General features: G+C 69.7%; 41 protein-coding genes, 1 tRNA gene and 1 pseudogene (1 of these 43 running past the window's edge). 22 read left to right on the plus strand and 21 right to left on the minus strand.

Annotation, left to right across the window (positions count from 1 at the left end; genetic code table 11):
* On the plus strand, positions 1-355 hold the 3' end of the coding sequence (locus GGR66_RS19575; RefSeq protein ID WP_184450040.1) for a glycosyltransferase family 39 protein. 1,160 nt of this gene lie to the left of the window's left edge; 355 of the gene's 1,515 nt are visible here — the last part of the coding sequence; its start codon lies beyond the left edge, outside the window; the stop codon is at positions 353-355.
* Here the strand turns inward: GGR66_RS19575 and bioC are convergent.
* The 6 genes from bioC to bioB form a co-directional block, all read right to left on the minus strand.
* Complete coding sequence (gene bioC, locus GGR66_RS19580) at positions 323-1,213, minus strand: malonyl-ACP O-methyltransferase BioC (protein ID WP_184450042.1); 891 nt, start codon at positions 1,211-1,213, stop codon at positions 323-325. The two genes, GGR66_RS19575 and bioC, sit on opposite strands and share 33 nt — an antisense overlap.
* Positions 1,214-1,339: 126 nt before the next feature.
* On the minus strand, positions 1,340-2,122 hold the full coding sequence (locus GGR66_RS19585; RefSeq protein WP_184450044.1) for an SDR family oxidoreductase: 783 nt from the start codon (positions 2,120-2,122) through the stop codon (positions 1,340-1,342).
* A gap of 662 nt (positions 2,123-2,784) precedes the next feature.
* Entirely contained in the window at positions 2,785-3,546 is a 762-nt protein-coding gene (bioH, locus tag GGR66_RS19590) for a pimeloyl-ACP methyl ester esterase BioH (protein ID WP_184450046.1), read from the minus strand.
* Positions 3,547-3,593: 47 nt separating this feature from the next.
* Positions 3,594-3,941, minus strand: a complete 348-nt coding sequence (locus GGR66_RS19595; protein ID WP_184450048.1) for a hypothetical protein — start codon at positions 3,939-3,941, stop codon at positions 3,594-3,596.
* Positions 3,938-5,143: an 8-amino-7-oxononanoate synthase gene (gene bioF, locus GGR66_RS19600; protein ID WP_160968682.1), complete on the minus strand. Its 1,206-nt coding sequence runs from the start codon at positions 5,141-5,143 to the stop codon at positions 3,938-3,940. The genes GGR66_RS19595 and bioF overlap by 4 nt, the downstream gene beginning before the upstream one ends.
* 105 nt (positions 5,144-5,248) lie before the next feature.
* On the minus strand, positions 5,249-6,292 hold the full coding sequence (bioB, locus tag GGR66_RS19605; RefSeq protein WP_160968680.1) for a biotin synthase BioB: 1,044 nt from the start codon (positions 6,290-6,292) through the stop codon (positions 5,249-5,251).
* A 49-nt stretch (positions 6,293-6,341) separates the two neighbouring features.
* Here bioB and GGR66_RS19610 point away from each other — a divergent pair, with 49 nt between their 5' ends.
* Entirely contained in the window at positions 6,342-7,073 is a 732-nt protein-coding gene (locus tag GGR66_RS19610) for a ComF family protein (protein WP_184450050.1), read from the plus strand.
* A 233-nt stretch (positions 7,074-7,306) separates the two neighbouring features.
* Positions 7,307-7,813, plus strand: coding sequence for a preprotein translocase subunit SecD (locus GGR66_RS19615; protein ID WP_184450051.1), 507 nt, complete (start codon positions 7,307-7,309; stop codon positions 7,811-7,813).
* Between the two features lie 254 nt (positions 7,814-8,067).
* Here GGR66_RS19615 and ubiA read toward each other — a convergent pair whose 3' ends face one another.
* Positions 8,068-8,970: a 4-hydroxybenzoate octaprenyltransferase gene (gene ubiA / locus GGR66_RS19620; protein ID WP_184450053.1), complete on the minus strand. Its 903-nt coding sequence runs from the start codon at positions 8,968-8,970 to the stop codon at positions 8,068-8,070.
* Between the two features lie 311 nt (positions 8,971-9,281).
* On the opposite strand from ubiA, the gene GGR66_RS19625 reads away from it, so the two are divergent.
* The 5 genes from GGR66_RS19625 (at position 9,282) to GGR66_RS19645 (ending at position 13,214) form a co-directional block, all read left to right on the plus strand.
* Positions 9,282-9,358 (plus strand) — tRNA-Arg (locus GGR66_RS19625).
* A gap of 378 nt (positions 9,359-9,736) precedes the next feature.
* Positions 9,737-10,570 (plus strand): alpha/beta fold hydrolase, encoded by an 834-nt coding sequence (locus tag GGR66_RS19630; RefSeq protein ID WP_184450055.1) that lies wholly within the window; start codon positions 9,737-9,739, stop codon positions 10,568-10,570.
* Between the two features lie 24 nt (positions 10,571-10,594).
* Positions 10,595-10,798 (plus strand): hypothetical protein, encoded by a 204-nt coding sequence (locus GGR66_RS19635; RefSeq protein WP_160968670.1) that lies wholly within the window; start codon positions 10,595-10,597, stop codon positions 10,796-10,798.
* 171 nt (positions 10,799-10,969) lie between these two features.
* Positions 10,970-12,058 (plus strand): carotenoid 1,2-hydratase, encoded by a 1,089-nt coding sequence (locus tag GGR66_RS19640; protein ID WP_237475386.1) that lies wholly within the window; start codon positions 10,970-10,972, stop codon positions 12,056-12,058.
* Between the two features lie 58 nt (positions 12,059-12,116).
* A complete protein-coding gene (locus GGR66_RS19645) occupies positions 12,117-13,214 on the plus strand; it encodes a lipocalin-like domain-containing protein (protein ID WP_255421805.1) in 1,098 nt (365 codons plus the stop codon).
* Positions 13,215-13,540: 326 nt separating this feature from the next.
* On the opposite strand, the gene GGR66_RS19650 is transcribed toward GGR66_RS19645, so the two are convergent.
* Positions 13,541-15,070 (minus strand): YifB family Mg chelatase-like AAA ATPase, encoded by a 1,530-nt coding sequence (locus GGR66_RS19650; RefSeq protein WP_184450057.1) that lies wholly within the window; start codon positions 15,068-15,070, stop codon positions 13,541-13,543.
* 13 nt (positions 15,071-15,083) lie between these two features.
* Entirely contained in the window at positions 15,084-15,353 is a 270-nt protein-coding gene (locus GGR66_RS19655; protein WP_160968666.1) for an accessory factor UbiK family protein, read from the minus strand.
* 176 nt (positions 15,354-15,529) lie between these two features.
* Between GGR66_RS19655 and GGR66_RS19660 the strand changes: the two genes are divergently transcribed.
* Complete coding sequence (locus GGR66_RS19660) at positions 15,530-15,868, plus strand: P-II family nitrogen regulator (RefSeq protein ID WP_010341856.1); 339 nt, start codon at positions 15,530-15,532, stop codon at positions 15,866-15,868.
* A gap of 500 nt (positions 15,869-16,368) precedes the next feature.
* On the opposite strand, the gene speE is transcribed toward GGR66_RS19660, so the two are convergent.
* Positions 16,369-17,220: a polyamine aminopropyltransferase gene (gene speE / locus GGR66_RS19665; RefSeq protein ID WP_160968664.1), complete on the minus strand. Its 852-nt coding sequence runs from the start codon at positions 17,218-17,220 to the stop codon at positions 16,369-16,371.
* Positions 17,221-17,571: 351 nt separating this feature from the next.
* On the opposite strand from speE, the gene speA reads away from it, so the two are divergent.
* The 3 genes and pseudogenes from speA (at position 17,572) to GGR66_RS19680 (ending at position 21,501) form a co-directional block, all read left to right on the plus strand.
* Positions 17,572-19,461: an arginine decarboxylase gene (gene speA, locus GGR66_RS19670; RefSeq protein WP_160968662.1), complete on the plus strand. Its 1,890-nt coding sequence runs from the start codon at positions 17,572-17,574 to the stop codon at positions 19,459-19,461.
* A gap of 207 nt (positions 19,462-19,668) precedes the next feature.
* Positions 19,669-20,758 (plus strand): annotated as a pseudogene (locus tag GGR66_RS19675) (acyltransferase).
* Between the two features lie 92 nt (positions 20,759-20,850).
* Positions 20,851-21,501, plus strand: a complete 651-nt coding sequence (locus GGR66_RS19680; RefSeq protein ID WP_184450059.1) for a carboxypeptidase-like regulatory domain-containing protein — start codon at positions 20,851-20,853, stop codon at positions 21,499-21,501.
* 78 nt (positions 21,502-21,579) lie between these two features.
* On the opposite strand, the gene GGR66_RS19685 is transcribed toward GGR66_RS19680, so the two are convergent.
* Positions 21,580-22,506, minus strand: coding sequence for a LysR substrate-binding domain-containing protein (locus tag GGR66_RS19685; RefSeq protein ID WP_184450061.1), 927 nt, complete (start codon positions 22,504-22,506; stop codon positions 21,580-21,582).
* A gap of 100 nt (positions 22,507-22,606) precedes the next feature.
* On the opposite strand from GGR66_RS19685, the gene GGR66_RS19690 reads away from it, so the two are divergent.
* Genes GGR66_RS19690 through GGR66_RS19700 form a run of 3 tightly spaced genes read left to right on the plus strand, consistent with a single transcriptional unit; the run spans position 22,607 to position 23,906 of the window.
* A complete protein-coding gene (locus GGR66_RS19690; RefSeq protein WP_184450063.1) occupies positions 22,607-22,957 on the plus strand; it encodes a carboxymuconolactone decarboxylase family protein in 351 nt (116 codons plus the stop codon).
* Positions 22,957-23,355, plus strand: coding sequence for a tautomerase family protein (locus tag GGR66_RS19695; RefSeq protein ID WP_167087927.1), 399 nt, complete (start codon positions 22,957-22,959; stop codon positions 23,353-23,355). The genes GGR66_RS19690 and GGR66_RS19695 overlap by 1 nt, the downstream gene beginning before the upstream one ends.
* Positions 23,352-23,906 carry a DUF4865 family protein gene (locus GGR66_RS19700; protein ID WP_184450065.1) on the plus strand — a complete coding sequence of 185 codons (555 nt, stop codon included), beginning with the start codon at positions 23,352-23,354 and terminating at the stop codon, positions 23,904-23,906. Before GGR66_RS19695 ends, GGR66_RS19700 begins: the two co-directional genes overlap by 4 nt.
* An 18-nt stretch (positions 23,907-23,924) precedes the next feature.
* Here GGR66_RS19700 and GGR66_RS19705 read toward each other — a convergent pair whose 3' ends face one another.
* From GGR66_RS19705 to radC, 6 genes are all read right to left on the minus strand, one after another.
* Entirely contained in the window at positions 23,925-24,932 is a 1,008-nt protein-coding gene (locus GGR66_RS19705) for a pyridoxamine 5'-phosphate oxidase family protein (protein ID WP_184450067.1), read from the minus strand.
* Between the two features lie 177 nt (positions 24,933-25,109).
* Complete coding sequence (locus GGR66_RS19710) at positions 25,110-27,170, minus strand: TonB-dependent receptor (protein WP_184450069.1); 2,061 nt, start codon at positions 27,168-27,170, stop codon at positions 25,110-25,112.
* Between the two features lie 243 nt (positions 27,171-27,413).
* Positions 27,414-28,169 carry an SDR family NAD(P)-dependent oxidoreductase gene (locus GGR66_RS19715; protein ID WP_184450071.1) on the minus strand — a complete coding sequence of 252 codons (756 nt, stop codon included), beginning with the start codon at positions 28,167-28,169 and terminating at the stop codon, positions 27,414-27,416.
* Positions 28,170-28,704: 535 nt separating this feature from the next.
* Entirely contained in the window at positions 28,705-29,547 is an 843-nt protein-coding gene (locus GGR66_RS19720; RefSeq protein WP_184450073.1) for an SPOR domain-containing protein, read from the minus strand.
* 15 nt (positions 29,548-29,562) lie between these two features.
* Positions 29,563-31,251: an arginine--tRNA ligase gene (gene argS, locus GGR66_RS19725; protein ID WP_184450075.1), complete on the minus strand. Its 1,689-nt coding sequence runs from the start codon at positions 31,249-31,251 to the stop codon at positions 29,563-29,565.
* A gap of 202 nt (positions 31,252-31,453) precedes the next feature.
* Complete coding sequence (radC, locus tag GGR66_RS19730; RefSeq protein WP_160968640.1) at positions 31,454-32,128, minus strand: DNA repair protein RadC; 675 nt, start codon at positions 32,126-32,128, stop codon at positions 31,454-31,456.
* 96 nt (positions 32,129-32,224) lie between these two features.
* Here radC and coaBC point away from each other — a divergent pair, with 96 nt between their 5' ends.
* The 3 genes from coaBC to GGR66_RS19745 are packed head-to-tail and all read left to right on the plus strand — an operon-like array spanning position 32,225 to position 36,312.
* Positions 32,225-33,496 carry a bifunctional phosphopantothenoylcysteine decarboxylase/phosphopantothenate--cysteine ligase CoaBC gene (gene coaBC / locus GGR66_RS19735; RefSeq protein WP_184450077.1) on the plus strand — a complete coding sequence of 424 codons (1,272 nt, stop codon included), beginning with the start codon at positions 32,225-32,227 and terminating at the stop codon, positions 33,494-33,496.
* Positions 33,493-33,963, plus strand: coding sequence for a dUTP diphosphatase (gene dut, locus GGR66_RS19740; RefSeq protein ID WP_017907877.1), 471 nt, complete (start codon positions 33,493-33,495; stop codon positions 33,961-33,963). Before coaBC ends, dut begins: the two co-directional genes overlap by 4 nt.
* 15 nt (positions 33,964-33,978) lie before the next feature.
* Positions 33,979-36,312, plus strand: a complete 2,334-nt coding sequence (locus GGR66_RS19745; protein ID WP_184450079.1) for a phosphomannomutase/phosphoglucomutase — start codon at positions 33,979-33,981, stop codon at positions 36,310-36,312.
* 49 nt (positions 36,313-36,361) lie between these two features.
* On the opposite strand, the gene GGR66_RS19750 is transcribed toward GGR66_RS19745, so the two are convergent.
* Together GGR66_RS19750 and pyrE are read right to left on the minus strand one after the other, a co-directional pair.
* Positions 36,362-37,033, minus strand: coding sequence for a hypothetical protein (locus tag GGR66_RS19750; RefSeq protein WP_184450081.1), 672 nt, complete (start codon positions 37,031-37,033; stop codon positions 36,362-36,364).
* Between the two features lie 18 nt (positions 37,034-37,051).
* The gene (pyrE, locus tag GGR66_RS19755; RefSeq protein WP_160968634.1) at positions 37,052-37,711 is read right to left on the minus strand and encodes an orotate phosphoribosyltransferase; all 660 of its coding nucleotides are present in this window, start codon (positions 37,709-37,711) and stop codon (positions 37,052-37,054) included.
* A gap of 129 nt (positions 37,712-37,840) precedes the next feature.
* Between pyrE and GGR66_RS19760 the strand changes: the two genes are divergently transcribed.
* The 3 genes from GGR66_RS19760 to GGR66_RS19770 all read left to right on the plus strand — a co-directional run bounded on the left by GGR66_RS19760 (position 37,841) and on the right by GGR66_RS19770 (position 40,250).
* Positions 37,841-38,641, plus strand: coding sequence for an exodeoxyribonuclease III (locus tag GGR66_RS19760; RefSeq protein ID WP_184450083.1), 801 nt, complete (start codon positions 37,841-37,843; stop codon positions 38,639-38,641).
* Positions 38,638-39,957 (plus strand): MFS transporter, encoded by a 1,320-nt coding sequence (locus GGR66_RS19765; protein ID WP_184450085.1) that lies wholly within the window; start codon positions 38,638-38,640, stop codon positions 39,955-39,957. Before GGR66_RS19760 ends, GGR66_RS19765 begins: the two co-directional genes overlap by 4 nt.
* A 65-nt stretch (positions 39,958-40,022) precedes the next feature.
* Complete coding sequence (locus GGR66_RS19770) at positions 40,023-40,250, plus strand: hypothetical protein (protein ID WP_160968628.1); 228 nt, start codon at positions 40,023-40,025, stop codon at positions 40,248-40,250.
* Positions 40,251-40,265: 15 nt separating this feature from the next.
* Here the strand turns inward: GGR66_RS19770 and GGR66_RS19775 are convergent, their stop codons facing one another.
* Together GGR66_RS19775 and GGR66_RS19780 are read right to left on the minus strand one after the other, a co-directional pair.
* The gene (locus GGR66_RS19775; RefSeq protein ID WP_184450087.1) at positions 40,266-41,396 is read right to left on the minus strand and encodes an anhydro-N-acetylmuramic acid kinase; all 1,131 of its coding nucleotides are present in this window, start codon (positions 41,394-41,396) and stop codon (positions 40,266-40,268) included.
* Positions 41,397-41,485: 89 nt separating this feature from the next.
* Positions 41,486-42,940, minus strand: coding sequence for a peptidoglycan DD-metalloendopeptidase family protein (locus GGR66_RS19780; RefSeq protein ID WP_184450089.1), 1,455 nt, complete (start codon positions 42,938-42,940; stop codon positions 41,486-41,488).
* 168 nt (positions 42,941-43,108) lie between these two features.
* Here GGR66_RS19780 and tyrS point away from each other — a divergent pair, with 168 nt between their 5' ends.
* The gene (gene tyrS / locus GGR66_RS19785) at positions 43,109-44,320 is read left to right on the plus strand and encodes a tyrosine--tRNA ligase (protein ID WP_184450091.1); all 1,212 of its coding nucleotides are present in this window, start codon (positions 43,109-43,111) and stop codon (positions 44,318-44,320) included.
* Positions 44,321-44,693 lie beyond the last annotated feature (373 nt).

A 44,693-nucleotide genomic window follows, 5' to 3' on the forward strand; every position in this document is an offset into this window, starting at 1 on the left:
GCAGGCGATCGCCCAGCGTGCCGGCGCACCGGTGCGCGAGGTGGTGTTCGTCGAAGACATGGCGCGCTACGGCCTGCGCCTGGAACTGGGCGCGCAGGTGCGCAAGATCCGCCTGGATCCATTGCCCGATGCGCCGCGCTTCGGTCCCGAGTACGACGCCGACCTGGCGACGCTGCTGCGGCAACCACGTGCCGGCCGCGTGTGGGTGTGCAAGGAGGTGGCCTGGCCGCAGGTGGCCGAACGCATCGCCGTAAAGGGTATGCACGCGCAGGCGCTCGGTGCGCCCTACCAGGGGCGGGTGCTGTTCCGGGTGCGGCCCGGCTCAGTCGCCGCGGCGGCGGATCGGGATCGCTGACAGCGGCACCGCGGCGATCTCGCCGCCGCCCTCGCGGATCGGCGCACCCGGCGGCGGCGCCCAGGCGTGCGCGTAGATCACTTCCCAGGTGCTGGGCAGGGTGCCGTCGGCGCCGCGCAGCGGCTCGTAGGCGGCGGTGGCGGCAGCGAACCGGCCACGGCCGGTGAGGGTATGGCGGCGCGCCTGCAGCGCGTTGGTGGCGCCGATCGCGCGCAGTTCGCGCATCAACGCGGCGAGGTCCGGGTAGGTCAGGTTGAACACGTCGCGGTCCAGCACCGGATCGCGGAAGCCCGACAGCATCAGCGCATCGCCGAATTGCGCGATCGGCGCGAAGCGACTCACGTGCGGCGTGGTCCGGTCGGCCTGGGCGAATGCCTCGCGCAGTTCGATCAGCGTGTCCGGGCCGAAGCTGGAACACAGCAGCAGCCCGCCGGGCTTGAGCACGCGGCGGAACCCGGCGAACACCGCCGGCAGGTCCTCGACCCACTGCAGGCACAGATTGCTGAAGATCACATCGACGCTGTGCTCGGCCAGCGGCAGCGCGCGCGCATCGGCGCAGACGCGACCGAACGGCTTCCACCAGCCGGCCTGGCGCTTGGCCTGCTGTAGCATCGGCAGGGCCTGGTCGAGCGCGATCACCTGCGCGCGCGGCCAGCGCTTCTTCATCGCCGCGGCGGCATGCGCCGGGCCGCTGCCCACGTCCAGCACCACCTGCGGGACGCGGTCGCCGAGGTAGTCCAGCGATTCCAGCAAGCGCCCCTGCACCTCGCGCTGCAGCGCCGCGGCGGCGTCGTAACTGGCGGCGGCACGCGCGAACGCGCGGCGGATGTGCTGGGAGTCGAACGCGGAAGGATCCATCCGCGCATTATCGCCGCCCGCGCCGCGCTGCGGCCAGTTGTGGCGTCTGCATCACCGCGTTCTGCGCACGCGCCGCCAATCTCGGCTTACGAATCCCCCCACTCCCGAATCCCCAATCCCGGCTTTTCAGAACGTCCCCGGATAGCTGCCGCCGTCCAGCAACAGGTTCTGTCCGCTCAGGTAGCCGGCCTGCGCGCTGCACAGGAAGGCGCAGGCCGCGCCGAACTCCTCCGCGGTGCCGAAGCGCCCGGCCGGAATCTGCCGGCGCTTGCGTTCGGCCAGTGCGGCGGGGTCGACACCCTCGCGCTGTGCGGCGTGGGCGATGTTGCCGCGCAGGCGATCGGTGTCGAACTGCCCCGGCAGCAGGTTGTTGATGGTGACGTTGTGCGCCACCGTGCGCCGCGCCAGCCCGGCGACGAAGCCAGTGAGGCCGGCGCGCGCGCCGTTGGACAGGCCCAGGCTGTCGATCGGCGCCTTCACTGCGGCCGAGGTGATGTTGACGATGCGGCCGAAGCCGCGCGCCTGCATCGCATCGACGGTGGCGCGGATCAATGCGATCGGCGCCAGCATGTTGGCGTCGAGCGCGCGCAGCCAGTCCTCGCGTTCCCACTCGCGGAAATCGCCGGGCGGCGGACCGCCGGCGTTGTTGATCAGGATGTCGACCTGTGGGCAGGCGGCCAGTGCGGCGGCGCGTCCGGATTCGGTGGCGATGTCCGCGGCCACCGCGACCACCTCGCCACCGCCGTCGAGCGCGCGCAACTGCGCCGCGGCCGCATCCAGCCCGGCCTGGCCGCGCGCCACGATCGTCACGTGGACGCCTTCGCGGGCCAGCGCCTGCGCGCAGCCCAGTCCCAGCCCCTTGCTCGCGGCGCAGACCAGCGCCCACTTGCCGGCGATTCCCAGGTCCATGCGTGCACTCCGGTTCGAAGAAGTCACGATCATCGGACATCGGCGTTGCGGCGGCCAGCGGAGCTGTGTGAAATAAAGGGTTGTGTGCCATACAGGCAAATGCGAAAGCGGCTTTGCGGCGATGCGTTTGGCTGCCATGCGTCGCGACTGAAGTCGCTCCTACAGGGGGGCGAGCTTTCGTCTTCCGAGATCATATGTACGCCGATGAACAAAGACGATCGGCTGTCGTCGCTACAGCGTTGTGTTGCGCGCCGCGCACGTGACCACGCGTAGGAGCGGCGTGATCGTTGGCGATCTGATGACGGCGTCGGCGGGCGCAGGATGTCCGTCGTTAGTTGCTGCGCGGCCGTGGCGGACGCCTGTGCCTGCATGGTGCTGCGTGCTGCGATGTGGGAGCGACTTCAGTCGCGACGCGATTGGCGGGCCGGCGTCGCGACTGAAGTCGCTCCTACACTGGAACTACCTTTTGCTTCCCACGAGTACGTGATCCAGGCGGACCACGCGGATGATCGCCGCTGCGACGCGGCCCGTGGCGCAGCGCACGGGACGCGCGTAGGAGCGGCTTCAGCCGCGACGGGCTTGGCCGAGCATGCCTATCGCGGCTGAAAGCCGTACCTACGCCGCGATCGCGGAACGCGCGCGGCGTACGCGGCGCGACGCCGCTAGTCCAGCGTCCCCAGAAATCCGCGCAGCGCTTCGGCGACGGTGTCGGCATGGCCGAGGAACGGGGCGTGGCCGCCGCCGGCGATGGTCAGCGCGCGTGCGTTCGGCGCCAGTGCCGCGGCGGCCTCCATGCCCGCGGGCGGGACCAGGCGGTCGCGTTGGCCGCCGATCCACAGGCTGGGTACGCGCAGGCCGGGGAGGGCGCGGCGCAGGTCGGTGCGTTCCAGCAGGGTCAGCCCGTCCTGCAGCACGTGCGGGTCGGGGGCGCCGCGGGCGTCGAGCGCTTCGCGCAGGGTGCGCAGTTCGGCGCGGGCGTGCGCCGAGCCGAGCGTGTCCAGTGCCAGGAAGCGCTCGAGGGTGCCGCGGTAGTCCTCGGCCAGATCGCGGCCGAACTGTTCGAACACCTGCGGCTCCACCGCGTGCGGCCAGTCGCTGCCGCGCACGAAGCGTGGCGTCGCCGCGAGCATCGCCAGCCCGCGTACCTGCGGTTGCGTGGCGGCGGCATGCAGCGCGAACAGTCCGCCCAGCGACCAGCCCAGCCACACCGCCGGCGGCGTGGCCGCGGCGATCGTGCTGACCACATGCGGCAGCGCCAGCGGCGTGTCGTCGCCGCGGCTGTGGCCGTGCCCGGGCAGGTCCACCAGATGCAGGCGGTACTGCGCCGACAGGCGCTCCACCAATGGCGCGAAGATGCCGCCGTTCAACGCCCAGCCGTGCAGCAGGACCAGGTCGGGGCCCTGCCCCAGGGTGTCGATATGCATCGTCGTCGGTCGTCGCGAAGAAACAGGAAGGCGTGTCGGCTGCCGCGTCAGTGCGTCGCGCGCTGCGCCAGCACCTGCGGCAGCAGCAGGTGCCACTGCCGGCGCGGATAGTCGCGGGTGCGCCAGGCCGACCAGCGGTGCACGCCGCCGCGGCATTGGATCGCCGCGCTCAGCCAGTCGCCGTCGATGCCTTGCCAGGCGCCGGCCGGCGTCAGCAGGTTGGGCGCCAGCCGCGGATGCACGTCGTCGCGCAGCATCTGCCAGAGCGCGTCGGTGGTGAACGGCGAGGCGGCGAGCACGGCGGCGATGTGCGCATGGCGGGCGTCGACCGCATCGTCCAGGTACAGCTCCGACAGCGCCTCCCAGATCTTGCGTTGTGCGGTGTCCTCGCTCACGCCGGCAGGCCGGGCGGATGCGCGGCCACGCGATCACGGGCCAGCGCCAGCGCATCCAGCAGCGCCTGCACCTGCGCCGGCGTGTGCAGGGCCGACAGGGTCACGCGCAGCCGCGATTTGCCTTCCGGCACGGTCGGTGGACGGATCGCCGAGACCAGGTAGCCGGCCTGTTCCAGCGCCGTCGACCACGCCAGCGCGGTGCGCTCCTCGCCGCACAGCAGCGGCTGGATCGGCGTGTCCGAAGCCATCAGTTCCAGGCCATGCCGGCGTGCGCCGCCACGGAACAGGGCGATCAGTTCGACCAGGCGTTCGCGCCGCCACTGGTCGCGCCGCGCCAGCTTGACTGCCGCCAGCGACGCGGCGGCCTGCGCCGGTGGCAGCGCGGTGGTGTACAGATACGGCCGCGCGGTTTCGGCCAGGTGCCGGATCAGCGCCGCATCGCCGACCACTGCGGCGCCGTAGCCGCCCAGCGCCTTGCCCAGGGTCACCAGTTGTAGCGGAACGTCGTCCACACCCAGGCCGGCCTCGGCGACGCTGCCGCGCCCATGCGGGCCGACCACGCCAACGCCATGCGCGTCGTCCACGTACAGCAGCGCCTGCTGCGTGCGTGCCACCAGCGCCAGCGAGCGCAGCGGGGCGACGTCGCCGTCCATGCTGAACACGCCATCGGTGGCCAGCATCGCCGCACCGTCGGCGGCGTGCTTGAGCTGGCGCATCGCGCCTTCGGCATCCAGGTGCGGATAGCGGCGCAGGCGGCAGCCGGCCAGGCGGCTGGCGTCGAGCAGGCTGGCGTGGTTGAGCCGGTCCTGCACGCACACGTCTTCTTCCTCGCTCAACAGCGCCTGCTGCACCGCCAGGTTGGCGATGAAGCCGCTGCCGAACAGCAGCGCCTGCGGATAGCCGAGCCAGTCGGCGATCTCGTGTTCCAGCGCCTCGTGCAGCGCGTGGTGGCCGCACACCAGGTGCGAGGCGGTGGCGCCGGCGCCCTCGCGCGCGGCCGCGTCCTGCAGCGCCGCGACCACTTCGAACTGCTGGGCCAGACCCAGGTAGTCGTTGCTGCAGAAGCCGGTCAGCCAGCGGCCGTCTACCTCAAGGCGCACGCCGTCGCGGCGGCCGACGCTGCGGCGCACGCGCAGGCGCCCCTGCGCTTCGCGCAAGGCGCGTGCGGACTGGATGCGGTCGTGCAGGTCGGGACGGGCCATGGGCGCGGGACGGGCAACTGGCCGGTTAGCGTAGCGCGTCCCCGGCCGGGCCGGGCGCCGCCGGCGATGGACGGCCGGATCGGCGGACGGACGCGCGGGGCGGGCTCAGACCAGGGCGGCGGCGATCGCCGGCGTGGGCTGGGCGGTGATGTCCGCGTGCACGGTGCCGGGGTGGTCGTGCGCGTCGGCGTCCACCGTCACCTGCATCGGCCGCAGCCCCAGCCGCGCGAACAGGGCCTGGTCGCGCTCGGTGTCCGGGTTGCCGGTGGTCAGCAGCTTCTCGCCGTAGAAGATCGAGTTGGCGCCGGCGCAGAAGCACAGCGCCTGCAGTTCGTCGCTCATGCTCTCGCGCCCGGCCGACAGCCGCACCATCGCCCGCGGCATCGCGATGCGGGCAACGGCAATCGTGCGCACGAACTCGAACGGGTCGAGCTCGACCGTGCCGTGCAGCGGGGTGCCGGCGACCTGCACCAGGCGGTTGATCGGCACCGAGTCCGGATGCACCGGCAGGTTGGCCAGCGCTTGCAGCAGGCCGGCGCGCTGGTCGCGCGACTCGCCCATGCCGACGATGCCGCCGCAGCAGGTCTTCAGGCCTGCGTCGCGGACGTGGGTCAGCGTGTCCAGGCGGTCCTGGTACTGGCGGGTGTGGATGATCGAGTCGTAGAAATCCGGCGCGGTGTCCAGATTGTGGTTGTAGTAGTCCAGCCCGGCCGCCTTCAGCGCCTGCGCCTGGGTGCCGTCGAGCATGCCCAGGGTGGCGCAGGTCTCCAAGCCCAGCGCCTTCACCTCGCGGATCATCTCCGCCACCTTCGGGATGTCGCGGTCCTTGGGCGAGCGCCAGGCCGCGCCCATGCAGAACCGCGAGGCGCCGGCGGCCTTGGCTTGGCGCGCCTTGTCCAGCACCGCCTCGGTGCTCATCAGCTTCTGCGCTTCCACGCCGGTGGCGTAGCGCTGCGCCTGCGGGCAGTACGCGCAGTCCTCCGGGCAGCCGCCGGTCTTCACCGACAGCAGGGTGGACACCTGCACCTGTGCCGGATCGAAGTGTTCGCGGTGCACGGCGGCGGCGCGGTGCAGCAGTTCCGGGAACGGCAGATCGAACAGGGCAAGCAATTCCTGGCGTTGCCAGTCGTGTCGGACGACAGCGGACATGGGGGTTTCCTGACGGTCAGCGGCTGGGAAAGCGGGCAGTCTGGTGAGCATGCAAAGTCCTGTCAACTTCACGGTGGCCGGCTTGGTTGACGGTGGCTGGCGGTGGCTGCAGCGCCGCCTGCTGCCGGAACGCTGCCTGGTCTGCGGGGAGCCTGGCGTGCCGGGCCTGGACCTGTGTGTGGCCTGTTGCCAAGGCATGCCCTGGAATGCGGCGGCCTGCTGCCGCTGTGCGCTGCCGTTGCCGGCGCTGGATGCCGAGCAGGTCTGCGGCGTGTGCCAACGCCGGCCGCCGCCGCTGGAGCGGGTCGCCAGCGCCTGCGTGTACGCCGCACCGGTCGATGGCCTGTTGCGCCGCTTCAAGTTCCACCAGGACCTGGCAGCCGGGCGGTTGCTCGCCGCGCTGCTGCAGGCACGCTGCGCGGCGCTGCCGCGGCCGCAGGCGCTGCTGCCGGTGCCGCTGCATCCGGCGCGGCTGCGCCAGCGTGGCTACGACCAGGCGCTGGAACTGGCGCGGCCATTGGCGCGCGCGTTGGCGCTGCCGCTGTGCCTGGAGCTGCAGCGGGTGCGGGCGACCGCTGCACAATCCGAACTGGATGCCCGCGCGCGCCGGCGCAATCTGCGCGGTGCGTTCGCGGTGCCGGCGTCGGCGGTGCTGCCGGCGCATGTGGCGCTGGTCGACGACGTGATGACCACCGGCGCGACCCTGCACGCCGCGGCACAGGCACTGCGGCGTGCCGGCGTCGCCCGGGTCGATGCCTGGGTGGTGGCGCGGGTGCCGTGAGCGTGGCGCCTCTGTCGCGCGCGTGGGTGCAGGCGGCTGGGCTCAGCTGGAAGGCGCCCGGGGCGGGACGCGTTGCGTGCCGTGCAAGACAACCGGTACGCGCCGCGTCGCGCGCGAATCGGCCGACGCGCTGCAGCGGCGGTCTCCGCCAGGCGCTTGTGCCTGTGCGTATGAACGGTCGGCAGACGCACGCGGCTTTATGATCGTGACGACCTCAACGAAAGGAGCTTGCGATGCGCTGGATGGCTTTGGGTCTGTCGATGGCGCTGTGTGTCTTCGGTACCACCGGGTGTGGAGACGGCAAGGCGCCGGACGCCGCCGATGCCAGCCCGGTCAAGGCGAAGATGGAATGGCGCCTGGTCAGCCACACACCCGCGCCCGACTATGCCCAGGCCGACTACCACGGGCAGCCGGTGTACCTGGCGCCGCAGCCGCTGCTGGTCGTCGAGAATGCGGCGACCGTGGCGCCCGCCGACAACGGCGATGGGCAGCCGGCGCTGGATCTGCGCTTTCCTGGACACGGCCAACGTCTGACCCAGGCCACCGAGCAGAATGTCGGCAAGCCGATCGCGCTCTTGGCCGACGGACGGGTGCTGACCGTGGCCACGATCATGGCGCCGTTGCCGGGCGACAGCCTGCGTATCAGCGGGCTGCAGGACGTGCAGGAACAGCAGCGGGCGTTCGCGCTGTTGACCCGCGCGCCGGCCGCGGATGCGCCAGCGCAGGACGGCAAGCGCTAGAACGTGCCGGTGCGATGAGGCGCGGCGGGATGCCGCGTCGTTCTCCGGTCCTGCGTGGGACGAACCGCTGGCCTGGCTGGAGATGGGCACTGACTGGGCGTCACGATGTCAGCATTGCGCGTCGGGGCGAGCCAGCATTTTGCGAGGCCGCGGCCGGCGCGGCGCATCGCCGCTGACTCGCGATGGCCTGGCGCGAGAGTCGGCCTGCGCAGGGCAGAGTTTCAGAGCGCGCTGCGCGTGGGCGACGACAGACCCTAGGCCGCGCGGAACGCCAGCGCCGCGGCGATGCCGGCGAAGATCGCCAGGCCGACCCAGTTGTTGTGCAGGAAGGCGCGGAAGCACGCCGCGCGTTCGCGGTGCCGGGCCATGCGGAACTCGGCGGCCACCAGCAGTGCCGCCACGCCCAGGCCGGCCCAGTACCACACGCCCAGGGTGGCGCGGTGGCCGACGAAGGCGAGCGCGACGAACATCAGCGCGTACAGCACTCCCTGGATGACCAGGTCCAGTTCGCCGAACAGGATGGCGGTGGACTTGGAGCCGGCGCGCAGGTCGTCCTCGCGATCGACCATCGCATACCAGGTGTCGTACGCGGTGGCCCACAGGATATTGACCGCGTACAGCAGCCAGCCCAGCGCCGGCACCTCGCCGCGGATCGCCGCGAACGCCATCGGGATGCCCCAGCCGAAGGCCATGCCCAGGTAGACCTGGGGCAGATAGGTGTAGCGCTTCAGGTAGGGATAGCTGGCGGCCAGGAACAGCCCGACCACGCTCAGGCCGATGGTCAGCGCGTTCATCGTCAGCACCAGCGCGAACGCCACCAGCATCAGCACCGCGAACACCGCCAGCGCCTCGCGGCCGCTGACCGCGCCGGTGGCCAGCGGCCGGCTGCGGGTGCGCTCGACCTGCGGGTCCAGCCAGCGGTCGGCGTAGTCGTTGATCACGCAGCCGGCCGAGCGGGTCAGCCACACCCCGGCGGTGAACACGCACAGGGTCCACAGCGGCGGCACCCCATCGGCGGCCAGCCACAGCGCCCACCAGGTCGGCCACAGCAGCAGCAGCACGCCGATCGGTCGGTCGCCGCGCAGCAGCTTCCAGTACTGGCCCAGGCGCGCGCGCGGCGGCAGCGCGGCAGGCGTTTCGTAACGTTCGTAACCCATCGCGCAAGGGTAGCAGCCGTGCCGTGTGGGCGGCAGCACGCGATGCTGCTGCGGTGGTGTGCGCTGCCGCGCCTGGGGCTGGCGATGGTGGGGCCGAGTGGGCGCCGGGCTGGCGTCCGCCGTTGCGCCGATCATGCAGGCAGACGACGCTGCGCGCGCTTTCAGCGCCGAGGGCCTGGTCGCCAGGCTTGGCGCGATGCCAGGCGGAGCGGGGTGCGGCGAGCTCAGCGGCCGGTCCGGGAAGGCGTATCGCTGGCCAGGGCGCGTGGGGGAGACGCGGCCGGCGAATGTCGTTAGAATGCGCGTCCGTTGCGCCCGTAGCTCAGCCGGATAGAGTAGTGGCTTCCGAAGCCATTGGTCGGGGGTTCGAATCCCTCCGGGCGCGCCAACTCAGTACCGCACTGCATGCTCTGCTCGCATGGCGGTTTCCGGCGACCGATCGCCGATGCCGCGTGTCTTCCCCGCTGGCCGCGATGACTGCCTCGACCCAGAAGCGCCGGAACTGGCATTGCCCGGCTGGCAGGTCGCGAGCGGAGGGCGCCGCACCGGGTTCCACCGAGCATCGGCCTGACGATCCGGTTGCTGGGCCGACAGGCGGGCCAGCGTCGCCACGCCTGCGTCTGCAACACCGCTATCGTATGCGCATGCCTGCACCCATCTTGTTGCTTCCCGTGTCCGCGCGTGTTGCCCGATATCGCAGCACGGACGCCGACACTGACGGCTTTCGCCCGCGCGCCAGGTCTGTTCCGTCGAGAAGCGCAGGGGCATGACCAGTCCGCGGACGCCCTTGCCCAAGCCTGAGGTGCGCCGGCTCGGCGCGGATGATGCGCTGGCCTATCTGCGGGTGGGCGAGGGCGCGCCGGTATTGCTGGTGCACGGGGCGCTGTGCGACTACCGCTACTGGTCGCCGCAACTGCGCGGCCTGGCCGATCGCTTCCAGCTCAGCGCACTGAGCCTGGGCCAGTACTACCCGCGGCTGCCCTCGGCATCGCGACATGCGTTCGGCTGGCGCTGGCATGCGCAGCAGCTCGCCGCCTTCATCGCCGAGGAAGCGCGACCGGTGCATCTGGTCGGCCATTCTCGCGGCGCCGCCGTGGCCTGGCAGGCGGCGCTGCTGCGGCCGGATGCCATCGCGAGCCTGACCCTGTTCGATCCCGGCGGCCCGCAGCCGCAGGGCCTGCCAGCCGAGGTGCAGGCGGTCCGCGCGAAGGCGATCGCGCTGCTGCAGAGCGGCCAGGTCGAGGCGGGCCTGGAATGCTTCGTCGATTCGGTCAGCCAGCCCGGCGCCTGGGCGCGCAGCAGCGCGAGTTTCCGACAGATGGTGCGCGACAACGCGCAGACCCTGGTGCCGCAGATCGGCGATGCACTCCCGGCGTACCGGCCCGAGCAGGCCGCCACCCTGGCGATGCCGGTGTTGCTGGTCGCCGGCGAACGTAGCCCGGCCCAGTACCGCGACAACGCCGCCGCGCTGGCGGCCTGGCTGCCGCAGGCGCGCCATGAGGTGCTGGCCGGGGCGTCGCACGGCATGACCTTCACCCATGCGCGCCGTTGCAACGCGTTGATCGCCGATGCGGTGGCCGCGGCCGATCGGATGCTTTGAGCCTCTGCTCACGAATACCGCGGCGTGGAACAACTTGCGCTGGACGATTATTTAGACAGGAAGCGTGACCGGCGGATTTTTATGCGCGGCAGGTCCGTTCTTATTGCGAGCGAAGAGTATGGGCAATCTTTTTGCGAGTTGCGCATTGCCTCGGTTCGCCTGTCAGAAACTGGTTATAAATCGGACGATCGCGAGCATCGATTGAAGCGCCGCGCACTGTCACGATGAGACGTCCGTTACAGGATCGAAGTATTTAAAGATGAAGCATTGACAGCCGAAAAGGCGGGAATAGATGTTCGTCGAACACGATATCGCTGCACTGCACAAGGCGACGTCGTGTTCCACGCATTTCATCAGCTGCAGTTGCTACTTGCTCAATACCAGTCAGGGGATTCCGTCATGAAAATGATTCGGATGCACGGACTCGTGCATGCTTTCGCGATCGCCGCTCTCGCGTTTCCTGCGACAGTGCTTGCGCCGGTGGCGGCAGCGCAGGCGATCGGGACATTTCCACCCATCGAAACAAGTATCTCGCTCCCGCACGACGAAGCTTCCCATCGCCAGCCTGCCGAATGGTGGTATATGACCGGTTTCCTGGACGGGACCGATCCTTCTGGGGGAAAACACTCATACGCGTACGAAATGGTGGTATTCCAGATTGTCGGCGTCGCCAATACCCCGCCGATCTACGATGCGCATTTCGCGATCTCGGATCTTGACCGCGGCGACTTTCGCTTCAAGAAGCAGGTGGTGACCGGGCCATTCACCACCTCGACCGATCGTTTCGATCTGGACGTCGCCGGCTTCCAGATGGGCGGTTCGATGGGGAGTTACTATGCCAAGGCCGCGCCTGTGGACATGGATTACGCCATCGATCTCGGCACGCAGGCGCTGCAGAAACCCACGTTGAACGGCACCAATGGCGTGGAAACCTACGGTGAATTCATCTCGCCGTATTACTCCTTCAACGTCAATGCAACCAGCGGCACGGTGTGGGATCACGGCGTGCCGGTCAAGGTCACCGGCACCTCCTGGTACGACCACGAGTGGGCCAACGGTATTCCCGGCGATGCCAAAAGCGGATGGACCTGGTTCGGCGTGTCGCTGGACGACAACAGCCAATACAACATCAGTTTCTTCATCAAGGGCGACGGCACGGTCGATCAGGCGCTCGCCGTCAAGACCGCCGACGGTCACTACACGCCGCTCGATCCCAGCGCGCTCAAGCTCCAACGGATCGGCAGCTGGACGAGTCCCAATACCGGCTACACCTATCCGGCGCAATGGAAGGTCACCTTGCCGGACGGCGCCATCACCATCACGCCGATGCTGCAGGACGCCGAGCTGTATGCGCCGGCCACGCAGAAGTTCTATTTCGAGGGTCCGGCCAAGGTGGTCGGCACCGTGGCGGGGAAATCGATCACCGGCAAGGCGTTCGCCGAAATGAATCCGTGGGGCGTGGAATGGGGTGCGCGCGTCCTGCCTTGAAGTCGTCCAATCGCATCCAGCCAGCATGACATCCGTCATCACTTTTCAGGGGATCACAATGCGTCTATCCACCAGAACGTTCAGCCGCTTCCGCGGCTGGCTCGCCGCTGCCATGGTCATCGCGTGCGGCTTCTCGTCCGCACCCGCGGCCGCGCAGGTGTTCGAAGAGCCTGCACCGATACAATTGCCGCGCGACGAAGGTCCGCACCACAGCCAGTTGGAATGGTGGTATTTCGTCGGCCACCTGTATGGCGTGGACCCGAGCGGTGCCAAGCGCGAGTTCGGTTACGAAGTCACCGTGTTCCAGTTGTGGCCGATCGGCTCCGGACCTGCCACCTACTCCTGGCACTTCGCGGTGACCGACGTCAACAACAAGCTGCACAAGGTGGAAGAGCGCGTCGTCACCGAGCAGATTCCCGATCGGAAGGGATCGTTCGATTTCACCAACAAGGACTGGTCGATCAGCGGTTCGCAGCAGAATTACACGATCAAGGGCGCCCTCGGCGATGGACGCTTCGCCATCGACCTCAAGACCAGCAGCGACTTGCCGTTCGTGCTGCATAACGGCAATGGCGTGGTGGACTACCGGCCCATCGCCAAGACCTCCGCCTACTACTCGTCCACGGCGCTGGATACCGAAGGCACGGTCTACGACAACGGCGTGCCGATCAAGATCATCGGCACGTCGTGGCAGGATCGCCAGTGGTTCGTGAAGGGCATGGCGTCGGACGAAAACGGCTCGTTCTTCGGCGGCGGCTGGAACTGGTTCGCCATCCAGATGGATAACGACACCCAGTACATGCTGTATTACCTGCAGGATCCCAACACCGGCGCCATCACCAACAAGTTCGGCACGCGCGTATCCAAGGGCGTGGCGACCCCGGTGTCCGGCGACCAGATGGACCTGCAGCGGCTGGCGACCTGGACGAGTCCGAACTCCGGCTACACCTACGAGTCGAAGTGGAACGTGATCCTGCCGGAAGGCAACCTGCTCATCACGCCGCTGGTCGACGACCAGGAGATGCTCTGGACCGGGCACCGCACGTATTGGGAAGGCGCGTCGCAAGTGGTCGGCACCCTCAACGGCGCCGCCGTGACCGGCCGCAGCTACGTCGAAGTCAATCCGTGGCGGCAGCCCTACACCTCGCTGCCCTGATCGACCCGACGCATTACCGTGGTTGTGTTCCAGGCGGAGAAATCCGCCTGGAACATCTGTATCTGAGGGGGCTGTGGCCCTCAGTAGCCGTGGCATCGTGCCGAGCGGCGATGGCCGGCGCTCAGTGGACCGATTGCGCGACCGCGAGTCCTGAACGATGCGGCGGAAGCAAGTGTAAAAAAGCGTCCCAGGCGATCGACATCCGGGCGCATGCGCGATGCCGCCGATCACTTGTCCGCAAGGCGTGCCCACGCCAGGTCGTGCGGTGAATGGGGCAGATATCCGCCGTACCCAGCCGGCAGCGACGCAACCGTGTCCCGGATGCCTTACGCGCTGCGCGCCACCGGCGCCTGTGCGGGCTCGCCCCGGTCCAACTGCCGGTAAGCGATGGCCTCGGTCAGGTGCGCGGTGGCGATGCGCTCGCTTGCGTCCAGGTCGGCGATGGTGCGGGCTACGCGCAGGATCCGATGCAACGAACGCGCCGACAGCCGCAGGCGGTCGATGGCCTGTTCCAGCAGCGCCTCGTCGCGTGGCTGCAGGCGGCAGTCGCGCAGGGTGTCGCTGTGGCCGAGCTGGCCGTTGGGCCGGCCGGCACGCGCCTGCTGGCGTTGCCGGGCCAGCTCCACGCGCTCGCGCACGACGGCGCTGGCTTCGCCGGGCGTCGCATCGGCGCGCAGCGCCTGTGGCGGGAGCCGCGGCACTTCCACGTGCAGGTCGATGCGGTCCAGCAGTGGGCCGGAGATGCGCGCGCGGTAGCGCCGCACCGCGTCCTCGCTGCAGCGGCAGCGGCCGCTGGGGTCGCCGGCCCAGCCGCAGGGGCAGGGATTCATCGCCGCCACCAACTGGAAGCGCGCGGGAAACTCGGCGCTGCGCGCCGCGCGCGACACGGTCACCTGGCCCGACTCCAGCGGCTCGCGCAGCACTTCCAGCGCATGCCGGTTCCATTCCGGCAATTCGTCCAGGAACAGCACACCATGATGCGCCAGGGAGATCTCGCCCGGGCGCGGATGGGTGCCGCCGCCGACCAGCGACACCGCACTGGCGGTGTGGTGCGGTGCGCGGTACGGGCGTTGCCGCCAGCGCGACGGATCCACGCCGCGGCCGCTGACCGAGGCGATGGCCGCGCTCTCCAGCGCCTCGGCCTCGCTGGCCTCGGGCAGGATCCCGGGCAGTCGCGAGGCCAGCAGGGTCTTGCCGCAGCCCGGGCTGCCGATCAGCAGCAGGTGGTGATGCCCGGCCGCGGCGATCTCCAGGGCGCGCCGCGCCTGCGCCTGGCCGCGGACGTCGCTCAGGTCGGGAAAGGGCGCGGCGACCGCGGGCGGTGCGGTCGCCGCTGGCAGGGTCTTGCTGCCGTTGAGCAGCGCGCAGACCTCCAGCAGGGTGCGCGCGGTGAAGGCCTGCACGTGTTGCGCCAGTGCGGCCTCGGCGCCGTTGTCGGCCGGGACGATCAGGGTGCGGCCGGCCTGGGCGGCGGCCAGCGCGGCCGGCAGGACGCCGTCGACCGGGCGCAGTTCGCCGGTCAAGGCCAGTTCGCCGAGGAATTCGTACTGGCCGAGCACCTGTGGGTCGAGCTGGCCAGCGGCAGCGAGGATGCCCAGCGCGATCGGCAGGTCGAAGCGGCCGCCCTCCTTGGGCAGGTCGGCCGGGGCCAGGTTGACGGTGATCCGCCGCGCCGGGAATTCGTACTGCGCGCAGAGCAGGGCGGCGCGCACGCGATCCCGCGATTCGCGCACCGCCGCTTCGGGCAGGCCGACGATCTGCGTGGCCGGCAGGCCGCCGGACAGATGGACTTCGACCCGAACCGGAGGCGCAAGCACCCCCGCGCGGGCACGGCTGTGCACCAGCGCCAGGCTCATGGCGGCGGGTGGATCAGGTGTTGGCGCTGGGCGTCTGGCCGCTGCGCGCCGCTTCCAGCGCGGCGACGCTGCGCTCCAGCGCTTCGAGCTTCTCGCGCGTGCGCAGCAGCACTGCGCGCTGCACTTCGAACTCCTCGCGGGTGACCAGGTCGAGCTTGCCCAGCCCGGCCTGCAGCGCGCTCTTGAAGGTGCTCTGCAGTTCGTCGCGGGATTGGCGCAGGCCCGGCGGCACCAGGTCGCTGAGGCGGCGGGCGAGGTCGTCGAGATGGTTGAGGTCGATCATGGCTGTGCTCCGGCAGGTGGCGTCAGAGTGCGGCACCGGAAAGGTCGGGACCATCGGGATCGGACGCGGCGCGCTGTCGGAAAATTCCGGCGTTGGGGGCGCGCGATCATTGAACCCGACGGCCGCCGATCGCGCAACCGCGCTATCCTGAGGCCATTGTGATTGGAGAACGCCGCATGAAGATGATCATGGCCGTGATCAAGCCGTTCAAGCTCGACGACGTGCGCGAAGCGCTCGCCGCGCAGGGCGTGGCCGGCATCACTGTCACCGAGGTCAAGGGCTTCGGCCGGCAGAAGGGCCACACCGAGCTGTACCGCGGCGCCGAGTACGTGGTCGATTTCCTGCCGAAGGTGAAGCTGGAAGTGGCGGTCAGCGAGGACCAGGTCGAACGCGTGGTCGAGGCCATCGTCAAGGCCGCCGCCACCGGCAAGATCGGCGACGGCAAGGTGTTCGTCTATGACCTGGGTACCGTGGTGCGGATCCGCACCGGCGAACTGGATGCCGACGCGCTGTAGTGCGCTATGCGGTTCTTCGATCCGGCGCCCCCGCGCGTCGGCGCTGACATGTTCGTGTTCCGTCCGTGTGGCAATCAACTGTCATGCCGCCGCGACACGCGAGGTGGCGCGCTTTCCGATGGCCTAATGCGTCGGGACTGAAGTTCCTCCCACAGTGCACCCGGCGAGTTCGCCGCAAGCCCCTGTGGGAGTCGACTGTGATGCAACCGCGACAAGCGAAGCCGAAAGCCGACTGACACTCTCCGTCGTCGGGACTGAAGTCCCTCCCACAGCGCAGTCCTCCGACAAGGCGAGTGCCGCACCTGTGGGAGTCAATTGTCATACCGTGGCGATGACCGGGGAGCGTATGGGGCGTGATCGCGTGCGATGGCATTGAGCCAGCGCAGGAACGTGTGCATGCAGGCGACGATGGCGACTTTGGCTGGTTTGCCGGCCGCGCGGCGGGTCGGCAGCGGTATCGGCGCACGCCCGAATGCGCGCGCCGATGCCGGCGGCGGCGATCAGCCGCCCAGCGCCTCGGCCACGAACGGCGGCAGCACCTGGGTGCCGGTGTGCAGGTGCGCGCTGTAGTAGCGGGTGGCGAACGGCTTGGCCGCGGCGTCGTCCTGGCGGAAGTCGAAACCGCCCTGCTTGCGCGCCATGGTCACGCTCCACCAGCCGGTCGGGTAGCACGGCTGCGGGAACGGCACGGTGTGGAAGCTGGCGAAGCCGGCCTTGCCCATCTCCGCGCGCATTTCCTTGATCAGGTCCAGCAGCGCCAGCGGCGATTCGGACTGCTGCACCAGGATGCCGTCGTCCTTCAGCGCCTTGAAGCAGCTCTCGTAGAAGGCCTTGTTGAACAGGCCTTCGGCCGGGCCGACCGGGTCGGTGGAGTCGACGATGACGATGTCCACACTGCCGGCCGGGCAGTTGGCCATGTAGGCCACGCCGTCGTCGAACAGCAGCTCGGCGCGCGGGTCGCCGTTGGATTCGCACAGCTCGGGGAAGTACTTCTCGGCCATGCGCGTGACCTGCTCGTCGATGTCGCACTGGGTGGCGCTTTCCACGCCCGGGTGCTTGAGCACTTCGCGCAGGGTGCCGCAGTCGCCGCCGCCGATGATCACCACGCGCTTGGGCGCGGCGTGGGTGAACAGCGCCGGGTGGCTGATCATCTCGTGGTAGAAGAAGTTGTCGCGCGTGGTCAGCATCACCGCGCCGTCGATCACCATCAGCTTGCCCCAGTCGGTGGTGTCGTAGATCTCGATCTTCTGGAACGGCGACTGCACCTCGTCCAGCTTGCCGGTGATGCGGTAGCCGATGGCCGAGCCGGTGGGCTGGAAGTGTTCGATGTACCAGTTGTCGTTGGCGCTCATGGAATGTCCTAGGAAAGCAAAAAGAATGCAGCATTTCCTTCTCCCCCCGGGAGAAGGTGGCGCGAAGCGCCGGATGAGGGTCGGGCGCAGCCTCGTGCAGCCAGGCCACGCGACGCTGTTACCACACTCTCGCCGGATGAGGCTCGTGCGCAGCCTCGCGCAGCCAGGCCACGTGAGACTGTGACCGCGCCCTCTCCGGATGAGGGCGAGGCGCAGGCCACGCCAGGCGCCCGCGAACCCGGCCCGGCTCCACCAGGAGCCGAGGGCGTCGGAACGGCGCGGATTGTAACGGACCCCACGCGTAGCAGGGGTTACAATCCACGCCCTTTTTCCGTCAGCCGAGCCGCCACGATGAGCGATTGGTCCCTTGACCAAGCCCGCAAGACCTACTCGATCCCGCACTGGGCCGACGGGTACTTCGACGTGGACGCGGCCGGCCGGGTGGTGGTGCGGCCGCAGGGCGCCGACGGCGTGGCGATCGCGCTGCCGGAGGTGGTGGACGCCGCGCGCGCGGCCGGGGCCAAGCTGCCGATGCTGGTGCGCTTCCCGGACATCCTCGGCGAGCGCCTGGGCAAGCTGCAGAGCGCCTTCGCCCAGGCCCAGGCGGACTGGGACTACACCGGCGGCTACACCGCGGTGTACCCGATCAAGGTCAACCAGCATCGCGGCGTGGCCGGCACCCTGGCCAGCCACCAGGGCGAGGGCTTCGGCCTGGAGGCGGGCAGCAAGCCGGAACTGATGGCGGTGCTGGCGCTGTCGCGGCCGGGCGGGCTCATCGTCTGCAACGGCTACAAGGACCGCGAATACATCCGCCTGGCGCTGATCGGGCGCAAGCTCGGCCTGCAGACCTTCATCGTCATCGAGAAGCCGTCGGAGCTGAAGCTGGTGCTGGAGGAAGCGCGCGCGCTGGACGTGAAGCCGGGCCTGGGCGTGCGCATGCGCCTGGCCTCGCTGGGCGCGGGCAAGTGGCAGAACAGCGGTGGCGACAAGGCCAAGTTCGGGCTGTCGCCGCGGCAGGTGCTGGACCTGTGGAAGACCCTGCGCGACACCGAGTACGCCGACGCGCTGAACCTGCTGCACTTCCACATGGGCTCGCAGATCTCCAACGTGCGCGACATCGCCAACGGCATGCGCGAGGCCACCCGCTATTTCGTCGAACTGTCCAAGCTGGGCGCCAAGATCAGCCACGTCGATGTCGGCGGCGGCCTGGGCATCGACTACGAAGGCACCCGCTCGCGCAGCTACTGCTCGATCAACTACGGCCTGCACTCCTACGCCAGCAACATCGTGCAGCCGCTGGCCAGCGCCTGCGAGGAGCACGGCCTGGCGCCGCCGCGCATCGTCACCGAGTGCGGGCGTGCGATGACCGCGCACCATGCGGTGCTGATCGCCAACGTGTCGGAGGTGGAGCAGGCGCCGGAAGGCCGCGTGCCGGACGCGCACGACGACGAGCCGGCTGCGATCCGTCACCTGCGCGAGATCCATGCCGAGCTCGACCAGCGCCCGGCGGTGGAACTGTTCCAGGAGGCGCAGCATTTCCACGCCGAAGGCCTCAGCGGCTACGCCCTGGGCCAGATCGACCTGACCCATCGCGCGCGCATCGACGACCTGTTCTACGCCATCGCCCACGGCGTGCGGGCGCGGCTGAGCCACGAGGAAAAGAGCCACCGCCCGGTGCTGGACGAACTCAACGAGCGCCTGGTCGACAAGTACTTCGTCAACTTCAGCGTGTTCGAATCGATTCCCGACGTGTGGGCGATCGATCAGGTGTTCCCGATCGTGCCGATCGAGCGCCTGAACGAGGCGCCGGCGCGGCGCGGCGTGGTCTGCGACATGACCTGCGATTCCGACGGCATGGTCAAGACCTACGTCGAGAATGAAAGCCTGGACAGCTCGCTGCCGCTGCACGCGTTGCGCCCGGGCGAGAGCTACCGCATCGGCTTCTTCCTGGTCGGCGCGTATCAGGAGATCCTCGGCGACATCCACAACCTGTTCGGCGACACCGATGCGGTGGAAGTGGCGGTGGAGGGCGACGGCTACCGCATCGCCCAGCAGCGCCGCGGCGACACCACCGACGTGATGCTGGACTACGTCGGCTACCGCCTGGACGACCTGCGCGCCGCCTACGCCGAACGCGTGGCCGCCGCGCAGTTGCCGGCCGCGCAGGCGACGGAACTGGCCGACGCGCTCGAAGCCGGCCTGACCGGCTACACCTACCTGTCGGACGAACCGCTGGGCTGACAGCGCGCGATCCGCTCGAGCCCCTCTCCCCCCGGGAGAGGGGTTGGGGTGAGGGTGCGTCCGCGCACGCGAGCATGGGGTTGGTCGCATAGCGCAGCGGCTGCATTTCTAGGCGCGATGCGATCGTGCGGACGCCCGTGGACGGCCGCCGCCGCAACCGCCAACGCAGCCAGTAAGCTGCGCGCTCCCCACCGCCGCCTTCCTACGATGCGCTATCCCGGTCTCGACCTGCTGCGCGCCATCGCCATCGTCTGGGTGATGCTGTTCCATTCCTTCGTGGTCGGTGGACTGGGGCCGGACTGGCAGTGGCTGTCGCGCTACGGCTGGATGGGCGTGGACCTGTTCTTCGTGCTCAGCGGCTTTTTGATCGGCGGCCAGGTGCTGGCGCCGCTGGCCCGTGGCGAGCGGCTGCACTACGGCCAGTTCTACCGCCGCCGTGCCTACCGCATCCTGCCGGCGTACGCGGTGGTGCTGGCGCTGTACCTGGCTTGGCCCGGTTTCCGCGAAGCGCCCGGGATCGCGCCGTGGTGGCTGTTCGCCAGTTTCACCCTCAACCTGGGCATCGACTATGCCAACCAGCAGGCGTTCTCGCATGCCTGGTCGCTGTGTGTGGAAGAGCATTTCTACCTGGTGTTCCCGCTGCTGGCGGCGTGGATGCTGCGGCGGCCGTCGGCGCCGCGTTTCGTGGCGCTGTGCGTGGCCGTGGTGCTGGCCGGCGTCGCCCTGCGCAGCGCCATCTGGCTGCACGGCAGCGCGCTGGATCGCATCGGCGCCGGACTGCAGCGCAACTGGTTCATCGAGGATCTCTACTACCCCACCTGGAACCGCCTGGATGGCCTGCTGGCCGGCGTGGCGCTGGCGGTGCTGAAGACCTTCCGGCCGCAACACTGGCAACGGCTGCAGCGCCACGCCAACGCCCTGGCGCTTGCCGGCATCGTGGTCTGCGCGCTGGCGATGTGGCTGTCCCGCGACCGCACCGGCCTGCTCGGCAACGCGATCGGCTGGCCGGTGCTGTCGCTGGGATTGGCGCTGCTGGTCGGCGCCGGCGCCTCCACGCAGGGATGGCTGGGGCGTTGTCGGGTGCCGGGTGCGGCCTGGCTGGCCGCGGTGTCCTACAGCCTGTACCTGAGCCACAAGGCCGCGTTCCATCTGACCCAGGCGTGGGCCGCTCGCCTTCGCTGCCTATGCCGGCGTGGCGCTGCTGTTCGCGGCCGTCCTGCACTACGCAGTGGAGCAGCCGTTCCTGCGCCTGCGCGAGCGGCGCAGCGCGCCGGTCGCGGCGGCGGCGCGTGGCTGAACGCACGGTGGCCGACCCGTGCGGCACACCCCTGTAGCGCCGCGGTGGATCGTGCTAGCGTGCGCGCCTTCATGGACGAATAGGGGAATGCAATGCCGACGATCACACGCCGTGGCTGGGTCCTGCTGCTGAGCTGCGGACTGGCCGCCGCCGGCCAGAGCGCCGCACAGGTGCGCACGTCGCCAACCGTGGACAGCACGCCGAAGATCCGCCAGACCTCGCCCAGCCTGCCGTTCGACAAGGCGGCAGCCGAGGCCGCGCTGGCCAAGGGCCATGCGACCATCACCGGCGTGGCCTGTGCCTATCACGACAAAGGCATGTATCTGGCCGACAACCGCAAGGTCATGCTGTTCCCGGCGACCCCGTACTTCGAACAATGGGTCGCCCTGCGCAAGAAGTCGGACCGCAGCAAGGAAGCGGTGACCATGTCCGATCAGGCCTACAACACCCGGGTGGAAACCCAGACCGACGCCAAGGGTGCGTTCCAGTTCACCGACATGCTGCCCGGCCGTTACATCCTGGCCATGCAGTTCGAGTTCAACCAGGCCAAGTCGCGCGATGTGTACGTGGGCAGCAGCTACGGCGATGCCGCCCAGGTGGACCATTACGAGCGCCAGGACTACACGGTTGCGCGCAACGACGAGATGTTCAGGGACGTGGAAATCAAGAGCGACGACAGCGTCGTCAAGACCTCGATCAGCAGTGGTGGCGGACTGATCGGCAAGATGTTGCCCTGCAAGTAATCCCGGTACTGCTGCAGGCGCTGCCGTTGGGTGTGGCGCGCGGTGGCAGGTCGCGCGCCACACCATCGGCGCGGCCTGTCATGCCGCCGTCGCTCGCCCATCCCCGACCAGCGCCGCATGCGCCGCCTGCAGGCGCTGTTGCAGGATCTCCGCCAGCCGCGCCACCGCCGGTGGCGGCACGGCGACCGCGCGATGCAGGCTCAATCCCAGCGCCGGCAGCGTCGGCAGGCCGCCGGCGCCGGGCGGGAGCAGGGCCAGTCCGGCTGGCACCCCGGCCGGCGTGCGCAGGGTGATGCCCAATCCGGCGCGCACCGCGGCCCACACGCCGCCGAGGCTGGCGCTGGTGAAGGCGATGCGCCACGGGATGCCGGCACGGTCCAGTGCGGTGGTCGCGGCCGTGCGCAGCAGGCAGGGTGCTTCCAGCATCACCAGCGGCAGCGGCGCTTCACCGCTCCAGCTGGCCGTCGCGGGCAGGCTGCTGCGCTCGGCGGCGGCGATCCAGCGCAGCGGCCACGCCGCTTGCGCCTGCCGATGCGCCGAGGCCGCGCCGGACTCCCAGGCCAGCGCCAGATCCAGTTGTCCGGCCTCCACCCGCGCCAGCAGTTCCTGGTGGCGGGCGATGCGTGCTTCGATCCGCACCTGCGGGTGGGCGCGGGCGAAGCGCCCGAGCACGTCCGGCAGCATGTGCTCGCCGAAATCCTCCTGCAGGCCCAGCCGCACCCAGCCCTGCAGCGCCGTGTCCTGCAGCGCCACGACCGCCTCGTCGTTGAGCTCGAGCAGCCGCCGCGCGTAGCCCAGCAGCGCTTCGCCGGCCTCGGTCAGGGCCAGGCCGCGGCCCTGGCGGCGCAGCACCGGCTGCCCGGCCTGCTCCTCCAGCTTCTTCAGCTGCGCGCTGATCGCCGAGGTGGAGCGCCCGCGGCGGTCGGCCGCCCTGGCGAAGCTGCCCAGTTCCACGCCGGCGACGAAGCTGCGCAGTGCATCGAGGTCGAAAGTCACGGGGCGCATCGGTCGATCCTGTTTTTCCGAATGATCGGTTCGATATTTTCCGATTTTTCGGAAGGTCTTGCGCGACTAGGCTGTGCCCGTTCCCACTGCGAGACCTCCGATGTCCGACCCTGGTACGCCGTTTCCTTCCCCGCAGGCCGCGTTCGGCGACATCGCGCCGGCCTTCGCCCGCCTCACCGACGAGGTGTTGTTCGCCGAGATGTGGCAGCGCCCCGGGCTGTCGCCACGCGAACGCAGCCTGGTCACCGTGGCGGCGCTGGTGGCGCTGTCCCGCCTGGAGCAGTTGCCGCTGCACCTGGCCCGCGCGCTGGACAACGGCCTGGACCGCGACACCCTGGCCGAAGCCATCACCCACCTGGCGTTCTACGCCGGTTGGCCGTGCGCGGCGTCCGCACTGCCGTTGCTGCGCACAGCCGCGGCGGCGGCGCCGGCCACGACGGAGACGCGCTGATGCCGTACGCCCGTATTTCGCTGCTGCGTGGCCACGCGCCCGCCTACCTGCGCGCGCTGTCGGCCAGCCTCTACCAGGCCATGCACGAGGCCTTCGAGGTGCCCGCCGGCGACTGCTTCCAGGTCATCCATCAGCACGACCCGGACGAACTGGTGTTCGACCGCCATTACCTGGGCGGGCCGCGCTCGGATGGCTTCGTGCTGATCGCCATCACCGCCGGCCGCGAACGCAGCGCCGCCTGCAAGCAGGCGTTCTACCGGCGCCTGGTCGAGTTGCTGGCGATCGCGCCGGGGATTGCGCCTGAGGACGTGATGGTCAACATCGTCACCACCGCGGCGCAGGACTGGTCCTTCGGCGGCGGCCGCGCCGGCATCACGGCCAGCGGAGCGCCGGCATGATCGCCATGCAGTACAGCATCGCGTTGCCGGCGGACTACGACATGGCCATCATCCGCCGCCGCATCGCCGACAAGGGGCCGCTGCTCGACACGCTGCCGGGGCTGCAGTTCAAGGCCTACCTGGTCGCCGATCGCACCGATCCGCTCCTGCCCGGCCGGCAGAACCTGTATGCGCCGTTCTACCTGTGGCGCGATGCCGCGGCGATGCATGCCTTCCTTGCCGGGCCCGCGTTCGCCGCGCTGTGCGACGCCTTCGGCCGCCCGGCGGTGCAGACGTGGATGGTCGGCACGGCATGGTCGTCCGCGGCGCTGCGCACGGCGCGCTACGCCACGCGCGTGCTTCAGGCAGCTTCGCCTGCCTTGGGGGACGACCTCGCCGACGCGCACGCGCCCGACGAACGCGTGCTGGCCACGGTGAGCGGTTATGAACCGCAGGGATGGACGCGCCTGCATTTCCGCCTGTGGCGCGAGCTGCCGCCGGCAGACGACGAGGCACAGCGCTATGCCGTGTATCACCTCAGCGCACCCGGCGTGATCGGCGCAGCCGGGTGAGCCAGCTGGGTCGCACGCTCAGTACATGTTCTTCTTGTAATCGGCCTGCAGCCCCTTGCGGACCACGCCGGGCACCGAGACCGCCGCGCGCATCAGCGCGGCCCGGGCACCACGCGCGCCGCTGAGCCTGACGTGGTCGCGGAAGATCGCCGGCGGATCCAGGTCGTGTGCGATGGCGGCGGGCGGCCAACGGTCGAAGCGACCCAGCGCCGGGCTGTGCGTGTCTTCGAGGAGCGCCGGCAGCACCCGTACCGCCAGATGCGGAACGCGTCCATCGACGGCGAGCGCGTTGCGGATTGCCTCATCGGTGCTGGGGCGGGCGAGACCTTCGATGCGCACGCAGCGCGCGCTGCCGGGGCGTAGCGCCAGCAGCGCGATTTGCGGCCGCGCCAGCAGGTTGCCGAGGCTGTCGACGCGGCGATTGCCCGGCCGGTCGGCAAACCACCAGGCGTCGCGGTGGGCTTGCAGCAAGGCCCCGGCGCGATCGCCGCGCGGACTGACATCGACGCGGCCCTCGGCATCGGCGGTGGCCAGGATCAGCAGCCGGCAGCTGGCGAGCAATCCCTCCGGCGTTTCCGCCGGCGTGGCGCCGGTCTGCGCCTCGGCGTGCCACCAGTTGGCGCGGAGCAGGGCCTTGGCGCAGTGCAGATAGCATTCCTCGACCGCGACGAACAGGCGCGTGCCGTCGTCGCCGGCGATGCGGCCATTGATCCGCAGGGTCTCGCCCAACCCGGGCACCAGGAACAGCGAGCCGAAGCCGGCGCCGACATGCGCGTGGGCCGCATCCAGCGCCTGCAGCGGGATCGACAGCAAATGCGGAGTGTCGCCGCGCGCGAAGCCGGGCGCGCCGCTGCCCGCGCTCAGCGCCAGGCGCTGGCTGGCGACGCCGGCGAACAGCAAGGGACTGGCGGCCAGCCAACGCAACGCGTGCGCGTCCAGGTGGTCGATCACCTTCAGGTCGCGCGGGCCGGGCAGGCGGCCCACGCAGTCCTGCAGCTGCGCCGCGTCGGTGACGAAGTCGGTCATCGTGGCGTCTCCCGCAAAGGGAAGACGACGTGGTCGAACGAAGAGGGAGAGAGCATCGCAAGGCACTCCTGTGAACGAGGGAGGCTTGCGCAAAGGCTGGCGACGCCTGGAACCGTACCACACGCGGCGGACGCCGCTTCGGACGACTGCGCGGCCCGCCTTGGCCGCATGACGCCGTTACAACCGCAGTTCGAACCCGAGATAGGCCGAACGCCCGGGCGCTGGCGAGAACATCGGCTGGTCGTTGCCGCCCCAGAAGAAGTTGTCGTACCAGACGTAGGCGTAGCGGCTGTCGGTGAGGTTCTTCACCTGCAGATCGAGGCTGGTGCGCGGGCCGAGCTGGTAGCGCACGCTGGCGTCGACCACGCGGAAGCCGCCGTACTTGCCCTGCGCATTGCGCTCGTCGATGTAGTAGTCGCCCTGTGCGCGCGCCTGCAGCCCGAACTTCCAGCGTGCGTTGGGCCGGTAGTCGACGCCGGCGTTGCTGATGTAGCGCGGGGTGGAGAACACCTCGCGTCCGCGCAGCGGTTCGCCGGTCGCGGTGAAGGCGCTGACCACCTTGGCTTCCTGGATCGCGTGCGACAGCCACAGCGTCCAGCGCTCGCCCAGTTGCGTGCTCAGTTGCAGGTCCACGCCTTGCCGGCGGGTCTGGCCGAGCCCGACCGTGGTGCCGGTGCTGGGCATGTTGGCCACCTCGTCGGTGGCATCCTGGCGCCAGACCGCCACGCGCGCCTCGGTGCCGGCGACCGGCTGCAGCTTCAGGCCCAGCTCCTTGCCGGTATTGATCGAGGGCCGGAATGCGCTTTGCCCCGGCGTCAGGTAGGCCGGGGCGGTGGAGCCGGTGAGGATCTGGAAGGTGCGGCCCCAGTTGGCATACACACTCAGTTGCGGGGTCAGCGCATAGATCACGCTGAGCTTGGGCTGCTCGATCCAGCCGTAGCGCTGCAGTGGCGCATGGATACCGCCGGGCAGCACGGTGTCGCCGGAGAAGCGGTCGACGCGGTACGCGGGGACGATCTTCAGCGCATCGCTCGGTTGGATCACCGCCTGCAGGTACAGACCGAGATTGTCCAGGCTGTAGCGGTCGTCGTTCTGCACGCGTGCCGGGGCGCGATCGAAATCGGTCGGCACGCTGTACGCGTAGCGCGCGCGTCGGTAGCGGTTGTCCTGGTGCTCGGCGTTGAGGCCTGCTTCCACGCTGAGCAGGTCGCTGGCCTGCCAGGTGATGGTGCTGAGCAGGCCGGTCTGGGTTTCGTCCCACTGCCGGCGCTGCCGCGGCGCGTTGCCCAGCGGGTAGCTGGTGAAGGTGACCCGGCGGTCGTCCTGGTAGCGGTTGAGGTACAGCGTGTTGCGCAGCTGCAGGCCGTCGCCGAGCCTGAAGTCGGCGTGCACGCTGGCCTGGCGCATGTCGCGGTCGTCGCCATCGTTGGCGTTCTTCGGCGGCGACTGGTCGCGGTCCTCGGCCAGTTCGGTGGCAGTGAGGAAACCCGGTTCGTCGGCCTCGTGGTGGTAGACGCGGGCGATCAGGCCGATGCGTGCGGCATCGTCCTCCTCGCCATAGAACCACTTGCCGCCGAGGGTGTACTTGCGCGAGGTGTCGTGCGCACGATAGCCGTGCGCGGCCTGCACGCCGACGAAGTAGTTCTGCGCAAGGCCATCGGCCTCATGGCCGGCGGCATACTGCAGTTCGCGCGTGGCGAAGCTGCCGCCACTCAGCCGCAGGTCCTGGTAGTTGCCGCCCTGGCGGGTGGCGATGTTGAAATTGCCGCCGATGTTGTGCAGGCCGTAGCGCGGGTCGTTGGTGCCGCGCACCACTTCGATGTAGGCGATCTCCAGCGGGAAGATCATGTCGATGAAGCGCTGGTTGCCGCTGTTGACGTTGCTCGGCACGCCGTCGATCAGCACCTTGATGCCGTTGAGGTAGCCCTCGCCGTTGAAGGCGCGGAAGGTGACCTTGCCGGACTCGGCGCCCTGCCGGGTTTCGGTGAGCTGCATGCCGGGCATCTGCCCGAGCAGTTCCCAACTGTTCATGACGTTCTTGTCGCCGATCTGCTCGCTGCCGAGTACGTCGACCGAGCTGAGGATGTTGCGCGTGGACAGCGAAGCGGCGCTGTGGCGCCGCGCTTCCACGGTGCCGAGTGTCGTGGTTGTGGTCGTGTCGGTTGTTGTCGTCTGCGCGGCGCCGTCGCCGGCCGCGAGTCCAGCCAGCACGGCGAGGGCACGGGAATCGATCTTCATGGTGTCTGCGAAAGAAAGTGGAGTGGAGGCTGGCGGCAGCGGCGCGGCTGCAGGCGAGCGGGTGGCGCTCGGTCCGATCCACGAACGCGGCGCCACAAAAGTAATGTTATATCATTTCGTTAAGAGCTGTCGGAATCGCCGTGTGGCGACACCACAAGTGCTGCCTTCGCCATGCAGGCGGCCGAGGGCCTTCGCCACGATGGCGGGAGACGTTGGGGCCGCGCGTGGCGGCCCCGCGGCCGTTCAGGCCGGTTGCCGCGCGACCTGGAAGCCGGCGAAGGACTGCGTCACCGGCATGATTTCCAGCCGATTGATGTTCAGATGCGGCGGCAGCGTCGCCACCCAGAAGATCTGTTCGGCGATGTCCTCGGCGGTCATCGGCTGCGCGCCCTGGTAGAGCGTGTCCGAGGCCTTCTGGTCGCCATGGGTGCGGACCAGAGTGAACTCGGTCTCGGCCATGCCCGGTTCGATCGCGGTCACGCGCACGCCGGTGCCGTGCAGGTCCGAGCGCAGGCCCAGCGAGAACTGGCTGACGAAGGCCTTGGTGCCGCCGTAGGTGTTGCCGCCGGGGTAGGGGTACAGCGCGGCGACGGAACTGATGTTGATGATTGCGCCGCGGCGCTGGATCAGCATCGGCAGCAGGCGATGGGTCAGGGTCACCAGCGCGGTGATGTTGGTGTCGATCATCGTGCGCCAGTCGTCCAGTTGCGCGGCCTGCGCCGGCGCGGTGCCCTGCGCCAGGCCGGCGTTGTTGACCAGCAGGTCGATGCCGCGAAAGGCTTCGGGCAGCGCCGCCAGCATCGCGTCCAGGGCGTCGGCATCGCGGATGTCGAAGGCTGCAATGTGCAAGCGCTCGGCGCCGAAGGCGTCCAGCAGCGGCTGCAGGCGCTCGGCGCGGCGGCCGGTGGCGATCACGCGCCAGCCGGCATCGACGAAGCGGCGCACGGCGGCAGCGCCGAAACCGGAGGTGGCGCCGGTGATCAGGGCAGTCTGAGTCATGGTGGGGCCGGGAATGGGGAGTGGGGAATCGGGAATGGTAAAAGCAAAACGCGGTCGCGGGCGTCGACGGCGGCGTATGAAGTCAGCTTGGATGATTGATTGCGGCCAGTGCCAGCGCGACAGCTGCAGATCCCAAGCGCCGTGATGCGCCTTACTTGTCGCAGGGAACGGGGCAGCGCTCGCTTCCCCTCTTCCCCTATTGCTTCCGGCCTTACTGCGCCTGGCCCGCAGTCGCCATCAGGTCCCTGCCATCGAACGACAGCGTCATCACAGGACCGGCACGGCCCAATATCAGTGGTGACGACGCATGCACCGCAAAGGTGAAAGCGGCACGGAAACCGCTCCTCCCATTCCCGAATCCCGATTCCCCAATCCCGGCTTCAGCAGTCGCCAGCAGGCCGCTGCCATCGAACGACAGCGTTATATCAAGGCTGGCGCGGCCAAATGTCAGTGGCAACGACGCACGCACGCGAAGGTGAGAGCGGCACGGAACCCGCTTCTCCCATTCCCGAATCCCGACTCCCGAATCCCGGCCTCACTGCGCCTTGATCGCGATCGCCGACAGCCCGCTGCCGTTCAACTTCTGCTTGGCCTCGGCCAGTTCGCTGGCGGTGCCGTAGGGTCCCATGCGCACGCGGTAGACGGTCTTGCCGCTGATCTGCGCCGATTCCACGCGTGCCGACAGGCCCAGCATCGCCAGCTTGGCCTTGGTCGACTCGGCGTCGCCGGAGGCGCCGAACGAGCCGGCCTGCAGGATGTAGCGTGCGTTGTCGGGCGCCGCGGCCGCGGTTGCGGCCGCCGCCGCTGGGGCGGTGGTCGTGGCCGGCGTTGCGGTGGCGGTCGCCGGCTTGGCGGCGGCGGGGGCGGCGCTGGCGGCCGCAGTCGGCGTCTCCGGCAGCGGGGTCGGATTGGCCGCCGTCGCGGTGGGCGCCGTGGCGACCGCAGCCGGCGTGGTGCCCGGCGCGGCCGTGCCGGCGGCAGCCTGTGCCTTGGCCTTGCGAATCGCCTCGGCGCGCGCGCTGGCAGCCAGTTCGGCGTCGGACATCTGCACTTCCTTGCCGGGCAGCAAGGTGTAGAAGTCGTACTGGGTCTGCGCGTCCTTCTTCGCCTCCGGCTTGGTGCTGCCGGCCGCGTTGGCGGCGGGCTTGGGCAGATCCGGGGCCGCATCGACATCGGCATCGGCCACCGGCGCCGGTTGCGCATCCGGATTGGCGCGCGGGCCGCCCACGCGCAGGAAGTCGCCATCCTTCTTGAACAGGCCCGGCGCGCCGAGGAACACCACCGCGGCGATCGCCGCGCCGGCGATCAGCCACACCCATCCGGGCGTGCCGTTGCCGGTGTTGCGCCGGGCCTGTGTCTTACCGCGTCGTGCTGCCATTTACCGCTTCTCCACTCACATTTTTTCCGGGGCCGAGACGCCCAGGAGATTCAGACCGTTCGCCAGTACTTGCTGCGCCGCCACCGCCAGGGTCAGCTTGGCGTTGCGTTCGCCAGCGTCGTCCACCAGCACCGGGGTGCCGTGGTACCAGGTGTGGAAGGCCGTGGCCAGTTCGCGCAGGTATTGCGCGATCAGATGCGGCTCCAGCGCATGCCCCGCATTCTCCACCACTTCCGGGTAGCGCGAGAGTTCCTGCATCAGTTCCAGCGAGGTCGCGTCGTTCAGCCGGTTCAGTTGCGCCTGGCCGTCGGCCTGGTCGTAGTCCAGCTTCTTCTCCTGCGCCTGGCGCAGCAGGCTGCACACCCGGGCATGCGCGTACTGCACGTAGAACACCGGGTTGTCGTTGCTCTGCTGGCGCGCCAGGTCGATGTCGAAGGTGAGCTGCGAATCGGGCTTGCGCGCGATCAGGAACCAGCGCGTGGCGTCGCGGCCGGCTTCCTCGATCAGGTCGCGCAGGGTCAGGTAGCTGCCGGCACGCTTGGACAGCTTCACTTCCTCGCCGCCGCGCATCACCGTGACCATCTGGTGCAGCACGTATTCCGGCCAGCCCTTGGGGATGCCCAGGTCCATCGCCTGCAGGCCGGCGCGCACCCGCGCCAGCGAGCCATGGTGGTCGGCGCCCAGCTCGGTGATGGCGCGCACGTAGCCGCGCTGCCACTTGCTCAGGTGGTAGGCCACGTCCGGCACGAAGTAGGTGTAGCTGCCGTCGGACTTGCGCATCACGCGGTCCTTGTCGTCGCCGAAATCGGTGGATTTCAGCCACAGCGCGCCGCCCTCTTCATAGGTATGGCCGGAGGTGATCAGCTTCTGCACCGCCTCCTCGACCTTGCCGTCGCGGTACAGCGAGCTTTCCAGGAAGTAGATGTCGAAATCCACCCCGAACGCGGCCAGGTCGTGGTTCTGCTCGTTGCGCAGATAGGCCACGGCGAAGCGGCGGATCGCATCGAGGTCCTGCGGATCCTTGGCGCCGGTGACCACGTGGCCTTCCAGGTCCACAGCGGCGCCGGCCATGTAGGCGTCGGCCACGTCCTGGATGTAGTCGCCGCGGTAGCCTTCCTCCGGCCAGTCGGGGCTGTCCGGGGTCTTGCCCAGGGCGCGCGCCTGCACCGAGCGCGCCAGGTTCTCGATCTGGTTGCCGCCGTCGTTGTAGTAGAACTCGCGCTTGGCGTTCCAGCCGTTGGCCTCGAGCAGACGCGCCAGGCAGTCGCCGATGGCCGCGGCGCGGCCGTGGCCGACGTGCAGCGGCCCGGTCGGGTTGGCCGAGACGTACTCCACGCCCACGGTGCGGCCGTTGCCGACCAGGCTGCGGCCGTAGTCCTCGCCCTGCTTGAGCACCGACAGCACCTCGCGCTGGTAGGCGCCGGGACCGAGGTGGAAATTGATGAAGCCGGGGCCGGCGATCTCGACCTTGCTCACGTCGTCGTTGGCCGGCAGCGCGTCCACCAACTGCTGGGCGAGGGCGCGCGGATTGGTGCGCGCGGCCTTGGCCAGCAGCATCGCCGCATTGGTGGCGAAGTCGCCGTGCTCGCGGGTCTTGGGCCGCTCGACCACGAAGTCCGGCGGCAGGGTGTCGGCCGGCAGGGTGCCATTGGCGCGCAAGGCTTCGATGCCTTGACCGATCAGGGCGCGGAGTTGGGATTTCACGAGATCTCTGCTTGAAGCGCGGAACCGGCGATTTTACCCGACCCGCCGCCTCCCGGCCCGCCCCGGGTTCAGCCCGACCTCAGCCGTGACGCGGCGCCCGGCGCGCATCGGCGCCTGGACCGGTCGCCTGCCTTGCGGAATCCCGGCTGGCTGCGCCGGGACGGGCGCCACGCCAGCACGGTTCGCCCCCCACCGCGGCGGCTCAGGCCCAGCCGCGCGACGCCATCGAGACCGGCACGCCGTCGCCGACGATGAAGTGGTCGAGCAGGCGCACGTCGATCAGGTCCAGCGCCTGCTTCAGCCGCTCGGTGACGGCGCGGTCGGCGGGGGAGGGCTCCGGGTTTCCGGACGGGTGGTTGTGGCCGATGATCACCGCGGCGGCATTGAGCGTGAGCGCGCGCCGGACCACCTCGCGCGGGTGCACCTCGGCGCCGTCCAGGGTGCCCTGGAACAGTTCCTCGAAGGCCAGCCAGCGATGCCGGGTGTCCAGGAACAGCGCGGCGAACACCTCGTACGGCCGCGATCGCAGGCGCTGCGCGAAGTAGCGGCCGGCGCTGACCGGGTTGCTGAGGGTGTCGCCGCGCTGCAGTTCCGCGGCCAGGTGGCGCTGGCCCAGCTCCAGCGCCGCCGACAGCTGGCAGGCGCGCGCCGGCCCCAGCCCGGGCAGGCGCACCAGGTCGCCGGGTGTTCGGTCCAGCAGCGTGCGCAGCGGCCCATGCCGCTGCAGCAGGTCGCGCGAGGTGCGCACCGCGTCGCTGCCGGGCAGGCCGGAGCCGAGAAAGATCGCCAGCAGTTCGGCGTCGGAAAGGGCCCGGGGACCGCGTGCCAGCAGCTTTTCCCGGGGACGTTCTTCGCAGGGCCAGTCGGAGATGTGCATATCGCCAGGGTGCCGGCCGACATGGCGCAACGGTATCAGGCCGCCAAAACCCATCGGGTAAGCTAATCGTCCTTGTATGGGTAGGACATTCCCGACGTGACCCCGATTTTGGAAAGGCCCCTGCAGGGGCGACGTGTGCTGTTGTGCGTCGGCGGGGGAATCGCCGCCTATAAGGCGCTGGAACTGGTGCGGCGCCTGCGCGACGCCGGCGCCGAGGTGCAGGTGGCGATGACCGCCGGCGCACAGCAGTTCGTCACCCCACTGAGCTTCCAGGCGCTGTCCGGCCATCTCACCCGCACCACGCTGTGGGACAGTGGCGCCGAGCAGGCGATGGGCCACCTGGAACTGGCGCGCTGGGCCGAGCACGTGGTGGTGGCGCCGGCCACCGCCGACCTGCTGGCGCGCCTGGCGCACGGGCTGGCCGACGACCTGGTGGGTACGCTGTGCCTGGCCAGCACCGCGCCGCTGACGGTGTGCCCGGCAATGAACCACCGCATGTGGCTGCACCCGGCCACCCAGGCCAACGTCGCCACCCTGCGCCAGCGCGGCGCACAGGTGGTCGGCCCGAACGATGGCCCGCTGGCCGAAGGCGAGTCCGGCCCGGGCCGCCTGGCCGAACCCGAGCAGATCGTTGCCGCGCTGGCGGGGCATACGGACCAGAGCGCCGTGTCGGCCGCCGCGGCCGCCGTCCCGTCGCGTTCCGGCACTGCCACTGGCACAAGCGCCCTGCGCGGCCTGCGCATGGTGATCAGCGCAGGCCCCACCTACGAAGACCTGGATCCGGTGCGCTACCTGGGCAACCGCAGCAGCGGCAAGATGGGCTACGCGCTGGCCGCGGCCGCCGCCCGGCTGGGGGCCGAGGTGGTGCTGGTCAGCGGTCCGGTGCATTTGCCTACGCCCGCCGGCGTGCAGCGCATCGACGTGCGCTCGGCCGCGCAGATGCGCGAGGCGGTGTTCGGCGCGCTGCCGGCGGACATCTACATCGGCACCGCCGCGGTTGCCGATTACACGCCCAAGCAGGTGGCGGTGCAGAAGATCAAGAAGAGCGGCGAGACCCTGACCCTGGAACTGACCCGTACCCCGGACATCCTGGCCGAGGTCGCCGCGCAGACCCAGGCGCTGAAGCTGGTGGTCGGCTTCGCCGCCGAGACCCACGACATCGAGCGCTACGCCCGTGGCAAACTCGCCGACAAGCACCTGGACCTGATCGTGGCCAACCGGGTGGGGGTGGCCGGGAACGGCTTCGAGAGCGACCAGAACGCGGCCACCGCCTATTGGCAGGATGGCGAACGCGACTTCCCGGCGGTCTCCAAGACGCAGCTGGCCGAACAACTGCTGGACCTGATCGCGCAGAGGCTGCACGCATGAGCACTCCCACGCCCTATCCGCTGCAGGTGAAGCTGCTGGATCCGCGCTTCGGCGACAGTTGGCCGCTGCCCGACTACGCCACCGAAGCCAGCGCCGGACTCGACCTGCGCGCGGCCACCGAGGCGCCGCTGACCCTGGCGCCGGGCGACACCGCGCTGATCCCCAGCGGCCTGTCCATCTACATCGCCGATCCGCAGCTGTGCGCGGTGGTGCTGCCGCGCTCGGGCCTGGGCCACCGCCACGGCATCGTGCTCGGCAACGGCACCGGCCTGATCGACGCCGACTACCAGGGGCCACTGCTGATCAGCGTCTGGAACCGCGGCCGCGAGGACTTCACCATCGCCCCCGGCGACCGCATCGCGCAGCTGGTGGTGATGCCGGTCGTGCGCGTCGCCCTGCAGGTGGTGGATACTTTCGCCGACAGCGCCAGGGGAACGGGTGGATTCGGCCATACCGGAGTGCGCTGACAGGGGATCGTCTGCATGAGCGAGGCAACACAAGCGCGGCCGGTGCCGCACGGTTTGCGCAAGGTGGCGCCTCTGCTGACGGTGCTGCTGGTGCTGTTGGTGGTCTGGTTCGGCTGGAGCGGGGTCGAGCAATGGCGAGCCGAGCAGGCCGCCGCCACGCTGGAGCAGGCGCGCGATGCCGCGGTGACGCAGACCCAGCAGGCGCTGACGGGCGTGGGCAAGCGCCTGTCCGAGCGCCTGCAGCAGCCGGCCGTGCAGGCAGCGCTGAGCCGCGGCGACGCCGCGGCCGCCGCCCAGGCCCTGCGTGCGGACTGGGCGCAGGCCGAGGACGCTCAGGTGCTGCCGGCCGATCTGGAACCGGGCTACACCGATGCGGCGCACTTCGGCTACGGCCGCCTGGCGCTGCTGGAGAAGGCGCTGATGACCGGCAAGCTCGCCAGCGCGGTGATCCGCGACGGCGGCGGCCCCCGGCTGGGCCTGGCCGCGCCGGTTTCGCTGGGGGGCAGCGCCGGGGTGGTCTACCTGCGCCTGCCGCTGGCGTTGCTGACCGACCCGGTCGCGCAGGCATCGGTGCCGGGCACCGGCTACCTGGCCCTGCGCCAGGGCAGCTACGACGTGATCGCCGCCGGCGACACTGCGCTGCACGATCGCGCCGACGCGATGTCGCGCCCGGTCGGCGACAGCGGCCTGCGCATGGTCGCCTCGCTGCCGGATACCGAAGCCGGTCCGCTGGGATTGGGCGCGCTGCCTTGCCTGCTGGTCGCCGGCCTGTGCCTGGTGCTGGGCGCGCTGCTGTTGCTGGCCGCGCGCGGGCGCCTGCCGCAGCCGCGGGCGCGCCGCGCCGGCGCGGCGGCCGCCGAAGAACACACCCTGCAGCAGAGCCTGCAACGCCAGGAGCCGCCGCCGCCGCCGTCCGCCACCGAGGAGGCGGCGCCGGCCAAGCCGGTGCCGGCGTTCACGGTGGCGCCGGAGATCTTCCGCGCCTACGACATCCGTGGCGTGGTCGGCCGCGACCTCAGCCCGCAGGTCGCGGCGCTGATCGGCCAGTCGATCGGTGCGGTGATGCAGGAGCAGGGGCTCAACGAGGTGGTGGTCGGTCGTGATGGCCGCCTGTCCGGGCCGGAATTGTCGGCCGCGCTGATCGAGGGTCTGCGCCGCGCCGGCTGCCATGTCACCGACATCGGCCTGGCGCCGACCCCGGTGGTGTACTTCGCCGCCTACCACCTGCGTGCCGGCAGCTGCGTTGCGGTGACCGGCAGCCACAACCCGGCCGACTACAACGGCTTCAAGATCGTGGTCGGCGGCGAGACCCTGTCCGGCGCCGCCATCGCCGACCTGCACGCGCGGATCAGCGCCGGCCGCCTGCCGGTGGCCGACGAGCCGGGCCGGCTGCAGCAGCGCGACGTCGGCGACGACTACATCCAGCGCATCGCCGACGACGTGCAGCTGGACCGCCCGCTCAAAGTGGTGGCCGATGCCGGCAACGGCGTCGGCGGCGAGCTGGCGCCACGGCTGCTCGAGGCCATCGGTGCCGAGGTCGTGCCGCTGTACTGCGATGTCGACGGCACCTTCCCCAACCACCATCCCGACCCCAGCGAGCCGCGCAACCTGGAGGATCTGGTGCAGACGGTGCGGCGCTTCGACGCCGACCTGGGCGTGGCCTTCGACGGCGACGCCGACCGCCTCGGCGTGGTCACCAAGGAGGGCACGGTGATCTACCCGGACCGCCTGCTGATGCTGTTTGCCGCCGACGTGCTGCAGCGCAATCCCGGCGCGCTGGTGATCTACGACGTCAAGTGCACCGGCAAGCTGTCCGACTACGTGCTGCGCAACGGCGGCAGCCCGCTGGTGTGGAAGACCGGGCACTCGCTGATCAAGGCGAAGATGCGCGAGACCGACGCCGAACTGGCCGGCGAGATGAGCGGCCACTTCTTCTTCAAGGAGCGCTGGTACGGCTTCGACGACGGCCTGTACGCGGCGGCGCGGCTGCTGGAGATCCTGGCCCAGCGCGAGGAATCGCCGTCGGACGTGCTGGCCGAGCTGCCCGACAGCGTGGCCACGCCGGAAATCAAGCTACCGGTGGACGGGCAGGACGCGCACGCGCTGGTCGCCGACCTGGTCGCGCGGGCGCAGCAGGACGGCTCGCCGTTCGCCGGCGCGCGGCTGCTGACCATCGACGGCTTGCGCGCCGATTTCCCCGACGGCTGGGGCCTGGTGCGCGCTTCCAACACCACGCCGGTGCTGGTGCTGCGCTTCGAAGCCGACAACACGGCGGCGCTGGAGCGGATCAAGGCGCTGTTCCGCGCCCAGTTGCAGGCGCTGTTGCCGGCGGTGACGCCGACCTTCTGAGTCGCTCGCCGGCGCCCGGGATCGTCCGGGCGCCGGGCCGCGCGCCGGCTCAGCCGCCGGCGGTGGTCGCGGACGGTGCCGGGCCGTTGCCTCGGGCCGCGCGATAGCGCTGCAGCACGTCCTCGATTTCCTGATCCAGGCCGAGCCGCTGCTGTTCGAAGTTCTTCTGCATGCGCAACTGCCACAGCAAGGCGCGGTGCCGCTGCTGCACATCGTCGGCGGTCTTGGCCGGCACGCTCTGCCCGGCCAGCTCGCGCGCGCCGGCGCCGGACAGCAGGCCGATCAGGCCCTGGCGCAGGCTCTCCACGTTGTAGCGCGCGGTCTGGATGTTGTTGTCGACGATGCCGATGCGCTCGGCGAACACCCGGCGCAGCTCGTCCTCGGTCTGGTACGACAGCAACATCGCCTGGTCGGTGCGCTTGCGCGTCTCCAGCGCGGCCTGGTCGGCGCGTTGCTGCGCGGCGTCGGCGGCGGCCGCGGCGCGTTCCTCGGCGTTCAGCGCACGCCCGACTTCGGCGCTGCGCATGCCGCTGGTCGCGTTGAACTCGTCGCGTGCCTGGTTCACCGCCTCCGGCGGCAGCGCGTCGCTGCAGGTGCGTTGGCCGCCCTGGTTCCAGCAGTACAGCTTCTTGGACGGTGCCGATGCCTGTTGCGCCGCGACCGGCAAGGCCAGCAGCGCCAGCACGGCCGGCAGGACGCGATTGCGTGGTCGGATCGGCATCGTGGCAGCCCCCTGCTGTCAGCCAGACGAAGCGCAACCGTAGCGGGCCCGGTAGGCCAGCAGCGGTTCGCGGAAGCCGACAAGGTCTGCGTTTCCGTCGATGAATGCAAGCAGGTCGCCAAGATGCGCGACCGAGACCACAGGAACGCCGGCTTCGGCGGCCACCGCCTGCGCCGCGGAGCGGCGGTCGTGCTCGGCGGCGATCTCCTGGCGGTCCAGCGCGACCAGGATCGCGGCCGGCTCGCCGCCGGCGGCCCGGATGATGCCCAGCGCCTCGCGGATCGCGGTACCGGCGGTGATCACGTCGTCCACGATCAGCACCCGGCGGCCGGCCAGCGACGCGCCGATCAGGCTGCCGCCTTCGCCGTGCGCCTTGGCCTCCTTGCGGTTGAACGCCAGCGGCAGGTCGCGCTCGCGCCGCGCGTACTCGCAGGCCACTGCCGTGGCCAGCGGAATGCCCTTGTAGGCCGGGCCGAACAGCAGGTCGAAGTCGAGCCCGGCGGCATCGGCCGCATCCGCGTAGCACGCCGCCAGCCGCGCCATGCTGGCGCCGGAATCGAAGCGCCCGGCATTGAAGAAGTAAGGGCTGAGGCGCCCGGACTTCAGCGTGAACTCGCCGAAGCGCAGCGCCTCCGCGTCCAGGGCCAGTTGCAGGAAACGTTGCCGGTAGTCGGTCATTGGGGGGCCGGGATTCGGGATTGGGGATGACGGGATTCGTAAAAGCATAGCTGGTCGCGAGCGTGCAGCGTCCACGCATGGGGTACGCTTCCACGAATCCCCAATCCCTCCATCCCGAATCCCGGCTCTATGCGCATCATCAGCTTCAACGCCAACGGCCTGCGGTCGGCCGCCACCAAGGGCTTTTTCGAGTGGTTCGCCACCCAGCAGGCGGACGTGCTGTGCGTGCAGGAGACCAAGGCGCAGGAGCATCAGTTGGCCGGGCCGGCGTTCCTGCCGGACGGCTACCGGGTCTGGTTCCGCGACGCCAGCACCAAGAAGGGCTATAGCGGCGTGGCCATCTACAGCAAGCGTGAGCCGGACGAGGTGCGGACCGCACTGGGCTGGCCCGAGTTCGACGAGGAAGGCCGCTACATCGAGGCGCGCTTCGGCAACCTGAGCGTGGTGTCCTTCTACATTCCCTCGGGGTCCTCCGGCGAGCTGCGCCAGGGCTACAAGTTCCAGGTCATGGACTGGCTGCGGCCGATCCTGGTGGAGTGGCTGCACAGCGGCCGCGACTACGTGCTGTGCGGCGACTGGAACATCGTGCGCTCGGCGTTGGACATCAAGAACTGGAAGTCGAACCAGAAGAACTCCGGCTGCCTGCCCGCCGAGCGCGACTGGCTCAACGGCCTGTGCGCCGATCGCGCCGACGACGCCGACCCGGCCAGCGGCCGCGGCTGGGTGGACGCCTACCGCGCGCTGCATCCGGAGGGCCAGGACTACACCTGGTGGAGCAACCGCGGCGCGGCGCGCGCCAATGACGTCGGTTGGCGCATCGACTACCAGTTCGTCACTCCCGCGTTGCGCGAGCGCCTGCAGGGCTGTTCCATCTATACCGCGCAGCGCTTCTCCGACCATGCGCCGTTCACGGTGGACTACCGCGAATGAGCGGCGGTGCTTCCACGGCGCCGGTGTCCTACAAGGGCTGGGCCGGGATCAAGCGCGCCTTCGCCACGCCGTCGGCGGCGACGATGGCGCTGCTGGGTTTCGGCAGCGGCTTGCCGTTCCTGCTGATCGCCTCGCAGACCCTGTCCACGCGCCTGCGCGACGTCGGCCTGGACCTGGGCAGCATCGGCCTGATCAGCCTGGCCAGCTTCTTCTACCTGCTCAAGTTCCTGTGGGCGCCGCTGCTGGACCGCTACCGCTTCCCGCTGCTCGGCTTCCTTGGCCGGCGCCGCTCGTGGCTGCTGGTCTCGCAGTTGGGCGTGGCCATCGGCCTGGTGGCGCTGGCGTTCACCCGCCCCGAACTGAGTGTGGGCGCACTGGTGCTGTGGGTGCTGATCGCCTCTTTCGCCGGCGCCACCCAGGACTCGGTGGTGGACGCCTATCGCATCGAGATCGCGCCGTTGTCGGCGCAGGCTGCGCTCGCCGCGACCTACACCTTCGGTTATCGCATCGGCCTGATCCTGGCCGGCGCCGGCGCGCTGTATCTGGCGCAGTACGGCGACTGGACCGTGGCCTATCTGGTCATGGCTGGGCTGATGCTGCTGCCGATCCTCACCACCCTGCTGTGCCGCGAGCCGGAGGTGCCGGCCTCGACGGTGGTGCGCAGGATCGACGTGGTCGGCGCGTTCTGGCAGCCGATCTCCAGCTTCTTTTCCAGCAACGGCCTGGCGCTGGGGCTGGCGCTGTTGCTGTTCGTGGGCCTGTTCAAGTTCCCCGACCAGGTGATCGGCGTGATGTCCGGCCCGTTCTACCTGGACTCGGGCTTCGACAAGGCCGACATCGCCACCGTCTCCAAGCTGTTCGGAGTCTGGATGGGCATCGCCGGCGCCTTCGCCGGTGGTCTGGCGGTGGCCGCCTTCGGTTTCCGGCGCATGTTGCTCGTCGCCGCGCTGGGCGTGGCGCTGTCCAACCTGGCGTTCCTGCTGATGGCGCACAACCCCGGCCAGCTTTGGTCGTTCTACGCCGCGCTCAGCGCCGACAACCTGTTCCAGGGCTTCGCCGGCACCGTGCTGGTCGCCTTCATGTCCTCGCTGACCGACCGCAACTTCACCGCCACCCAGTACGCGCTGCTGGTGTCGCTGGCCAACCTGCCGGGCAAGTTCGTCGGCGGCGTCTCCGGCTACATCGTCGAAGCCACCTCCTACAGCACCTTCTTCGTGCTCAGCGCCTTCACCGTGATCCCGACCCTGCTGCTGCTGGCCTGGCTGTGGCCGCGGATCCGCGAACAGACGCCACAGGCGACCGCGCCCGGCGATTGAAAGGGCGCCCTGAGGCACGGATGATGAGCAACGGCGCATCCGTGCGCCGCTGCCCGGGAGTCCGCATGAGCGACCTTGTGTTGCGCGATATCGACCCGTTCCTGCTCGAACGCATCCGCCGCATCGCCGTCGCGCGTGGCTGGACCCAGCGCCAGGCGGTGCTGGCCTTGATCGAGCAAGGCCTGTTCTCCAGCGAGCACGACGTGCGCAGCGGGTTCGAGCACCGCGAGGTGGATGCGCTGTCGGAGGCGATCGCGGCCTTGCGCGCGCTGCCGTCCGGCAGCGGCTTCTGACCTTCGACGCGTCGCTCAGGCGGGGTGGATCGCGCCGAGGATGCGCGGCCCGCGCGCGCCGGTGACCGACGGCAGGTTGCCCGGCAGTCCGGCCAGGGTCTGCCGGGCCAGCCAGGCGAAGCCCATCGCTTCGATGTAGTCCGGGTCCAGGCCCTGCGCCTGGGTCGATTGCACCTGCACGTCCGGCAGCCGCGCCTGCAGCCGCGCCAGCAACAGCGGGTTGTGCATGCCGCCGCCGCACACCAGCAGTTGCCGGGTCGCCGGCTGCTGCGTCTGCAGCGCGTCGGCGACGGTGACCGCGGTGAGTTCCAGCAGCGTCGCCTGCACCGCGGCCGGCGCGGGCGCCGTCGCCTCCAGGCAGGCCTCCAGCCAGCGCAGGTGGAACTGCTCGCGCCCGGTGCTCTTGGGCGGCGGCAGTGCGAACCAGGGATCGGCCAGCAGGCGCTGCAGCAGGTCGGCGTCGACCGCGCCGCTGGCGGCGAACGCGCCGCCGGCATCGTAGGGCTGGCCGCGATGGCGCTGGCACCAGGCATCGAGCAGCGCGTTGGCCGGGCCGGTGTCGAAGCCGCGCACGGCGCCGTGCGCCGGCAGCAGGGTCAGGTTGCCGATGCCGCCGAGATTGAGCACGGCCCGGTCTTCGTGCGCCGCCCCCAGCATCGCGGCATGGAAGGCCGGCATCAGCGGTGCGCCATGGCCGCCGGCGGCGACGTCGCGGCGGCGGAAATCACAGACCGTGGCGATGCCGGTCAGCTCCGCGATGCGGTTGCCGTCGCCGAGTTGCCAGGTAAAGGCGGGGTCGGCCAGCGGGCGGTGGCGCACGGTCTGCCCGTGCGAACCGATCGCGCGGACTGCGGCCGGCGCCACGCCGGCGTCGTCGAGCAGGCGCAGCGCCGCCTCGGCGAAGGCGATCGCGACCTCGGCGTCGAGCTTCCCCAGCGCGTCCAGCGAGGCGATGTCGCCGCCTTCGCCCAGCGCGATCAGCGCGGCGCGCTGCTGCGGTGCCCAGGCGTAGGTGCGACCCAGGTGCAGCTGCGGGCGTCCGTCATGGTCGAAGCGCACCAGCGCGGCGTCGATGCCGTCGGCGCTGGTGCCGGACATCAGGCCGAGGAACAGGGCGTCGTCGGAAACGGCGGAAGGCGAGGGCATGCAAGGCACCAGGCAGCGGTCGGCGCCGCAGCGTGGGCCAGGTGCCGCCGCCCGTCAATGCGCGGCGCGGCGGAACCGGTCGCTGGCGCTCAGCCGGCGTCGTGCGAGGCGGCGGCCTTGGACGAGGCGACGACCTTCTTCTTCTTCGCCGCCGGCTCGCCGGCATCGGCGTAGATCAGCTTCTCCACGCGCTGGATGCGCGCCAGCGCCGGCGAGGTCTGCGCGCGGAACGCCGCCAGTTCGGCGCCGGCCAGCGGGGTCGGCGGCGGCATCGTCACCGAGGCCGGATTGCGCTGCACCCCGTCCACGCGGAATTCGTAATGCAGGTGCGGACCGGTGGCCATGCCGGTCATGCCGACGAAGCCGATCACCGTGCCCTGGTTGATGCGCTGGCCCACCTTGACGCCGCCGAAGCGCGACATGTGCCCGTACAGTGTGCTGTAGCCCTTGCCGTGGTCCAGGATCACCACGTTGCCGTAGCCGCGCTGGGTGCCGACGAACTGCACCCGCGCATCGCCGGCCGCCATGATCGGCGTGCCGGTCGGCGCCGCGTAGTCGATGCCTTTGTGCATGCGCATGGTGCCCAGCACCGGATGCTTGCGCGCACCGAAGGTGGAGCTGATGCGGCTGTAGGACACCGGCATGCGGATGAAGCTCTTCTTCAGCGGCCGCCCGGTCACGTCGAAGTATTCGGCCGGCTTGCCGCCGCGCTCGAAGCGGAAGCCGCTGTAGGTCTTGCCGCGGGTGGTGAAGGTCGCCGCCAGGATCTTGCCGGTGTCGATGCGCTCGCCTTCGCGCCAGGTCTCGTCCATGACCACGCTGAAGCGGTCGCCCGGCTGCAGGTCCTTGTCGAAGTCGATGTCGTACTTGAAGATCTCGTCGGTCATCGTGGCGATCGCCGACGGCGACAGCCCGGCCTTGCGCGCGGCCACGTACAGCGAACTGGTGATCTCGCCGCTGGTGACCACGGTGCGCGTGCTGGTCTCGCGCTCGATCACCTTTTCCTTGATGTCGTCGCCCAGCAGCGACAGCTCCACCCGGTGGGTGGCGTCGCGGTCGAAACGCAGGGCGCGCAGGTCGCCGCCGTCGGCCAGGTCGAAGCCGATCTCCGCGCCCGGGCGCAGCTTGGTCAGCGCGTCGTGGGTGCCCGGATGGTCCAGCACCCGCTGCATCACCGTGGCCGGAAGGCCGAGTTGCTCGAACACCGAACCCAGGGTCTGCCCGGATTGGATCCGCACCACCTGCCAGTTGTCGGTGTTCGCGGCCTGCTGTTGCTGGGCAAGCGAGATCGGCGGCAAGGGCAGTGCCAGCGTCGCCTGCGTGGTCTGCAGCGGCACGTCGATGGCATTGGAGAAGCCCGGGACGATGGTGGCGACCATCGCGCCGATGGTGGCGAACAGGCTGGCGTGGATCCAGTGGCGGCGCGTCCAGCGGCCGGCGGGAAGATGTTCCTTCAACTTGCGATGCAGCGCAGTGTCGTGGAGAACGTGAAGGCGTTGCTGGAACCGCTGCCGGCGCGCGCGTTCCTGATCACTGTTGGGCATCAAGGCTTCCTCACGAGCCCGAAGCGCGAGCTCAAAACTCGGCTACCATAAACATCGTTCTACAGCGCGTCAAACCATTGAGCCGGCTCGGATTTTCACCTGGCTGCATGGTTAACTCGCTCTTAACGCCATTCATCTTGCTTGACGCCATTCGCCGGAGTTTCAGTTTTGTCCACGATCGAAGAGTCCCTTGCCCTGATCGGCCGCGGTGCCGACGAAATCCTCAAGCGTGAAGAACTGGAGGCCCGCCTGCGCAGCGGCCGCCCGCTGCGGGTCAAGGCCGGCTTCGATCCCACGGCGCCGGATCTGCACATCGGCCACACCGTGCTGTTGAACAAGATGCGCCAGTTCCAGGACCTGGGGCACCAGGTGATCTTCCTGATCGGCGACTTCACCGGGATGATCGGCGACCCCACCGGCAAGAACGTCACCCGCAAGCCGCTGACCCGCGAGGACGTGCTGGCCAATGCGCGCACCTACGAGGAGCAGGTGTTCAAGGTGCTGGACCGCGCCCGTACCGAAGTACGCTTCAATTCCGAGTGGTTCGGGCAGATGAGCGCGGCCGACATGATCCGCCTGGCCGGGCAGCACACCGTCGCGCGCATGCTCGAGCGCGACGACTTCGCCAAGCGCTACGCCGCGCAGCAGTCCATCGCCATCCACGAATTCCTGTATCCGCTGGTGCAGGGCTACGACTCGGTGGCGCTGAAGGCCGACGTCGAGCTGGGCGGCACCGACCAGAAGTTCAACCTGCTGATGGGCCGTGGCCTGCAGGAGCACTACGGGCAGCCGGCGCAGATCGTGCTGACGATGCCGCTGCTGGAGGGCCTGGACGGGGTCAACAAGATGTCCAAGTCGCTGGGTAACTACATCGGCATCAGCGAGCCGGCGATCGACATCGTCACCAAGACCATGAAGATCGGCGACGAGCTGATGTGGCGCTGGATCGAGCTGCTGTCCTTCGAGATCGGCATGACCGAGGCGCAGGCGCTGCGGCAGCAGGTGCAGGCCGGCAGCCTGCATCCGCGCGAAGTGAAGCTGCGCCTGGCGCGCGAACTGACCACCCGCTTCCACGATGCCGCGGCCGCCGAACAGGCCATCGTCGGCTGGCACGCGGTGGTGACCGGGCAGGGCGACACCAGTGCCTTGCCGCTGCATCAGGTCGCGGTGCCGGCGGAAGGGTTGAGGATCGCCGCATTGCTGACCGCCGCGGGCCTGACCGCCAGCAATTCCGAGGCCACCCGCAAGCTGAAGGAGCGGGCGGTGCGCGTGGCCGGCGAGGTGGTGGAGGATCCGCAGCAGAGCTTCGCGCCCGGCTTCGAAGGCGTCCTGCAGGTCGGCAAGCGCACCTTCGCCCGTGTGCAGCTCATCGCTGCATGAGATTGCCTGCCCGGCCACGGCGGGACGGGCAGAAGGCTAGTGCGGCGGTGGCGGCTTGCACATCTATATGTCGTCGCTCGCGCGGCCGGTACTGACTGATCGCGCAGGCAGCGGGGAGACAGGGCCCTGACAGGGCTCTGCGACGACAGAGTGAAAAAAGTTTTCACACCCTCTTCCCAAGCGGACGATTTGGAGCCATACTTTCCCTCCCCTGACGCAACGCCTTCATGGCAACGCGGCAAGGGCGTCAAAAACCTCCTCAAAAAGGTGTTGACGAAGTGAAAAAGTCGGCTAATATGGCCGGCTCGCTTCGAGGAAAAGCCTACGGGTTTGGACGAAGAAGCGGCGTCAAGGCCTTGATCAACAAGGTGTT

It is taken from the genome of Xanthomonas sp. 3498 (genome assembly GCF_014199795.1).
In the GTDB taxonomy this organism is placed as follows: domain Bacteria; phylum Pseudomonadota; class Gammaproteobacteria; order Xanthomonadales; family Xanthomonadaceae; genus Xanthomonas_A; species Xanthomonas_A rydalmerensis.

Excerpts from the sequence above, each read along its gene's own strand:
- GGR66_RS19780 (WP_184450089.1), bottom strand. The coding sequence starts at position 42,940 with ATGCCCAACAGTGATCAGGAACGCGCGCGCCGGCAGCGGTTCCAGCAA.
- GGR66_RS19630 (WP_184450055.1), top strand. The coding sequence starts at position 9,737 with ATGACCAGTCCGCGGACGCCCTTGCCCAAGCCTGAGGTGCGCCGGCTC.
- speA (WP_160968662.1), top strand. The coding sequence starts at position 17,572 with ATGAGCGATTGGTCCCTTGACCAAGCCCGCAAGACCTACTCGATCCCG.
- bioH (WP_184450046.1), bottom strand. The coding sequence starts at position 3,546 with ATGCATATCGACACCCTGGGGCAGGGCCCCGACCTGGTCCTGCTGCAC.
- GGR66_RS19650 (WP_184450057.1), bottom strand. The coding sequence starts at position 15,070 with ATGAGCCTGGCGCTGGTGCACAGCCGTGCCCGCGCGGGGGTGCTTGCG.
- GGR66_RS19715 (WP_184450071.1), bottom strand. The coding sequence starts at position 28,169 with ATGACTCAGACTGCCCTGATCACCGGCGCCACCTCCGGTTTCGGCGCT.
- GGR66_RS19775 (WP_184450087.1), bottom strand. The coding sequence starts at position 41,396 with ATGCCCTCGCCTTCCGCCGTTTCCGACGACGCCCTGTTCCTCGGCCTG.
- GGR66_RS19710 (WP_184450069.1), bottom strand. The coding sequence starts at position 27,170 with ATGAAGATCGATTCCCGTGCCCTCGCCGTGCTGGCTGGACTCGCGGCC.
- GGR66_RS19770 (WP_160968628.1), top strand. The coding sequence starts at position 40,023 with ATGAGCGACCTTGTGTTGCGCGATATCGACCCGTTCCTGCTCGAACGC.
- GGR66_RS19640 (WP_237475386.1), top strand. The coding sequence starts at position 10,970 with ATGAAAATGATTCGGATGCACGGACTCGTGCATGCTTTCGCGATCGCC.
- dut (WP_017907877.1), top strand. The coding sequence starts at position 33,493 with ATGAGCACTCCCACGCCCTATCCGCTGCAGGTGAAGCTGCTGGATCCG.
- GGR66_RS19615 (WP_184450051.1), top strand. The coding sequence starts at position 7,307 with ATGCGCTGGATGGCTTTGGGTCTGTCGATGGCGCTGTGTGTCTTCGGT.
- radC (WP_160968640.1), bottom strand. The coding sequence starts at position 32,128 with ATGCACATCTCCGACTGGCCCTGCGAAGAACGTCCCCGGGAAAAGCTG.
- bioB (WP_160968680.1), bottom strand. The coding sequence starts at position 6,292 with ATGTCCGCTGTCGTCCGACACGACTGGCAACGCCAGGAATTGCTTGCC.
- GGR66_RS19610 (WP_184450050.1), top strand. The coding sequence starts at position 6,342 with ATGCAAAGTCCTGTCAACTTCACGGTGGCCGGCTTGGTTGACGGTGGC.
- GGR66_RS19680 (WP_184450059.1), top strand. The coding sequence starts at position 20,851 with ATGCCGACGATCACACGCCGTGGCTGGGTCCTGCTGCTGAGCTGCGGA.
- speE (WP_160968664.1), bottom strand. The coding sequence starts at position 17,220 with ATGAGCGCCAACGACAACTGGTACATCGAACACTTCCAGCCCACCGGC.
- GGR66_RS19750 (WP_184450081.1), bottom strand. The coding sequence starts at position 37,033 with ATGCCGATCCGACCACGCAATCGCGTCCTGCCGGCCGTGCTGGCGCTG.
- GGR66_RS19705 (WP_184450067.1), bottom strand. The coding sequence starts at position 24,932 with ATGACCGACTTCGTCACCGACGCGGCGCAGCTGCAGGACTGCGTGGGC.
- GGR66_RS19765 (WP_184450085.1), top strand. The coding sequence starts at position 38,638 with ATGAGCGGCGGTGCTTCCACGGCGCCGGTGTCCTACAAGGGCTGGGCC.
- ubiA (WP_184450053.1), bottom strand. The coding sequence starts at position 8,970 with ATGGGTTACGAACGTTACGAAACGCCTGCCGCGCTGCCGCCGCGCGCG.
- GGR66_RS19760 (WP_184450083.1), top strand. The coding sequence starts at position 37,841 with ATGCGCATCATCAGCTTCAACGCCAACGGCCTGCGGTCGGCCGCCACC.
- GGR66_RS19745 (WP_184450079.1), top strand. The coding sequence starts at position 33,979 with ATGAGCGAGGCAACACAAGCGCGGCCGGTGCCGCACGGTTTGCGCAAG.
- GGR66_RS19660 (WP_010341856.1), top strand. The coding sequence starts at position 15,530 with ATGAAGATGATCATGGCCGTGATCAAGCCGTTCAAGCTCGACGACGTG.
- bioC (WP_184450042.1), bottom strand. The coding sequence starts at position 1,213 with ATGGATCCTTCCGCGTTCGACTCCCAGCACATCCGCCGCGCGTTCGCG.
- GGR66_RS19585 (WP_184450044.1), bottom strand. The coding sequence starts at position 2,122 with ATGGACCTGGGAATCGCCGGCAAGTGGGCGCTGGTCTGCGCCGCGAGC.
- GGR66_RS19645 (WP_255421805.1), top strand. The coding sequence starts at position 12,117 with ATGCGTCTATCCACCAGAACGTTCAGCCGCTTCCGCGGCTGGCTCGCC.
- GGR66_RS19720 (WP_184450073.1), bottom strand. The coding sequence starts at position 29,547 with ATGGCAGCACGACGCGGTAAGACACAGGCCCGGCGCAACACCGGCAAC.
- GGR66_RS19700 (WP_184450065.1), top strand. The coding sequence starts at position 23,352 with ATGATCGCCATGCAGTACAGCATCGCGTTGCCGGCGGACTACGACATG.
- bioF (WP_160968682.1), bottom strand. The coding sequence starts at position 5,143 with ATGGCCCGTCCCGACCTGCACGACCGCATCCAGTCCGCACGCGCCTTG.
- GGR66_RS19685 (WP_184450061.1), bottom strand. The coding sequence starts at position 22,506 with ATGCGCCCCGTGACTTTCGACCTCGATGCACTGCGCAGCTTCGTCGCC.
- GGR66_RS19655 (WP_160968666.1), bottom strand. The coding sequence starts at position 15,353 with ATGATCGACCTCAACCATCTCGACGACCTCGCCCGCCGCCTCAGCGAC.
- pyrE (WP_160968634.1), bottom strand. The coding sequence starts at position 37,711 with ATGACCGACTACCGGCAACGTTTCCTGCAACTGGCCCTGGACGCGGAG.
- GGR66_RS19695 (WP_167087927.1), top strand. The coding sequence starts at position 22,957 with ATGCCGTACGCCCGTATTTCGCTGCTGCGTGGCCACGCGCCCGCCTAC.
- GGR66_RS19690 (WP_184450063.1), top strand. The coding sequence starts at position 22,607 with ATGTCCGACCCTGGTACGCCGTTTCCTTCCCCGCAGGCCGCGTTCGGC.